At 62.3% G+C, this 49536-nt stretch carries 45 protein-coding genes; 10 read left to right on the top strand and 35 right to left on the bottom strand.

All coding sequences use genetic code 11. The annotated features are described in order from the left end of the window. From ACEW8Q_RS21245 to ACEW8Q_RS21235, 3 genes are all read right to left on the bottom strand, one after another. The coding region (locus ACEW8Q_RS21245; RefSeq protein WP_373506069.1) for a 2Fe-2S iron-sulfur cluster-binding protein at positions 1-815 on the bottom strand (815 nt) is incomplete at its 3' end. Continuing rightward, complete coding sequence (locus ACEW8Q_RS21240) at positions 812-1096, bottom strand: sarcosine oxidase subunit delta (RefSeq protein WP_373506068.1); 285 nt, start codon at positions 1094-1096, stop codon at positions 812-814. The genes ACEW8Q_RS21240 and ACEW8Q_RS21245, both read right to left, overlap by 4 nt. Before the next feature lie 10 nt (positions 1097-1106). Further along, positions 1107-2357 carry a sarcosine oxidase subunit beta family protein gene (locus ACEW8Q_RS21235; RefSeq protein ID WP_373506067.1) on the bottom strand — a complete coding sequence of 417 codons (1251 nt, stop codon included), beginning with the start codon at positions 2355-2357 and terminating at the stop codon, positions 1107-1109. Between the two features lie 90 nt (positions 2358-2447). On the opposite strand from ACEW8Q_RS21235, the gene ACEW8Q_RS21230 reads away from it, so the two are divergent. Further along, positions 2448-3398, top strand: a complete 951-nt coding sequence (locus ACEW8Q_RS21230; protein ID WP_373506066.1) for a GlxA family transcriptional regulator — start codon at positions 2448-2450, stop codon at positions 3396-3398. Between the two features lie 117 nt (positions 3399-3515). On the opposite strand, the gene glnT is transcribed toward ACEW8Q_RS21230, so the two are convergent. From glnT to ACEW8Q_RS21205, 5 genes are all read right to left on the bottom strand, one after another. After that, complete coding sequence (glnT, locus tag ACEW8Q_RS21225) at positions 3516-4820, bottom strand: type III glutamate--ammonia ligase (RefSeq protein WP_373506065.1); 1305 nt, start codon at positions 4818-4820, stop codon at positions 3516-3518. Positions 4821-4906: 86 nt separating this feature from the next. Further along, complete coding sequence (locus ACEW8Q_RS21220) at positions 4907-6235, bottom strand: FMN-binding glutamate synthase family protein (RefSeq protein ID WP_373506064.1); 1329 nt, start codon at positions 6233-6235, stop codon at positions 4907-4909. A gap of 12 nt (positions 6236-6247) precedes the next feature. Then, a complete protein-coding gene (locus ACEW8Q_RS21215; RefSeq protein WP_373506063.1) occupies positions 6248-6931 on the bottom strand; it encodes a protein GlxC in 684 nt (227 codons plus the stop codon). 130 nt (positions 6932-7061) lie between these two features. Continuing rightward, positions 7062-7964 carry a glutamine amidotransferase family protein gene (locus ACEW8Q_RS21210; RefSeq protein ID WP_373506062.1) on the bottom strand — a complete coding sequence of 301 codons (903 nt, stop codon included), beginning with the start codon at positions 7962-7964 and terminating at the stop codon, positions 7062-7064. 109 nt (positions 7965-8073) lie between these two features. After that, positions 8074-8727, bottom strand: a complete 654-nt coding sequence (locus tag ACEW8Q_RS21205) for a helix-turn-helix domain-containing protein (RefSeq protein WP_373506061.1) — start codon at positions 8725-8727, stop codon at positions 8074-8076. A 420-nt stretch (positions 8728-9147) separates the two neighbouring features. Here ACEW8Q_RS21205 and cysD point away from each other — a divergent pair, with 420 nt between their 5' ends. Both cysD and cysN read left to right on the top strand, forming a co-directional pair. Next, positions 9148-10065: a sulfate adenylyltransferase subunit CysD gene (gene cysD / locus ACEW8Q_RS21200; RefSeq protein WP_373506070.1), complete on the top strand. Its 918-nt coding sequence runs from the start codon at positions 9148-9150 to the stop codon at positions 10063-10065. Beyond that, positions 10065-11972 (top strand): sulfate adenylyltransferase subunit CysN, encoded by a 1908-nt coding sequence (gene cysN / locus ACEW8Q_RS21195; protein WP_373506060.1) that lies wholly within the window; start codon positions 10065-10067, stop codon positions 11970-11972. Before cysD ends, cysN begins: the two co-directional genes overlap by 1 nt. On the opposite strand, the gene ACEW8Q_RS21190 is transcribed toward cysN, so the two are convergent. Then, positions 11969-12568, bottom strand: a complete 600-nt coding sequence (locus ACEW8Q_RS21190) for a TetR/AcrR family transcriptional regulator (protein ID WP_373506059.1) — start codon at positions 12566-12568, stop codon at positions 11969-11971. The two genes, cysN and ACEW8Q_RS21190, sit on opposite strands and share 4 nt — an antisense overlap. Positions 12569-12641: 73 nt before the next feature. Here ACEW8Q_RS21190 and ACEW8Q_RS21185 point away from each other — a divergent pair, with 73 nt between their 5' ends. Next, positions 12642-12800, top strand: coding sequence for a hypothetical protein (locus ACEW8Q_RS21185; protein WP_373506058.1), 159 nt, complete (start codon positions 12642-12644; stop codon positions 12798-12800). 10 nt (positions 12801-12810) lie between these two features. Here the strand turns inward: ACEW8Q_RS21185 and ACEW8Q_RS21180 are convergent, their stop codons facing one another. From ACEW8Q_RS21180 to ACEW8Q_RS21155, 6 genes are read right to left on the bottom strand one after another with little or no spacing between them, the layout of a single operon-like run. Further along, complete coding sequence (locus ACEW8Q_RS21180) at positions 12811-13908, bottom strand: HPP family protein (RefSeq protein ID WP_373506057.1); 1098 nt, start codon at positions 13906-13908, stop codon at positions 12811-12813. Positions 13909-13912: 4 nt separating this feature from the next. Further along, entirely contained in the window at positions 13913-14515 is a 603-nt protein-coding gene (locus ACEW8Q_RS21175) for a 2-hydroxychromene-2-carboxylate isomerase (protein WP_373506056.1), read from the bottom strand. Beyond that, on the bottom strand, positions 14512-16068 hold the full coding sequence (locus ACEW8Q_RS21170; RefSeq protein WP_373506055.1) for an AMP-binding protein: 1557 nt from the start codon (positions 16066-16068) through the stop codon (positions 14512-14514). Before ACEW8Q_RS21170 ends, ACEW8Q_RS21175 begins: the two co-directional genes overlap by 4 nt. Continuing rightward, the gene (locus ACEW8Q_RS21165) at positions 16056-16820 is read right to left on the bottom strand and encodes an SDR family NAD(P)-dependent oxidoreductase (protein WP_373506054.1); all 765 of its coding nucleotides are present in this window, start codon (positions 16818-16820) and stop codon (positions 16056-16058) included. The genes ACEW8Q_RS21170 and ACEW8Q_RS21165 overlap by 13 nt, the downstream gene beginning before the upstream one ends. Positions 16821-16831: 11 nt before the next feature. Next, entirely contained in the window at positions 16832-18364 is a 1533-nt protein-coding gene (gene hutH, locus ACEW8Q_RS21160) for a histidine ammonia-lyase (RefSeq protein WP_373506053.1), read from the bottom strand. Beyond that, complete coding sequence (locus tag ACEW8Q_RS21155; protein WP_373506052.1) at positions 18361-19725, bottom strand: formimidoylglutamate deiminase; 1365 nt, start codon at positions 19723-19725, stop codon at positions 18361-18363. Before ACEW8Q_RS21155 ends, hutH begins: the two co-directional genes overlap by 4 nt. A 47-nt stretch (positions 19726-19772) precedes the next feature. Here ACEW8Q_RS21155 and hutI point away from each other — a divergent pair, with 47 nt between their 5' ends. The 4 genes from hutI to ACEW8Q_RS21135 are packed head-to-tail and all read left to right on the top strand — an operon-like array spanning position 19773 to position 23852. Then, the gene (gene hutI, locus ACEW8Q_RS21150) at positions 19773-20969 is read left to right on the top strand and encodes an imidazolonepropionase (RefSeq protein ID WP_373506051.1); all 1197 of its coding nucleotides are present in this window, start codon (positions 19773-19775) and stop codon (positions 20967-20969) included. Continuing rightward, positions 20966-21697 (top strand): histidine utilization repressor, encoded by a 732-nt coding sequence (gene hutC / locus ACEW8Q_RS21145; protein ID WP_373506050.1) that lies wholly within the window; start codon positions 20966-20968, stop codon positions 21695-21697. The genes hutI and hutC overlap by 4 nt, the downstream gene beginning before the upstream one ends. 9 nt (positions 21698-21706) lie before the next feature. After that, entirely contained in the window at positions 21707-23377 is a 1671-nt protein-coding gene (gene hutU / locus ACEW8Q_RS21140) for a urocanate hydratase (RefSeq protein WP_373506049.1), read from the top strand. 43 nt (positions 23378-23420) lie between these two features. After that, complete coding sequence (locus ACEW8Q_RS21135) at positions 23421-23852, top strand: AprI/Inh family metalloprotease inhibitor (protein ID WP_373506048.1); 432 nt, start codon at positions 23421-23423, stop codon at positions 23850-23852. 3 nt (positions 23853-23855) lie between these two features. Here the strand turns inward: ACEW8Q_RS21135 and ACEW8Q_RS21130 are convergent, their stop codons facing one another. The 13 genes from ACEW8Q_RS21130 to ACEW8Q_RS21070 all read right to left on the bottom strand — a co-directional run bounded on the left by ACEW8Q_RS21130 (position 23856) and on the right by ACEW8Q_RS21070 (position 37082). Further along, positions 23856-24992, bottom strand: a complete 1137-nt coding sequence (locus ACEW8Q_RS21130; RefSeq protein WP_373506047.1) for a PQQ-dependent sugar dehydrogenase — start codon at positions 24990-24992, stop codon at positions 23856-23858. Positions 24993-25058: 66 nt separating this feature from the next. Beyond that, complete coding sequence (locus ACEW8Q_RS21125) at positions 25059-25700, bottom strand: alpha/beta hydrolase (RefSeq protein WP_373506046.1); 642 nt, start codon at positions 25698-25700, stop codon at positions 25059-25061. Beyond that, the gene (locus tag ACEW8Q_RS21120) at positions 25700-27130 is read right to left on the bottom strand and encodes an amidase (protein WP_373506045.1); all 1431 of its coding nucleotides are present in this window, start codon (positions 27128-27130) and stop codon (positions 25700-25702) included. Before ACEW8Q_RS21120 ends, ACEW8Q_RS21125 begins: the two co-directional genes overlap by 1 nt. After that, positions 27130-28332: a serine hydrolase domain-containing protein gene (locus ACEW8Q_RS21115; protein WP_373506044.1), complete on the bottom strand. Its 1203-nt coding sequence runs from the start codon at positions 28330-28332 to the stop codon at positions 27130-27132. The genes ACEW8Q_RS21120 and ACEW8Q_RS21115 overlap by 1 nt, the downstream gene beginning before the upstream one ends. A gap of 60 nt (positions 28333-28392) precedes the next feature. Further along, on the bottom strand, positions 28393-29424 hold the full coding sequence (locus ACEW8Q_RS21110) for an extracellular solute-binding protein (protein WP_373506043.1): 1032 nt from the start codon (positions 29422-29424) through the stop codon (positions 28393-28395). A gap of 38 nt (positions 29425-29462) precedes the next feature. Next, positions 29463-30263, bottom strand: coding sequence for an ABC transporter permease (locus tag ACEW8Q_RS21105; protein WP_373506042.1), 801 nt, complete (start codon positions 30261-30263; stop codon positions 29463-29465). Next, positions 30256-31176, bottom strand: coding sequence for an ABC transporter permease (locus ACEW8Q_RS21100; RefSeq protein WP_373506041.1), 921 nt, complete (start codon positions 31174-31176; stop codon positions 30256-30258). The genes ACEW8Q_RS21105 and ACEW8Q_RS21100 overlap by 8 nt, the downstream gene beginning before the upstream one ends. A 2-nt stretch (positions 31177-31178) precedes the next feature. After that, on the bottom strand, positions 31179-32276 hold the full coding sequence (locus ACEW8Q_RS21095; protein ID WP_373506040.1) for an ABC transporter ATP-binding protein: 1098 nt from the start codon (positions 32274-32276) through the stop codon (positions 31179-31181). 155 nt (positions 32277-32431) lie between these two features. Beyond that, positions 32432-33457, bottom strand: a complete 1026-nt coding sequence (locus ACEW8Q_RS21090; protein WP_373506039.1) for an extracellular solute-binding protein — start codon at positions 33455-33457, stop codon at positions 32432-32434. Positions 33458-33482: 25 nt separating this feature from the next. After that, on the bottom strand, positions 33483-34283 hold the full coding sequence (locus ACEW8Q_RS21085) for an ABC transporter permease (protein WP_373506038.1): 801 nt from the start codon (positions 34281-34283) through the stop codon (positions 33483-33485). Beyond that, on the bottom strand, positions 34283-35173 hold the full coding sequence (locus ACEW8Q_RS21080; RefSeq protein WP_373506037.1) for an ABC transporter permease: 891 nt from the start codon (positions 35171-35173) through the stop codon (positions 34283-34285). The genes ACEW8Q_RS21085 and ACEW8Q_RS21080 overlap by 1 nt, the downstream gene beginning before the upstream one ends. Then, positions 35173-36255: an ABC transporter ATP-binding protein gene (locus ACEW8Q_RS21075; protein WP_373506036.1), complete on the bottom strand. Its 1083-nt coding sequence runs from the start codon at positions 36253-36255 to the stop codon at positions 35173-35175. The genes ACEW8Q_RS21080 and ACEW8Q_RS21075 overlap by 1 nt, the downstream gene beginning before the upstream one ends. Positions 36256-36338: 83 nt before the next feature. Then, positions 36339-37082 (bottom strand): SDR family oxidoreductase, encoded by a 744-nt coding sequence (locus ACEW8Q_RS21070; protein ID WP_373506035.1) that lies wholly within the window; start codon positions 37080-37082, stop codon positions 36339-36341. 66 nt (positions 37083-37148) lie between these two features. Here ACEW8Q_RS21070 and ACEW8Q_RS21065 point away from each other — a divergent pair, with 66 nt between their 5' ends. Next, the gene (locus ACEW8Q_RS21065) at positions 37149-38585 is read left to right on the top strand and encodes an amidase (protein ID WP_373506034.1); all 1437 of its coding nucleotides are present in this window, start codon (positions 37149-37151) and stop codon (positions 38583-38585) included. 11 nt (positions 38586-38596) lie between these two features. Here ACEW8Q_RS21065 and ACEW8Q_RS21060 read toward each other — a convergent pair whose 3' ends face one another. The 7 genes from ACEW8Q_RS21060 to ACEW8Q_RS21030 all read right to left on the bottom strand — a co-directional run bounded on the left by ACEW8Q_RS21060 (position 38597) and on the right by ACEW8Q_RS21030 (position 47862). Next, positions 38597-39604 (bottom strand): calcium-binding protein, encoded by a 1008-nt coding sequence (locus ACEW8Q_RS21060; protein WP_373506033.1) that lies wholly within the window; start codon positions 39602-39604, stop codon positions 38597-38599. 64 nt (positions 39605-39668) lie between these two features. Beyond that, positions 39669-40823 carry a calcium-binding protein gene (locus ACEW8Q_RS21055; protein WP_373506032.1) on the bottom strand — a complete coding sequence of 385 codons (1155 nt, stop codon included), beginning with the start codon at positions 40821-40823 and terminating at the stop codon, positions 39669-39671. A 125-nt stretch (positions 40824-40948) separates the two neighbouring features. Next, on the bottom strand, positions 40949-42130 hold the full coding sequence (locus tag ACEW8Q_RS21050) for a calcium-binding protein (RefSeq protein ID WP_373506031.1): 1182 nt from the start codon (positions 42128-42130) through the stop codon (positions 40949-40951). 137 nt (positions 42131-42267) lie between these two features. Then, positions 42268-43161: an N-carbamoylputrescine amidase gene (aguB, locus tag ACEW8Q_RS21045; protein WP_373506030.1), complete on the bottom strand. Its 894-nt coding sequence runs from the start codon at positions 43159-43161 to the stop codon at positions 42268-42270. Position 43162: 1 nt separating this feature from the next. Continuing rightward, positions 43163-45265 (bottom strand): FAD-dependent oxidoreductase, encoded by a 2103-nt coding sequence (locus ACEW8Q_RS21040; RefSeq protein ID WP_373506029.1) that lies wholly within the window; start codon positions 45263-45265, stop codon positions 43163-43165. Positions 45266-45380: 115 nt separating this feature from the next. Further along, on the bottom strand, positions 45381-46616 hold the full coding sequence (locus ACEW8Q_RS21035; protein WP_373506028.1) for a TadE/TadG family type IV pilus assembly protein: 1236 nt from the start codon (positions 46614-46616) through the stop codon (positions 45381-45383). A 67-nt stretch (positions 46617-46683) separates the two neighbouring features. Then, the gene (locus ACEW8Q_RS21030) at positions 46684-47862 is read right to left on the bottom strand and encodes a response regulator (protein WP_373506027.1); all 1179 of its coding nucleotides are present in this window, start codon (positions 47860-47862) and stop codon (positions 46684-46686) included. 142 nt (positions 47863-48004) lie between these two features. Here ACEW8Q_RS21030 and ACEW8Q_RS21025 point away from each other — a divergent pair. Next, positions 48005-49536: ATP-binding protein (locus tag ACEW8Q_RS21025; protein ID WP_373506026.1), on the top strand; the 1532-nt coding region annotated here is incomplete at its 3' end.

The raw sequence follows: 49536 nt of genomic DNA, 5'->3' as shown, positions 1-49536 counted from the left end.
CGCGGCGCGTGCGGGTCGGGCACGGCCACATGATCGCTCACACGCTCGATGGCGCCGAAGATGTTGCCGTCGAACCAGCCCGCCACAGTGGTGCGCGGCATCAGGGTCACGTTCGGCATGGAGCCGAGTTCAGCCAGAACGCCCAAAGCCCAGTCGAGGCCGGACACGCCGGCAATTTCTTCGTGTTCCCACAGCAGCGAGCCGCCCAGCGCCGAGCCTTCATCCGCGAGGATCACCCGGCCGCCCGACCGCGCGGCGGAAAGCGCCGCCATGAGGCCCGTGGGGCCCGAGCCGATCACCAGCAGGTCGCAATGGGCATAGGCCTTCTCGTATTTGTCAGGGTCAGGCAGGCGTGATGCCGTGCCAAGGCCTGCGGCCTTGCGGATCAGGGGCTCGTAGATCTTTTCCCAGAAGCTCTTCGGCCACATGAAGGTCTTGTAGTAGAAGCCCGCAACGAAGATCGAGGACGCAAGCGACGTGACTGCGCCCACGTCGAAGTCGAGCGATGGCCAGCGGTTCTGGCTCTGCGCGGTCAGCCCGTCGTAAAGCTCGATCATGGTAGCGCGTGTATTGGCTTCCTTGCGTCCGCCCTCGCGCAGTTCGACCAGCGCATTGGGCTCGGACGCACCCGCCGAGATCACGCCGCGCGGGCGGTGATACTTGAAGCTGCGGCCCATGAGATGCACGCCGTTGGCGATCAGCGCCGAGGCGAGTGTGTCACCTTGCAAGCCGGTGAAGGCCTTGCCGTCGAAATTAAAGCTGAGCGTGCTTTCGCGGTCGACAAGGCCGCCCTTGGGAAGACGGAACGAGGTCATGCAGCACCTCCCTTCGATGCCGCATAGTCCCGCGTCGTCATGCAGCCATAGACCTCATGTGTCTCGGTGTTGCGCGAGATGACGAGCCATGCACGGCAGCCGCCTGAATGATGGACATATTCATCGAAAGCCCCGCGCGGATTGTCGCGCAAGTAGACATAATCATACCATTGCTCCATCGAGGATGGATCGTTGCTTGTGGGCCGCTCGACGGAGGCGTCTCCGAGGAAGGTGAATTCCTCGACGGGCCGCGTTCCGCAATGGGGGCATGGGATCAGCATCTGTTCAGCCTCAATGCAAGTTGGGCGTGGCGCCCTGGCCTTTTTCGTCGAGCATGTGACCGGTGCGGAACCGGTCGAGACGAAAGGCGGCGCTCAAGCTGTGGGGTTCGTCCTTGGCGATCGTATGCGCGAAGCACCAGCCAGACGCCGGCGTGGCCTTGAAGCCGCCATAGCACCAGCCGGCGTTGAGATAGAGGCCCTGGACCGGCGTCTTGTCGATGATGGGCGAGCCATCCATCGACATGTCCATGATGCCGCCCCAGGAGCGCAGCACGCGCACGCGCGCGATCGAAGGGATCATGGCGACGCCCGCTTCCACCACATGCTCCACCATCGGCAGGTTGCCGCGCCGTGCATAGGAATTATAGCCGTCGATGTCGCCACCGAACACGAGGCCGCCCTTGTCGGACTGAGACACGTAGAAGTGCCCCGCACCGAACGTCACGACGCCGTCGATGTAAGGCTTCAAGCCTTCCGATACGAAGGCCTGCAGCACATGGCTTTCGATGGGCAGCTTGAGGCCCGCCATCGCAGCGGTCTCAGATGAGTTGCCTGCAGTGGCGAGGCCGAGCTTATTGCACTTGATGAAGCCCTTGCTGGTATCGATGCCGGTGACCTTGCCGTTCTCGATCCTGATGCCCTTGACCTCGCAGCGCTGGATGATGTCGACGCCGCGGCTGTCGGCGCCGCGTGCAAAGCCCCAGGCCACCGCATCGTGGCGCACCGTTCCGCCGCGCTTCTGCAGCAAGCCACCCTTGATCGGAAAGCGCGCGTTGCCATAGTCGAAGAAGGGATACATCTCCTGCACGGCGGCGCGGTCCAGCAACTCGGCATCGACGCCGTCGATCCGCATGGCGTTGCCGCGCCGCGCGTAGGCGTCGCGCTGTCCATCAGTGTGGCAGAGATTGAGAACGCCGCGTTGCGAGACCATGGCGTTGAAGTTGAAATCCTGCTCCAGGTTCTCCCACAGCTTCATCGACCATTCGTAGAACGGGTTGTTGCCGGGCAGCATGTAGTTGGAACGGATGATCGTGGTGTTGCGGCCGATGTTGCCGGAGCCGAGCCAGCCCTTTTCGATGACCGCGATATTCTTGAGGCCATGTTCCTTGGCGAGGTAATAGGCCGTCGCAAGTCCATGGCCACCACCGCCGACGATGACGATGTCATATTCCTTCTGAGGTTCCGGCTCGCGCCACGCGGGCGTCCAGTTCTTGTGGCCGGAAAAGGAATTCTTGAGCAGTGAGAAAACGTTGTAGCGCATGCGCCGGTCCTGATCGTTTGACGGTCATAGGTACGCGCATGCCGTGGTGCCGTCTTGCAGTTTCAAGCCATATTCTGTTAGATTCGCGCCATGAGCCCTTCGCCACAGACTGTGGGAATTTTCCTGATCCCCGGCTTCGCGCTGATGTCCTATGCCTCAGTGGTGGAGCCGCTCCGCGCCGCCAACCTTTTGGCCGGGAAGGATTTATATCGGTGGGTGCATGTTTCGCCTGGACCTGAGATGATTGCCGCCTCCTGCGGTGCGACCGTGCCTTGCATGGCAAAGTCGGGAGATGCCCTGAACCTCGATCTGCTGCTCGTGTGCGCGGGCGGAAATCCGACGGCCTTCAAGGACAGGAAGACGCTGCAATGGCTCCGGAGCCTTGCCGCGCGCGGCCTGCGCATTGGCGGCGTGTCGGGCGGCCCGGTGATCCTTGCGAAGGCCGGCATCATGGATGGCCACCACATGACGGTTCACTGGGAGCACGCACCCGCCGTGGCGGAGGCCTTCCCCAACATCATGCTCACGCGCTCGATCTATATCGTCGACCGCAACCGGCTCACCTGCGCGGGCGGCACCGCGCCCCTCGACATGATGCACGCGCTGATCGCGGAGGCCCACGGACCAGACCTCGCGCGCCGCGTCTCCGACTGGTTCATGCACACCGACATCCGCCCGGCGCAAAGCTCGCAGCGCGCCTCGCTGGCAGAGCGCCACGGCATCCACGACGAGCGGCTGACGGCAGCCCTCGAACTGATGGAGAGCCATCCCGGCGATCCCTTGAAGCGTGGCGAAACCGCGCGCCGCATCGGGTTGTCGACCCGGCAGCTTGACCGCCTGTTTTCTGAAAAGCTTCGCCGCAGCTATTCGGAGCATTATCGGCAAATCAGGCTGGAACGTGCCCGCGACCTGCTGCGGCAATCCTCAATCGCCATCACCGAGATCGCCTTGGGCTGCGGCTTCTCCAGCGCCAGCCATTTCAGCAGAGCTTACCGCGAGGCCTTCGGAATCACGCCCGCAAGTGAGCGACGGGCGGTGTAACGATCTCCACCCCACCCGTCATGCCCAGACCTGTTCCGGGCATCCCTGCCGAGGAAACGAAGATGGCCGGGACGAGCCCGGCCATGACGAGACCTGAGAGAGCGTGAGAGGATGCTCTCAGCAGTCCAGTGTCGAGTCGCGCTCCCACTGGGTGAGATGGCGGCAATACTGGTTCCACTCGTTGTGCTTCAGCTTCAGGTAGCCGGTCGACACATCCTTGCCGAGCGCGTCCTGGAGATAGGCATCGCCCTCGAAGTTGCGGAGCGCGTCGAGGAGGTTCAGCGGCAGCTTCTTGGCGTCCTTCACGGTATGGCCCTGCGCATACATGTCGATGTCGAGGCGCTTGCCCGGGTCCATCTTCTCTTCGATGCCGTGCATGCCGGCAACGAGGATCGAGGCCAGCAGCAGGTAGGGGTTCGCAGCGCAGTCCGGCAACCGGTACTCGGCACGGCCACCATCGGGAATGCGAACCATGTGGGTGCGGTTGTTGCCGCCATAGGTGATGGACGACGGCGACCAGGTGGCACCCGAGATGGTGCGCGGCGCATTGATGCGCTTGTAGCTGTTCACCGTCGGATTGGTGATGGCCGTCATGGCGGCAGCATGGTGCATCAACCCGCCGATGAAATGATAGCCGAGCTTCGAGACGCCGAGCTCGCCCTTCTCGTCTTCGAAGAGGTTGGTCTTGCGGTCGTTGTCCCACACCGAGAGATGGACATGGCAGCCGTTGCCGGTGAGGTTGATGAAGGGCTTCGGCATGAAGGTGGCGCGAAGGCCGTGCTTCTCGGCGATCGACTTCACCATGAACTTGAAGAAGGCGACCTGGTCGGCGGTGGTCAGCGCATCGTTGAAGTTCCAGTTGATCTCGAACTGGCCGTTCGCATCTTCATGGTCGTTCTGATACGGGCCCCAGCCGAGCTGCGTCATCGTCGTGCAGATTTCGGCGATGACATCGAGCCGGCGCATGATGGCGGCCTGGTCGTAGCAAGGCTTTTCCTGGGTATCGCGATGGTCGGACACTGCCGAGCCATCGGCATTGATGAGATGGAACTCGGGCTCGACACCCGCCATCAGCTTCATGTTCTTGGCGGCATATTTTTCCTGAAGCTTGCGCAGCACCACGCGCGGCGCCTGCGGCAGCGGCTCGCCGTTCATCCACGGCTCACCCGCCATCCAAGCAACTTCAGGGCGCCACGGCAGCTGGATGATGGAGCTCGGGTCCGGCATCACGAGGATATCGGGATGTGCGGGCGTCTGGTCCAGCCAGGTGGCGAAGCCGGCAAAGCCCGCCCCCGCCTTCTGCATGCGGTTGACCATTTCGGCCGGCACCAGCTTGGCGCGCTGCACACCGAACAGGTCGGTGAAGTTGAAGAGGAAGAATTTGACGCCCTTTTCCTTGGCGTAGGAGGCGAGATCGCCCATGGTCTGTTTCACTCCCGTGATCTTGTTTTTGAAATCCCTCCGGGTACCGCCCCTACGCGGCCCGGAGGGTTTGATCGAAGTCTATTCTAGAACCCGCCCTTGCCTGGAATCCAGTTGGTTCCGGCGAGCGGCACCTGCGCCATCGCCGCGGCCTCAAGCGTGAGCGCGCAAAGATCTTCCGGCTCAAGATTGTGCAGGTGGCTCTTGCCGCAGGCGCGCGCCACGGTCTGCGCCTCGAGCGTCATGACCTTGAGGTAGTTGGAAAGGCGGCGTCCGGCCTTGACGGGGTCGAGGCGAGCGGCCAGCACAGGGTCCTGGGTGGTGATGCCCGCCGGGTCGCGGCCTTCGTGCCAGTCGTCATAGGCACCAGCGGTGGTGCCGAGCTGCTTGTACTCTTCCTCGTGCACCGGATCGTTGTCACCCAGCGCCACGAGGGCTGCGGTGCCGATCGCCACGGCGTCGGCACCAAGCGCGAGCGCCTTGGCGACATCAGCGCCCGAGCGGATGCCGCCCGAGACGATGAGCTGCACCTTGCGATGCATGCCGAGATCCTGCAGCGCTTTCACCGCGGGACGAAGGCACGCCAGCGTCGGTATGCCGACATGCTCGATGAATACGTCCTGCGTCGCCGCCGTGCCGCCCTGCATGCCGTCAAGCACGACAACGTCAGCACCCGCCTTCACCGCAAGCGCCACGTCGTAATAGGGTCGCGTGCCGCCGACCTTCACGTAGATCGGCTTTTCCCACGAGGTGATTTCGCGGAGTTCGTGGATCTTGATTTCGAGATCGTCCGGACCGGTCCAGTCAGGATGACGGCAGGCCGAGCGCTGGTCGATGCCCTTCGGAAGGCAGCGCATCTGCGCCACACGGTCGGATATCTTCTGGCCGAGCAGCATGCCGCCGCCGCCGGGCTTGGCACCCTGGCCGACGACGACTTCGATGGCATCTGCCTTGCGAAGATCGTCGGGGTTCATGCCGTAGCGCGAAGGGAGGTATTGATAGACAAGATATTTCGACTGGCCGCGCTCTTCGGGAGTCATGCCGCCATCGCCGGTCGTCGTGGAGGTGCCCGCAGCCGAAGCGCCACGGCCCAGGGCTTCCTTCGCCTGTGCCGAGAGCGAGCCGAAGCTCATGCCGGCGATGGTGATCGGGATCTTCAGTTCGATCGGCTTCTTGGCGAAGCGCGTGCCGAGCACCACGTCGGTGCCGCACTTCTCGCGGTAGCCTTCCAGCGGATAGCGCGAGATCGAGGCGCCGAGGAACAGCAGGTCGTCGAAATGCGGAACCTTGCGCTTGGTGCCGGCACCGCGGATGTCATAGATACCGGTCGTTGCGGCGCGGCGGATTTCGGCCAGCGTATAGTCGTCGAACGTTGCGGACTTGCGCGGCGGGGTACGTGGAATGTTGGCGTCCATGGTGTGCGTGCCTCAGTAAGCGTCGGCGTGATCGACGTTGAAGTTGTAAAGCTTGCGGGCAGAACCGTAGCGGCGGAAGGACTCAGGCTTGTGCTTCATCTTGGCGCGTTCCAGAAGCTTTGCGAGGTCCTCGAGATGTTCGGCGCGCATTTCCTTCTCGATGCAGTCCGAGCCAAGATTGTCGGCCTTGCCCCGCACATAGAGACGCGCTTCGTAGATCGAGTCGCCCAGCGCCTCGCCAGCATCGCCGCAGACCACGAGGTTGCCGCGCTGCGCCATGAAGGCCGACATGTGGCCGACGGAACCGCCCACCACGATGTCGATGCCCTTCATCGAAATGCCGCAGCGGGACGACGCATCGCCTTCGATGACGAGCAGTCCGCCGTTGCCGGTGGCGCCAGCGGATTCGGACGAGTTGCCCTTCACCCAGACGACGCCCGACATCATGTTCTCGGCGGTGCCGACACCGGCATGGCCGTGAATGGTGATTTCGGCGTGCTGGTTCATGCCGCCGCAATAGAAGCCGACGTGGCCCTGGATGTCGACATGTAGCGGCGCATCGAGGCCGCAGGCAATGGAGTGCTGGCCCATCGGATTGCGGATGATCCAGTGCCGCTCGTTTGTGTCCTTGGGCAACTTGTAGAGTTTCTGGTTGATGGCCGTGATGCCCATCGCCTTGAGGTCAAGCTCGTTCATTCGTTTTCCGTCCCTTGATGGCAAGACCTCACCCCTTGTGATTGCTGACTGCGTTGGCGCGGGATGAGGGACGTTGGAAGGAGATCCGGGGCCGATCGCATTACCGGCCCCCGGCATTGAGAGTTCGAGATCAGGCGTTGCCGCCCCAGGTGTAGATGGTGGTGGGCTCAGGCTCCCAGATCTTCGCGTCGTCGGCACCGGGGAGATGCGCGATGGCGCGGTACTCGGTCGCCATCGCCACCCAGTCGTCGGTCTCGGCCATCACCGCATGCTTGCAGGCAATGGGATCGCGCACGACGGCAAAGCCGTCGGCGGTGCCCACCAGGAACGTATAGAAGCCGTCGAGATCCTTGAGGCCGTCCTGCAACGCTTCCTTCAGCGAAGACCCGTTGCGCAACTTCCATGTCATGTAGGCGGCGGCGACCTCGGTGTCGTTCTCGGTCTGGAATTCCATGCCTTCGCGCTTCAGGTTCTCGCGCAGGCGATTGTGGTTCGACAGCGAACCATTGTGCACGAGGCAAAGATCGGCACCGGTGGCGAAGGGATGCGAGCCCGCAGTCGTCACCGCGCTCTCGGTCGCCATGCGGGTATGGCCGATGATGTGCGTGCCCGAAGCAGACGACAAGTCGAACTTGCTGTAGACATTCTCCGGCAGCCCGGTTTCCTTGAATATCTCGATCGTGTGGCCCGAACCCACCACGCGCACGGCGGGGAAGTTCTTCTTCAGCCATTGCACGACATCGTCTTCCTTGGCGGTGGTGACGAGAATGCAGTGATTGCCGATCTGCGAGACGGTCGCCTCGCACTTGAAGGCGCGCTCGATGCCGGCATCGATCTGCTTCCAGTCGAAGCCCGCGTCATCATGGGCAAGCGAGAACTTGACCTCGTTCGCCTTCACCGGGTTTCGGTAGATTGCAACGCCAGCCGAGTCCGGCCCGCGATTGGTCATCTCGATGATCATGGGCTTGAACATGGCACCCAGCTGCGGCTGGAGCTTGGGGTTCTTGAGATAAAGTCCGACGATACCACACATGGTCCATACCCTCCTCTGGGTTATGGTCGGGGACCTTATCAGTCCCTTTCACGGCATTCAACTATGAGGAACTATTTTTTCACGAAAGGAATGACGCCCTGCGCGGGGTTCATTCCTCCCGGCGATAGGAAATGACCGAGAGATAGCGGATCGGCAATTCCTTCAACTCCTCGGGTCCATGTGGCGCGTCGGCGTCGAAGAACAGGGCATCGCCCGGATGCATGTCATAGGTCTTGTCGCCGTGCCGGTACACGACATTGCCTTCGAGCATGTAGAGGAATTCAAGGCCGGGATGCTGAAACGTGGGGAACACGTCAGACTTGTGGGTCAGCGTGATCAGATAGGGCTCGACCATCACCGGTCCGTGCGGGCTGTGGCCCAGCAACTGGTACTGGTGCCCGGCACGGGTGCCCCGGCGCTCGATGGTCAGGCCCTGGCCAGCTTTCACGAAGGTGGCGTCGCGGATTTCCTCGAATCCCTTGAAGAAGGCCGTGACTGGAACCTGTAGCGCCCGACCCAGCGCCTGCAATGAGGCAAGCGACGGTGACGTTGCGCCATTCTCGATCTTGGACAGCATGCCCGCCGACATCTCGGCGGCCTTGGCCAGTTCTGCAATGGTGAGGCCGAGTTTCTCGCGGAAGCCCTTCACCTCGCGGCCAATCGCCTGCTCCAGCAACTTGCCCTGAACCTCGCCATGACCGTGGGGGTCCTGGAACGGCAGTTCTGGCGCGGCTGCGGGTTTCTTCTTGTCGGCCTTGTCCAAGATGTTTCCTCCAAGGAAAAACCATATAATGGACTGAAGGGTGGCTCAAGGGTACTTCGCTCCATCGGGATTCGGATATTTCCGATTGCCTGCATTACATTTTATTAGCAGATCACCGCAATTTTCCTTCGCAACCGATAGGAAATAGGATAAGCGTGACCCAATAACACCACTCAAAGGTAAGATCCTATCGTGGATAACGTGGCCAAATCCTTTCTGGCAGAGGTGGAGCGGTTTCTTGAAACCGCCGGCCTTGAGCCAACCTCGCTCGGCAAGCAGGCGCTGAGCGACCCGTCCTTCGTCTTTGACCTGCGCAAGGGCCGCTCGCCCTCCACCCGCACCATCGACAAGGTGCGCAGCTGGATGCAGCAGCAGAAATCCTCGTCGAAACCCGCCCCCCTCACAGGAGAGACGACCCACGTGTCCAGTCCCAAGAAACACGACCTGACCCATCTGGAGCGCCTCGAAGCCGAGTCGATCCATATCATTCGCGAAGTTGCCGCCGAGTGCGAGAAGCCGGTGATGCTCTACTCCATCGGCAAGGACTCGGCCGTGATGCTGCATCTGGCGCTCAAGGCCTTCTATCCCTCGAAGCCGCCCTTCCCGCTCATGCATGTCGACACCGGCTGGAAGTTCCGCGAGATGTACAAGCTGCGCGACGAGACGGCGAAGAAGCATGGCTGGGAGCTGATCTCCTACCAGAACCCCGAAGGTGTTGCCAAGAACGTCAACCCCTTCGACCATGGTTCGGCTCTTCACACCCAGATCATGAAGACCGATGGCTTGAAGCAGGCGCTCGACAAGTATGGTTTCGATGCGGCCTTCGGCGGCGCACGCCGCGACGAGGAAAAGAGCCGCGCCAAGGAGCGCATCTTCTCGTTCCGCGACAATCGCCACCGCTGGGACCCCAAGAACCAGCGCCCCGAATTGTGGAACCTCTACAACGCCCGCAAGAACAAGGGCGAATCGATCCGCGTCTTTCCGATCTCGAACTGGACTGAGCTCGACATCTGGCAATATATCTACAAGGAGAACATCGAGATCGTTCCGCTCTACTTTGCAGCGGAGCGCCCCGTGGTCTGGCGCGATGGCCAGTTGATCATGGTCGATGACGAGCGCATGCGCCTCAATCCCGGCGAGACGCCAGAGATGCGGAAGGTCCGCTTCCGCACGCTGGGCTGCTATCCGCTGACCGGCGCCATCGACTCTAATGCCGAAACGCTGCTCGACATCGTCGAGGAAATGCTCGTCGCCACATCCTCCGAACGGCAGGGCCGCGTCATCGACAAGGACGCCTCCGCCTCCATGGAAAAGAAGAAGCAGGAAGGGTATTTCTGATGACCCGTTTCATCGAGTTCACCGGCGGCGACGTCGAAGCCTATCTCCACGCGCAGGAGCAGAAGGATCTTCTCCGCTTCATTACCTGCGGTTCCGTAGATGACGGCAAGTCTACCCTGATCGGACGGCTTCTCTATGAAGCCAAGATGCTGTTCGAAGACCAGTTGACGGCGCTCGAAGCCGATTCGAAGAAGATGGGCACGCAGGGAGGCAACCTCGACTTCGCGCTCCTCGTCGACGGCCTCGCAGCCGAACGCGAGCAGGGCATCACCATCGACGTCGCCTACCGCGCCTTCACCACCGACAAGCGCAAGTTCATCGTGGCCGACACGCCCGGCCATGAACAGTACACCCGCAACATGGCGACTGGCGGCTCCACCGCCGACCTCGCGATCATCCTGATGGACGCGCGCAAGGGTGTCTTGACCCAGACCCGCCGGCACACGTTCATCTGCACGTTGCTCGGCATCAAGCACCTCGTCGTCGCCGTCAACAAGATGGACCTGATGGGCTTCGACCAGGAAGTCTTCGAGAAGATCGAGCTGGATTATCGTACTTTCGCGAAATCGGTCGGCGCTGATGAGATCACCGTGATCCCGGTCTCGGCGCTGATGGGCGACAACATGATCACGCGCTCGCTGAACATGCCCTGGTATCACGGGCCGACGCTGATGGCGCATCTCGAAACCGTGCCGGTGGGCGACGACTTGGATTCCAAGCCCTTCCGCCTTCCAGTGCAGTGGGTGAACCGCCCCAACCAGAACTTTCGCGGCTTCTCCGGCACCATCGTCCAGGGCACGGTCAAGCCGGGCGATGCCATCAAGGTTCTCCCCTCGGCCCGCACTTCCGTGGTCGAGCGCGTTGTCACCTATGATGGCGATCTTGAAGCCGGTGTCGCCGGCCAGTCCATCACCATCACGCTGAAGGACGAGATCGACATCAGCCGCGGCGACGTGATCTGCACGGCCAATGATCCGGTTGAGGTCTCCGACCAGTTCCAGGTGGAAATCCTGTGGATGAGCGACGAGCCCATGCTCCCCGGCCGTCCCTATCTCTTCAAGTCGTCGACCAAGACCGTTCCCGGAACGCTCGATGACCTGAAGTACAAGGTCAACGTCAACACCATGGAGCACGTCGCGGCGAAGACTCTGACGCTGAACGAGATCGGCGTCTGCAACCTTGAACTCGACTCCGCCGTCGCCTTTGCGCCTTATCTGGAGAACCGCCACCTCGGCTCGTTCATCATCATCGACCGCTTCACCAATAATACGGTGGGCATGGGCCTCATCCGCTTCGCGCTCCGCCGCGCCGCCAACATCCACTGGCAGGCCGTCGACGTGCACAAGGAGGCCCGCGCCGCGCTGGCCAACCAGAAGCCGGCGGTATTGTGGTTCACCGGGCTCTCGGGTGCGGGCAAGTCGACCATCGCCAACCTGGTCGAAAAGCAGCTCCACGCGTCCGGCCACATGACCTACCTTCTCGACGGCGACAACGTGCGCCACGGGCTCAACCGCGACCTCGGCTTTACCGATGCCGACCGCGTCGAGAACATCCGCCGCGTCGGCGAGGTCTCGAAGCTGATGGTCGATGCGGGGCTACTCGTGCTCGTGTCCTTCATCTCTCCCTTCAAGTCCGAGCGCCTCATGGCGCGCGAACTGGTCGAGGATGGCGAGTTCATCGAGATCTTTGTCGATACGTCCCTTGTGGAAGCCGAGAAGCGCGACGTGAAGGGCCTCTACGCCAAGGCACGCCGCGGCGAGATCAAGCACTTCACGGGTATCTCGTCACCCTACGAGGCGCCGGAAAATCCGGAAATCCGCGTCGATACCGGCAAGGTGACGGCGGAAGGTGCCGCCGACATCATCGTCCAGTATCTGAAGGACTCAGGCCGCATCGCGAAGGTCTAGGCCTTTCTCGCAACAAGAGAGGCGATGGTGTTGCGCACAAGCGTCTGCACCATCGCCTCCGCACTTTCGGTTCCGGGCAACTTGCCCGCCGTGGCAAGTGACGCGATGCCATAGAGCCCGGCCCACAGCACCTGCACCTGATGCCGGCAGGCGCTCTCCTCACCCGGCTCGAATAGGGGAGCAATCGCCTGCTGGGCAAAGCCCAGAAGCGTCTGCCTTCGTTCGGCCAGCCAGACGGGGGTATCGCGCCCTTCCGGCAGGCTGTGTTCGAACACGGCGTTCCACAACCTCCGCTTTTCCCGTACATCGCCGATATAGAACCGCGCCAGTGCCATAAGCGTGTCCGCAGGCTCCATCTTGAAGTCGATGGACCGGCACTTGGCGATCAGCCCGTCCAGCGTCTCGGCGTTCAGCCTCATGACGAGTTCGTCCTGATCCGCGAAGAGTTGGTACAGCGTGCCCGGCGAATAGCCGATGAGCTTCGCGACGCCGCGCGTTGAAAGTCCCTTTAATCCTTGTTCGGAAACAATTTTCCGTGCCGCATCCAGCGCCAGACGGGTGAGTTCGTCGCGTGTGTGGTCGGAGCGCCTTGCCATGCTGAAGAAATATATTGACCAGCGTTCAATAACAATGCATATAATTGAACACTGATCAATTCAGGAAGCGAACATGCTGAAGTCGGCTTTGGGATTTTCATTCTTCGCGGTTGTCACGGTCTCGGCCTGGATCACCGCGCCGGCCTTCGACGCGGCAGCATGGGCCGAGGCTGAAGCGCAGTCGCAGATCGCCGCGGCCCTGCTTGCCGACAACATGCACCACATGCGTTGAAGCGGCTGCCTCAGTGAGGCCGCGCGGCACCCGTCACGGCCAACCGGGCCAATGCCACAATCATGTCGGTCTGGGTGACGAGCCCCATGAGCTGCCCTGCACCGTCAATGATCGCCACTCCGTGGTGACGTCCATCTGACAACGGATCGACGAGGCGCAGCATGCTGTCATCCGGCATTGCCGTTGCCGCATCGCTCATCATGTCTGAAACGGTCTTCGCCGGATGGTCCAGCTCATGCATCTCGACCATGCCCGCCAGCCGGTGTTCAGCATCCACCACCGGCAGGATGCGCAAGTCATGCGCCAGAAGCAGCGCATGTGCTTCGGCCCACGATGCGTCGTCGCGGATGCGCAGCACGTCCTTCGACATGATATCGCCGCAGGACGGCACCTTTGCCGTCCGTTCGAGTGCCGCGAACTCGGCGCGCCGCACCAGCCTGTTCAGGTCGTCCCGCGCGATGTCGAAAGGCTCGCCTCCTTCGGCCAGCGCCACATCGATGTCGGCCTCGGTCAGCGCCACGCGAAGCTGAGGCGGCGTGTCGGACGTGCCGTGCGTCTTCGCCAGCACCAGCTTGGGGCGGTGCGGATAGGAATGACTGGAAAGCCGGTGGAACAATACCCCCAGCCCCACGAGCAATGCGGAGTTGAGCGCCACCGGAACCAGCGCAAAACTGTAGCCAGCCGCAACGACGGCCGGGCCGCCGAGAACGGCTGAGAGGGCGACGGCCCCACCCGGCGGATGCAGGCAACGGAAGATCGACATGACAGCGATGGCAGCAGCCACGGCGAGTGCCGCTGCAATTGCGGATTCCGGAATGACGTGGGCGACGAGAACTCCGACCAGCGCTGAAATCGTGTTCCCACCAACGATGGACCATGGCTGCGCCAGCGGACTGGCGGGCACCGCGAAGAGCAAAACCGCCGAAGCGCCGAGCGGCGCCATCAGCAAAGGCAAACCCGGTCTGGGACTTATCAGGGCGCTTGAAATCAGGCCCACCAGCGCGACTCCCACCATGACTCCCACGCAGGCAATCGTCCGTTCACGGAGGTTCGTCCCGGCCATCCGTGGCGTCAGCGCCCGCACCCTGTCGATCAGCGTGTTGCTCATCGCGTCAGGCTACCGGGATTTGCCCGCGCGAGATATGAATATCCAGAAGATCAAGCCTGTCATTGCCGAAGTAGAGCTTCGTGCCGGTATCAACCGTGGGTACGCCGAACACGCCGCGGGCCACCGCCTCCTGCGTGTTGGCATCGAGGCGCGCCTTGAGGACCTCGCTGGACGCGGCCTCGCGCACGGCGTCCGGATCAAGCCCAGCGGCCTCGCCCCAGCGCGCCAGTTGATCGAGGTCGGTGATGTCGGCTTCCTCCGCCCAATAGCCTTTCAGCACCCGTGTCACGAAAGCCTCTGCCTTGCCCTCGTCTTGCGCCAGCAGGCAGGCACGCAGCGCACGCGAATTCCTCAAGGGATAGTTCGGATGGGTGCGGAGGGGCACGCCCTGAATCTCCGCCCAGTCGAGAATGTCCTGCCGAAACCACGCAACACGCGCGGGCGCCGCCTCCAATGGCTTCACGCCACCGATCTCGTCAAGCAGCCTCGGCAGGTGCAGCGGCCGCCACAGCAGGTCCAGCTTGTGCTTCCGCGCCAGATCGGCGACGCGCGGTGCCGCGAGATAGACCCACGGCGAATGCACGTCGAACCAGAAGGTGAGGCTCATGGCAGGCGCTCCATGCGGTTTTCCTTCGCCCACTGCCGCAGCTCCACCTTGCGGATCTTGCCCGATGGCGTGAGTGGAAAATTCTCCACCCGGAACACCACGGCGGGCACCTTGAACTTCGCGATGCGCGCAGCACAGAGAGCCTGAAGCACCGCCGTGGTGACAGTGCCGATGGGCTTCACCGCCGCCGCGACGATCTCGCCATAATACTCATCCGGCACACCGAACACCGCAACCTGCGCCACGGCGTCATGTTCTTGCAGCACGTTCTCGATTTCGGCCGGGTAGATATTCTCTCCGCCCCGGATGATCATGTCGCGAAGGCGCCCGCCCGCGATGACAAGCCTGCCATCGTCACGCAGATATCCGAGGTCCCCCGTGCGCAACCATCCGCCATCGATGATCGTCTCGGCTGTGGCTTCCGGATTTCTGTAATAGCCCTCCATCACCATGGACCCGCGCGCCTGTATCTCGCCGATCTCACCCGGCCCGCAGGGTTCAAGCGTCTCCGGGTTTGCAATGCGAAGCTCATAGCCGGGGAGAGGCTCGCCCGCCGTCTCCCAGCGCAACGGATCATGTGATGACGGACAGGCAAACAGCGTGGCACCCTCCGTCTGGCCATAGACCTGGGCCAGACCGGGCATGGGAAACTCTTCCGCGCAACGCTTCAGCACATCGGGATTGCAGTCCGCGCCACCGCAGCTTCCCGCCTTCAGCGATGAGAGGTCGTGGTTCTTTCGCGCCGGATGATCGAGCATGGCGAGATAGGACGTCGGAACGCCGGAGAGGAAGGTGCAGCGTTCGGCTTCGATTATCCTGAACATGTTTTCCGGATCGAAGCTCGGAACGCCCACATAGGCCGCGCCCTTCTGGAGCGAGCCCAGAAGATTGAGGATGCAGCCCGCGCAATGAAACAACGGGATGATCGACGTCCAGCGGTCGCCCGCTTCCAGCCCGAGACGCGCGGCGGCACCGCGCGCATCCATCATCATCGCCCGGTGCGACAGCAGCGCCCCCTTGGGAAACCCCGTCGTGCCCGATGTATAGAGAAGCGATGCAACTGACGATGGTTCAGTGGTGGCAGGCGTGAAACCATGGCGCCCCGCCACAAGTCGCGGATAGTCATCCTCCAGCGTGAAGACATGATCGAGAAGCGGCAACTCGCCCCGGATCGCGGTAACATTTTCCAGATACGGATTGGAGCGATACTTTGTGGAACAGATCAGGGCCCGCGAATCCGATTGCTTCAGCGCATAGGCCAGATCGTCCTTCCGGTAATGTGTGTTGAGCGGAACGAAGACGGCCCCCATCGCGGCGCAGGCCATTTGCACCACGGCCCATTCCACGCGGTTCTCCGCCAGAAGTGCAATGTGGTCTCCGGCCTTCAGCCCTCTTGCCGACAGAGCACCCGCCAGCGCCAGTGCCTCATCGCGATAATGGCGGAACGTCCGCCGTGCCTGCTGGTGCGAAAATACCAGCGCTTCCGCATCGGGCCACACGGATGCCGCCCGTTCAAGCGCGGGCCAGGGGTGATCGAAGGTCACAGGGCGCACCAGCCACCATCTGCCAGCAGGATGGTTCCCGTCACGAAGCTTGCGGCATCCGAGGCCAGGAAGACGGCGGGGCCAACCATTTCGCGCATCTCGGCCATGCGGCGGAGCGGCGTGCGGGCAATGATCGTTTCAGCCTCCACCGCAAGCTGCTCCTGGCCGCTTTCGGTCATGGCGTGGTTCGTATAGCCCGGATTGAAGGCATTGACGCGAATGCCCTGCGGCCCCCACTCGGCTGCAAGCCCGCGCACAAGCATGTCGATGCCGCCCTTGGCCGCGCAATAGGGCGTCAGTTCCTCGAAGGCAGCGACGGAAGCATTGGAAGACGTCATGACGATCACGCCACCGCTGCCCTGCCGCATGAACTGCCTTGCGGCAGCTTGCGCCGTGAGGAAATGCGATCGCAGATTGCCGTGGATGACATAGTCAAACTCGGCGGAGGTAAAATCGATCGCCCTCTTCTTGATATCGACCCCGGCATTGCAGACCGCGATATCGAGGCGGCCATAGCGGCGCACCGCGGCCTGAACGAGGGCCTCGGCACCCGCTTCGGTCGTGACGTCTGCGAGGACTGGCAGCGTATCATGTCCCTTGGCGCGGAGTTCGGCCGCGGTCTTGTCGGCTGCTTCATAGCTCCGGGAACAACCGACCACGGTTGCTCCCGCTTCGGCAAAGCCATGGGCGAGTTCGCGGCCGATGCCGCGGCTCGTTCCGGTGATAGCCGCCACGCGGCCGGTGAGATCGAAGAGCTTCATGGGCGCCCTCTTTAGCGGCAACCAAGATCGCTGAGAAGATCGGGCACAAAGCGGGCAAAATGACCCTGCTCGATCAGTGCTGCAACTGCCTCTGTGTCGGTCGAAAACTCGCGGTCCTCGTCACGCTTGGCGGCCTTGGATCGCACCAGCGCATGCGCCTCCTCGATGGGACCGGAAGAGGTCAACGGCCTGCGGAAATCGATTCCCTCAGCCGCAGCCATCAGTTCAATGGCGAGGATGCGAGCGAGATTGGCGTTCATCGGCGTCAGGCGCCGCGCGCCATGCGTCGCCATCGAAACGTGGTCCTCCTGGTTGGCGGAGGTGGGTGCCGAATCGACCGATGCCGGATGAGACATCTGCTTGTTCTCGCTCATCAGCGCGGCGGCCGTGCATTGCGGGATCATGAAGCCCGAGTTGAGGCCCGGATTGCGGATGAGGAAGGGCGGCAGGAGCGAGATCGTGGTGTCGATCAAGGCCGCGATGCGCCGCTCCGACAGCGATCCCATCTCGGCCACAGCCATGGCGATGATGTCGGCGGCGAACGCCACTGGCTCTGCATGGAAGTTGCCGCCCGACAGCACGGCGCCATCTTCCGCGAAGACCAGCGGATTGTCGGACACCGCATTGGCCTCGATGGTGAGCACGCGCGCAGCATGAGCGAGGAGATCGAAGCAGGCCCCCATCACCTGCGGCTGGCAGCGGAAGGAGTAAGGGTCCTGCACGCGGTCATCGCCTTCGAGATGCGAGGCGCGGATGCCGCTCCCTGCCAGCAACCGGCGATAATGCGAGGCCGCGAGCTGCTGGCCCGGATGCGAGCGAAGCGCATGGATGCGCGCATCGAACGGCGTGTCGGAACCCATCACGGCATCGACCGACATGGCGCCCGCAAGGACCGCGGCCTCCGCATTGCGTTCTGCTGCAGCAAGGCCCGCAAGAGCGAGCGCCGTCGAAACCTGCGTGCCGTTCAGGAGTGCCAGACCTTCCTTCGGCCCCAGCGCCACCGGCTTCACGCCTGCTGCTTCCAGAGCTTTTGCCCCTGACACGCGAGCACCCTTCACGAAGGCCTCGCCTTCGCCGATGAGCACGAGGCTCATGTGGGCGAGCGGAGCGAGGTCGCCCGATGCACCAACCGAGCCCTGCCCCGGAATGACCGGCAGCACGTCCGCATTGATGAGTGCGGCAAGCGCCTCCATGGCCCCGAGCGAGATGCCGGACGCGCCCTGCGCCAGCGAATTGAGCTTCATCAGCATGATCAGGCGGACGACCGCTGGATCGAGCGGAGCGCCGACGCCCGCCGCATGCGACCTGACGATATTGATCTGCAGAGCGTTGAGATCCTTCGCCGCGATCCGGGTCTTGGCGAGCTTGCCGAAGCCCGTGTTGACGCCATAGATCGCGTCACCCGTGCCGAGCAGCCGCGCCACCGTCTCCGCCGAGCGCGCGATGAGGCCGCGTGCCTTCTCCGTGAGATCGACCGCTATCGGGCCGTCCAGCGTTGCGCGGACGTCGGACAGGTCGAGTGCGCGTCCACCGATATGAATCATGACGACAGTCTCCCGATGGCGGCGCGGAAGCGCGCGGCGATCTGTTCTTCGCTGATGTGATGGCGGTCCCTCACGACGTGGCGGCCAGCCACAAAAACGTCTTTCACGCAAGGACTGCCGCCCGAGAATATCCATGTGTCGAGAGCGGCGTCCCCGCTACGGCCGATGAGCGACGGATGATCGCTGTCGAGTACGGCGATGTCGCAGCGCTTGCCCACTTCGATGGCTCCGACCGGCTGCCTCATGGACAGCGCGCCGCCCTTGCAAGCCGCCTCGAACAACGTGCGGCCTGTTGATTGCCCAGGCTCACCGGCGAGCGCATTGCGCGTACGGTCGCGCAGGCGCTGCGAATATTCCAGCATCCGCAGGTCTTCCGCGGGAGACACGCTGATATGGCTGTCGGAGCCGATCGCAATGGCTCCGCGCGCCTTCATGAAGTCGACGGCGGGAAAGATGCCATCGCCCAGATTAGCTTCCGTGGTGGGGCACAGACCTACAATGGCGCCGCTCAACGCCAACGCGCTGGTTTCACGAACCGTTATGTGGGTTGCATGAATGGCCGTCCACCGGTCGGACACGTCGAATTCCGCCATCAGCATTTCCACCGGCCGCTTGCCAAAGAAGGCAAGGCAGTCATCGACTTCCTTCACCTGTTCCGCGACATGGATGTGGATAGGCGCATCGGGAGCAATCCCTGCAATCTCCTCGCGCAGCAGTTCGGGCGTGACGGCGCGGAGCGAGTGCGGCGAAATCCCCACGCGCCTCAACGCATGACCCTTCGACTCCGCTTCCAGCCGCTCGTATATGCCGAGAAACCGCTCCGCATCGTTGATGAACCGGCGTTGGCCTTCGACGGGGGGCTGCCCTCCAAATCCACCAAAAGCGTAGAGCGTCGGAAGCAGCGTGATGCCGATCCCTGACTGTTCCGCCGCCGCCATGCAGCGAAGACTCATTTCTGCGGGATTGTCATATGGCGTGCCGTCCGGCTGGTGATGGAGGTACTGGAATTCCCCCACGACGGAGAATCCCGACTTCAGCATCTCGACATAAAGCTGGGCGGCCACGGCTTCGAGATCATCGGGCGACAAGCGAAGCGCGAACCCGTACATCGTCTCGCGCCACGTCCAGAAACTGTCGGCGCCGGGGCCAGCGCGTTCCGCAAGGCCAATCATGAGGCGCTGATGGGAATGAGAATGAACGTTGGGCATCGCGGGGATGGCAATGCCAGGAACGCGCTCGCCTGCGCGGGAACTGGACTCGACCGAAGTGATCAGCCCCGCCGCATCCACCGCAACCGTCACATCCTCCTGCCAGCCCTGCGATGTGAGCGCCGAGGCAAAATGCAATTTCCTGCTTTCCATGGCTTGAACTATACTGTATATACAACCTTATACAAGTGGATTTTCAGATGCTCCTGACCAATCTCAACGCCGCCACCATGCGCGACCATTATGGCCTCATCGAAGATGCGGCGATCCTCATCGAGGATGGCCGCATCGCCTGGGTCGGCCCCCGTGCCGAAGCGCCGTCCGGCATGCATGGCATCAATTGCCAGGGCCGCCTCGTCACCCCCGGCCTCATCGATTGCCACACCCACCTCGTCTATGGCGGCAACCGCGCGCATGAGTTCGAGATGCGTCTCGGCGGCATCGCCTATGCCGACATCGCCAAGTCGGGCGGCGGCATCGCCTCCACCGTCCGCGCCACCCGCACCCAGTCCGAAGGCGAGCTTGTCGCCTCCGCATTGAAGCGCCTCGACGCGTTGCTGGCCGAAGGCATCACGACGGTCGAGATCAAGTCGGGCTATGGCCTCGACGAGCGCACCGAATTGAAGATGCTTCGCGTGGTCCGCGAACTGGACAAGCTCCGTCCCGTCGATGTCGCGGCCACATACCTGGGCGCTCATGCCATCCCGCCTGAATTTCATAACGACCGCGAAGGCTATGTGAAGCTCATCTGCGAGCAGGTGATCCCCGCCGTCGTCAAGTTCAGGCTTGCCGATGCCGTCGATGCCTTCTGTGAGAAGATCGCCTTCACGGTCGAGGAGACGGCCCGCGTCTTCGAAGCCGCCAGGGCCCACGGCCTGCGCATCAAGCTCCATGCCGAGCAGCTCTCCAACCTTGGCGGCGCGAAGATGGCGGCATCCTTCAACGCGCTCTCAGTCGACCATATCGAATATCTCGATGACAGCGGCGTGGAGGCCATCGCGAAGTCCGGAACCGTCGCCGTGCTGCTGCCGGGTGCCTTCTATTACCTCCGCGAAAAGCAGGCCCCGCCCGTGGCGGCGCTGCGCCATCACGGCGTGCCGATGGCCATTGCGACGGACCTCAACCCCGGCTCCTCGCCGATTCATTCAATTCTCACCACGATGAACATGGCCTGCGTACTGTTTGGCCTGAGGCCGGACGAGGCGCTGCGCGGCGTCACCGTCAATGGCGCAAGGGCTCTGGGCCTCAATGACCGCGGCATGATCGTCCCCGGCATGAAGGCTGACCTCGCGATCTGGGATGCCGAGCGGCCGGGGGACCTTTGCTATCCCATCGGCTACAATCCGCTCACCGCCGTCATCAAGAACGGCAAGACCGTGCGCGGTACACTGTCATGAGCGACGCCCAGCCGCTTTATGCCAAGGTGAAGGACCACATTCTGGAAAACATCCGGAACGGCGCGTGGGAGCCGGACCAGCGCGTGCCCTCCGAGAACGAACTCGTGGAAAGCTTCGGCATCAGCCGCATGACCGCGAACCGCGCGCTCCGCGAACTCACCGCCGAAGGCTTCCTCTCGCGCGTGCCCGGCGTGGGCACCTTCGTGAAGGAGACGCCGGCACTCACGAGCCTCATGGAGCTTCGCAACATCGCGGATGAGATCGGGCAACGCGGCCACCGCTATTCATCGCGTGTCGTGAGCAAGGCGGAGATGTCCGCCAATCCCGCCCTCGCCGAGGACTTCGAGGAGCGTGGTATCGAAAAGCTGTTTCACATCGTCATCGTCCACGAGGAGAACGGCGTCCCCGTTCAGCTCGAAGACCGTTACGTGAACCCCGCCGTCATGCCTGACTTCCTCTCACGCGACTTCACCATCACGACGCCCACCGCCGTGCTGGTCGAAGCAACGCCCGTCGATGAACTTGAGCACACGGTCGAGGCGGCACTGCCGACGATTGAGCAGCAGCGGCTTCTGGGCATCGGCCCGCTGGAGCCATGCCTGGCACTCCACCGCCGCTCGTGGAGCAAGTCACGCGTTGCCACTGTCGCAACCCTCACCTATCCCGCCAGCCGCTATGCCCTTTACAGCCGCTACCGCACCAGCGCGCGCGGCACGCTTACCCAGTAGGAGATTTCCATGGACACCCGCCGCGACAATTCCCGCGTCATCAAGGCCGCAACCGGTTCGACGCTCAGCGCCAAGTCGTGGCTCACCGAGGCGCCGCTCCGCATGCTGATGAACAACCTCGACCCCGACGTGGCCGAGCGTCCCGAGGAACTCGTCGTCTATGGCGGCATCGGCCGCGCCGCACGCAACTGGGAAGCCTTCGACCGCATCGTCGCGGGCCTTCGCTCACTCGAGGATGATGAAACCCTGCTGGTGCAGTCGGGCAAGCCCGTGGGCATCTTCCGCACCCACAAGGATGCGCCGCGCGTGCTGATCGCCAACTCCAACCTCGTGCCGCACTGGGGCACGTGGGACCATTTCAACGAACTCGATAAGAAGGGCCTGATGATGTACGGCCAGATGACGGCCGGCTCGTGGATCTATATCGGCACGCAAGGGATCGTGCAGGGCACCTACGAGACCTTCGCCGAACTGGGTCGCAAGCACTACAACGGCAACCTGAAGGGCAAGTGGTTCCTGACGGCGGGATTGGGCGGCATGGGCGGCGCGCAGCCCCTCGCCGCGACGATGGCCGGTGCCTCGTTGATCGCGATTGAATGCCAGCCATCCCGCATCGATTTCCGCCTCCGCACCCGCTACGTCGATACCAAGGCCTCAACCATCGACGAGGCGCTCGAGATCATCGACCGCAGCCACAAGGCCGGAAAGCCGATCAGCGTCGGCCTGCTGGGCAATGCGGCGGAGCTTGTGCCGGAGATGGTGAAGCGCGGCATCCGGCCCGATGCCGTCACCGACCAGACATCCGCGCATGATCCGATCAACGGCTATCTTCCCGCCGGCTGGTCGCTGGCGGAATGGGAGGACAAGCGCGTCTCCGATCCACAAGCCGTCAAGGCCGCCGCCATGGCCTCGATGAAGGTTCACGTTCAGGCCATGCTGGACTACTGGCACATGGGCGTACCGACTCTCGACTACGGCAACAACATCCGCCAGATGGCGCTGGAAATGGGCCTCAAGAACGCCTTCGAGTTTCCGGGTTTCGTCCCGGCTTACATCCGCCCGCTGTTCTGCCGCGGCGTCGGCCCGTTCCGCTGGGCGGCACTCTCCGGCAATCCGGAGGACATCTACAAGACCGACCAGCGCGTCAAGGAACTGATCCCCGACGACCCCCACCTCCACAACTGGCTCGACATGGCCCGCGAACGCATTGCCTTCCAGGGCTTGCCCGCGCGCATCTGCTGGGTGGGCCTGGGGCAACGCCACAGGCTAGGGCTTGCCTTCAACGAGATGGTGCGCAACGGCGAAGTCGAGGCCCCCATCGTCATTGGCCGCGATCATCTCGACTCAGGCTCCGTCGCCTCGCCGAACCGCGAGACGGAAGCGATGAAGGACGGCTCGGATGCCGTCTCCGACTGGCCGCTGCTCAATGCGCTTCTGAACACCGCGAGCGGCGCCACTTGGGTGTCGCTCCATCACGGCGGCGGCGTCGGCATCGGCTACTCGCAACATGCCGGCATGGTGATCGTCGCCGATGGCACCGAGGATGCCGCCCGCCGGCTGGAGCGCGTGCTGTGGAACGACCCCGGCACCGGCGTCATGCGCCATGCCGATGCGGGCTACGAAATCGCGGTCGACTGCGCGAAGGAACAGGGCTTGAAGCTGCCGGGCATCACCGTCTAGTCTCGGCCGTCCTTACTCTCGCGATCCATCGAGGCCGAAACACATGCGGCACGTCCTGCGCCTGACGGCGATCTCGCTTGCGGCCTGCCTCTGGCTGTGCGGCCTTGCAGCGGCGCAATCGACGAAGCTCCTCGATCTGAGCAGCGTCGACCCGTCGCTGCTGGAAGGCTTCTTCGGCACATGGCAGGTGCAGAATGCCGATGGCTCTAAAATCTGCGATGTGGAGTTGACTCGCGAGGACACGATCGGCGGCCTCGCAATCGGAATCGAGAATGCCTGCCTGGACGAGTTTCCGGTGATGGGCGAAGTCACCGCCTGGCGGCTCTACGAGAATTTCGAAATCGTCTTCGTGGATGCGACATGGCAGGAGCGCATCCGCTTCTTCACGCCCGACAACACCTATGTGGCGACGCCCGAGGTGGACGGTATCACGACCATCATTCAGGTCTCCGACGAGATCAGCCCGGCCCCTTGACGCTCAGTCCGCGCTCACCACCCGCAGCACGCGGCCATCTGGCGCGCCTTCGTCGGTGAGGAGATAAAGATATCCGTCAGGGCCTTGCCGCACATCGCGGAAGCGGGCTTCACCATCGAACAAGCGCTCTTCGTTCACCACCTTGCCGCCCTCCAGCGTCAAGCGCGCCACATGTTTTTGCACCAATGCGCCGACGAAGAGGTCGCTCTGCCAGTCCGGATATTTGTCCCCGGTGTAGAAGACCATGCCCGAGGGCGCGATCGACGGGTCCCAGTAATGGACCGGCTGCTCCATGCCGTCCTTCGCCGTGCCCTCGCCGATCTGTCCGCCGGAATACTCTTTGCCATAAGAAATAACCGGCCAGCCATAGTTTCTGCCGCCTTGTGGCCGGTTCAATTCGTCACCGCCGCGTGAGCCGTGCTCCACTGTCCAATACTCGCCCGTATCGGGGTGGAGCGTAGCGCCTTGAATGTTCCGGTGCCCGACCGACCATATCTCCGGCAGCCAGCCTTCAGGTTTCGGGTTGTCTTCGGGAATGCCTCCGTCATCCGTGATGCGGATAATCTTGCCGATGTGATTGTCGGTCTGCTGCACGAGGTCACGCAGTCTGTTGCGGTCGCCCGTGGTCACGAACAGGGCGCCCGCCCGGTCGAAAACGAGACGCGAGCCGAAATGATGACCGCCATCGAATGCCGGCTGCTGGCGGAAGATCACCTCCACGCCCTCGAGTCTCCGGGTGTCTTCCGATAACGTCCCCCGCATCACCGATGTCGCGTTGCCGCCGTCCCGCGGTTCAGAAAATGACATATAAACCAACCGATTGGATGAAAACTGCGGGTGAAGCACCACATCGAGCAAGCCACCCTGCCCAACTGCCGAAACCTCCGGGAGGCCCTCCACAGGACTGGACAGCGCGCCGTCAGCGCTCACCACGCGCAGCCGGCCTTCACGTTCCGTCACCAGCATCCGGCCATCGGGGAGAAAGGCAAAGGACCACGGATGATCGAGCCCCGACGCGACCGTCTCAAGCCTGAACCCGCCCGGCCCGGCATGGGAAGGCCGCGACCTGCCCAGCAGTTTCCACACGCCCGCCCCGGCCAGGGTGGCGGCCAGAACGGCCAGAAAGGCACGGCGTTTCATTCTCGGGTCTCCACGGTCACGACATGTTTGCCTACGAAACACGCCGGACGGTGGATCGGTTCCAGCTCAGGCCGTCAGGGGCGCAAGACCCGCGCGCACATGCCCGATCTCGTCATCATTGATGCCATGCGAAGAACCCTTGTAGATGCGCTCCGTCACGTGAGCACCCATCTTCATGAAGAGTCCCGAGGTCTCCTTCACGCGTGTCAGCGGAATATGCGGGTCGTGGTCGGAGCAGCCGAGGAAGACCTTCGCGCCGTCGAGCGATCCCGCATAGTCACGCGACGTACCGGGCGGGCCAATGGCGCCGCCGCTCAGCACGCCGATGAAGCCATAGGCCTTCGGATTGCGCAGCACCGTCTCGGAGGCTAGGCAGGCGCCTTGGCTGAAGCCGATGATGGAGAGCTTCTCCGGCGCCATACCGGCATCGAGAATGTCCGCAATGATCGCGGCGATCCGCGCAAGCGCCGCCGAAAGGTAAGGCTCATTGCTGGCCGTGGGCGCCATGAAACTCTGCGGATACCAGGTGTAGCCCTCAGCTTGCGGCGCCACATAGCACAGGTCAGGCATGGCGATGACATCTGCCAGAGGCAGCATGCTCTCGGCCGTCGCACCCCGGCCATGGATCAGCAGCACCACGCCCTTGGCACGGGCGGGCGGAGCGCCGCCGCGCCGCAATTCATGTTTCGCGATGGCCTCTTCCAGCATCACAGCTTCGGCCTCGTGCCGGCATCGCGGAACCACTGCCCTTGCGCTGTCTCATAAGCCATGGCGGCCTGGAACACGTCGGCATCCGAATAGGTGCGGCCAACGATCTGGATGCCGGTGGGCACGCCGTTCTTCGCGCGGCCCGAAGGGACGGAGAGAACCGGGCAGCGGCTCATGGCATTGAAGGGTGTCGTCATGGCCCAGCCGAGAAACGGGTTCGAGATCGTCTTGCCGTTGATCTTCACGCTGTCCTTCGACTGGTCGAAATCGGCGGCAACGGCGGGAAGTGCTGTCGTCGGACAAATGAGCACGTTGTACTGTTCCAGGATCGGCCCCAGCGTCGAATACATCTTGTTGGCCATGTCGAGTGCGGCGAGGAAGTCGGTCGCCTTCGACTTCTGCCCCTTCTTCGCAAAGGCCCGCGCATAGGTCGTCATCTTCGAGCCATGCTCTTTCAGAACCCGCGAGACGGCGGCGCCGAAGAGATGATCGAGATAGTTCATGGATGCGTCGAGCACTTCTTCCGTCCAGCCAAGATCGACCTCGTGCACCTTCGCACCGAGCGAGCGGAACACGTCAAGCGCAGCCAGCGTGTTCTTCTGCACGTCCTTGTCGACGCGATAGAAGCCCAAGTCCATCGAGAAGGCGATCTTCCAGCCCTTGATGGACTTATACTTTGTGGGCAGCGTGAGCTTGGGCCGCAGCGTGGAAATGTCGAGCGGGCTCGGCCCTGACATCACATTCTGCAGGATGATCGCGTCTTCGACGTTCCGCGCGAGGGGGCCCGTGTGACAGTAGAAATCGAGATTGAACGGCGGGTCATCCGGGTTGCGCCCATAGGGCGGCTTGTAGCCGACGAGCCCGCAGGCCGATGCCGGAATGCGGATTGATCCACCGATGTCGGAGCCCGTGGCAATTGCCGACGTGCCGGATGCTAGCGAAGCAGCGGTGCCACCCGAAGAACCGCCCGGCGTGAACTTCGGGTTCCACGGATTGTGCGTGACACCCCACAACCTCGACCATGTGTAGCCCGCGCAGGAAAATTCCGGCGTCGCCGTGCGGGCATGCACGATACCGCCTTCCTTCAGGATGCGCTCGTTCATGGGAGACGTATGCTCGCCCACATAGTCCTTGTAGATCAGGGAGCCGCCCGACGTGGGTTTGCCCTTGATGAAGCTCTCGTCCTTGATCCCGATGGGGAGGCCTTCGAGCGCGCCGGTCTTCTTGCCCTTCGCATATTTCGCTTCCGCCTTCTTTGCGAGGTCCAGCGCCTCGTCGAAATGCGTGTAGGTGAGGCAGTTGATCTTCTTTTTCGTGGCCTCGGCCCGGCGGATGGTCGCTTCCATCAGTTCGACAGGCGAGAGCTTCTTTGCCTTGAACAGGCGGAGCGCCTCGGAAGCCGGCATGTAGCAGAGATCGGTGACGCTCATCAGAGATGTCCCGCGATGGTGTGAAGGGCCGCTTGTGTTACGATGTTGAACTGAGTGTTGAGGAAGTCCGGCCAGCTCGAAAGCTTCACCGCCACCATGTTGTAATCCCAGTTCACGTAGATCATCTGCCCGAACACGCCGCGCGCATAGATGGCGCGCGACTGCGGGTCCTCGATCCACCACTTGTTTTTGTAAGCGCCGTGCGGCAACGACGTGTTGTAGGGCGCGCCAAAGATCGCGTGGTTGCCGTTGCGGGTGGCCTCCACCCATGACGCAGGCATGATGCCCGCGCCGTGTTCCAGATAGAGCAGCCCGAGCCGCGCATAGTCTCGCAAGCACGCATTGAAGCCACCGTCCGCCAGGGCATAGCCCGCGGCATCGACAGTGAAGCTCGCATTTTCCTCGGCCCCCATCGGGCCCCAGATTTCATCCGCCACGATCTGCGGAAGCCGTTTTCCGGCGGCGCGTTCCATGCAGAAGGCGAGCACGTCCGTCTCGATCGAGCGATAGGCGAACAGATCGCCGTGGCGGCGCTCTAACGTTTCCAGCCCGAGGATCAGTTCGAACATGTGGCGCGGCCAGCGGAAGGTCGGGTCGCTTTCGGGCGGGATGGGCTTCCAGCCAGAGGCGACGTCGGACTTGCCGATGTCGGAATAGGGGTCGGTATAAGTCTCGTCGAACCGCACGCCGCTCGTCATGTCCAGCACATGCTGCAGCGTTGCGCCGCGATAGGCGGTGTCATTCAGTTCAGGAAGATAGTCCGTGATCCGCGCATTGACGTCGAGCAACCCCTTGCCGACAAGCGCGCCCGCGGCCGAGCCCGTCACCGACTTCGCAACCGACTGCGAGAGATGCAGCGTGCGGCCTTCCATGCCGTTGTAATAACGCTCGAAGACGATGGCGCCGTTGCGGATGACGATGAAACCATCGGTGTAGGTCTCGTCCAGCAGGCCTGCAAGCGTCGTGGCGCCGCCGTGGGCGGAGGCCACTTCGATCCCGTCGAGGTCGCGGTCGTCACGCGGCAGGATGCGAATGCCGTTCCATCCGCGCCACACCTCTGCCGTCGGCAGGAACTGCCGCACGTTCTGGAAAGCCCAGCGGTTCCACGGCGGGCGGTCCCAATCCATCTTCGGCGGAACGAGTGCTGGCGGCGAGCCCTGCATGATGGGCAGGCGCGGATCGGAATTGCGGTAGGAGGACATGCGTTCCCTTCAAGAAAAAAAGCCCCGGCGGTTGGTCCGCCGGGGCCGGGTGGGTGATGCTTACTTCAGGAGCTCGGTCCAGATCTTGGTGTAGATCTCGTTGGCTTCGGGCGGGCAGATATTGAACGTGCCTGCCGCCTTGAACTGCTCCGGAATGACGATTTCCGGCGCGTCCTTCATGTCGGCCGGCATGAAGGCTTCCGAGCCCTTGATGCCGTTGGCATAGCGCGCGAAGGCCGAGATGAGCCCAGCGTTTTCAGGCAGCATGATGAAGTTCTGGAACAGCTTGGCGTTCTCGACGTTCTTTGCGTCCTTCAGCACGGCGACCGAGTCCATCCAGATCGGATAGCCGTCCTTCGGGTAGCCATAGACGATATTGGAGTTGGCAAGCCGCATGCGGAAGGTGGAGCCGTTCCAGTTGACGCCCGCCCACATGTCTTCCTTGGCGAACTTCTCGATGTTGCCATAGTCGAGGCCGAGCCACTTCGGCTTTGCCTCAAGCAGCTTGTCGCGCACCTTCTTCAGCACTTCGAGATCGGTGGTGCAGGGCTTGCCGCCCATGTAGGGGATGGCGATCGACATCACGTCCTGCATTTCCGGCACGACGTTGATCTTGCCTTCGAGCTCCTTCGGCGGGTCCATGAAGATCGCCGCCGTGTTGACGTCACCCTTGTAGTACTTGGTATTGACGACCACGCCCGTGGTGCCCCACTGCCACGGAACCGTATAGTGGCGGCCCGGATCCCAGCTCACGTCCACCCACGCCGGGTCCATGTGCTTGAAATTTTCCATCTGGTCGGGCCGCGATTCAAGCAGCAGGCCTTCGCCGACGAAGATCGGAACATAGCTGGCGCTCGGCACCACGATATCGAAGCCGTGACCACCGGCCTTGATCTTGGCCAGCGCCGTGTCGTTCGAGTCGTAGTCGGTGATCGTCACCTTGACCTTGTACTGCTCCTCGAACTTCTTGATGAGGTCGGGGTTGGTGTAGTTGCCCCAGTTGAAGATGTTGAGTTCACCTTCCGCGAGTGCAGCCGTGCTCGACAGCAGCATCGCGGCGCCTGCGAGAAGGCCGGCAAATCCGAGTTTCATGTTGTTTCTCCCTGTTTTCTGACTCAAGCACATGCGAACTAGTCCTTCTTCCGAGTCAAGAAGAAGAACAGTGTGACGACGATGATGGAAAGGCCGAGGAACACCGTGGATATGGCGTTCATCTCTGGCGTGACGATGCGGCGGAGCTGGCCCAGCATGTAGGTGGGCAGCGTCTCCTGTCCAGCAGACTTGACGAGTTCGGTGATGACCACATCATCGAGCGAGATGACGAAGGCGAGCATGAGTCCGCCGACGATGCCGGGCCACAGCAGCGGCAGCGTCACCCGCCGGAAGGCCATCCACGGCGTGGCATAGAGATCGGCCGCCGCCGTTTCCAGCGTCAGGTCCATGCTCTCGAGCCGGGCACGGATCGGCATGTAGGCGAAGGGAATGCAGAAGGCCGTGTGCGCCGCCATCAGGTAGGCAATGCCGGTATAGCCTGTCGCCACCTTGATCGATGCGAAGAAGATCAGGAGCGCGATACCGGTGACGATCTCCGGCACCATCAGCGGAATGTTGATGAAGGCATAAGCGGTGGTGAGGCCGCGATAGGGCCTCGTCCGCGTGGTGGCCAATGCCGCCATGGTGGCGAAGATGGTCGCAAGGATGGCGGCGACGCTCGCGATCTGCAGCGACCGCAAGGCCGCGGACTGAACGTCGGTATTGCTGAAGGCCTTCTCGTACCAGCGCAGCGAGAAGCCTTCCCAGATGGCGATGTTGACGCCGGCATTGAAGGAATAGACGGCAAGCGTCACGATCGGCACGTAGAGCACCACGAAGACGAAAAGCGCGATCGTGGTGAAGCCGGTCTGCCGGCGGACGGAGAAGGTGCTAGCCATGACGCGCACCCGCTTTCGCCGCCTGCCGCACATAGACGATCAGCGCCAGCATGACGATCACCATCAGCGTGATCGACAGCGCGGCGCCGAGCGGCCAGTTGCGGCCCTGCCCGAACTGCAATTCGATCAGGTTGCCGATCATCAGGTTCTTGCCGCCGCCCAGCACGCGTGGCGTGACATAGGCGCCGAGCGATGGAATGAAGACGAGAATGGAACCCGCGATGATGCCGGGCTTCACCAGCGGGATGATGATCCGCCGCAATACGCGGAAGCGGGTGGCATAAAGATCATAGCCCGCCTCGACGAGCCGGAAGTCGAGCTTCTCGAGGCTCGCATAGAGCGGCAGCACCATCAGCGGCAGATAAACATAGACCATGCCCAGCATGATGGAGAAATCGGTGAACATGATCTGCAGCGGCTGGTCGATGACGCCGAGCCACATCAGCAGCGAGTTTACGATACCCTCGTTGCGGATCACCTCCTGGATGGCAAAGGTGCGGATCAGCAGGTTGGTCCAGAACGGAATGGTGATGAGGAACAGCCACACATCGCGCCACTTCTCCCCGCGCGTGGCAATGAAATAGGCCGTGGGGAAACCGAAGATGAGGCACAGGATGGTGGTGTAGAGCGACAGCGTCGCCGATCGCCAGAAGATCGAGACATGCGCGTCGGCAACCGTGAGCGTATCGTCGAAGATGTCGCGTTCGAGGAACACCGATGACCAGCCATCGAGCGAGAATGCAGGCTGCACGCCGCCATAGGGGTTTTTCAGCAGGAAGGAATAGGCCAGCATGATGAAGAGCGGGCCGATCGAGGCAACGGTCAGGATGATGAGCGACGGCGACAGCAGGAACCAGCGCGTGCGGGCTTCGTTGCGTTCCATCTCCACGGCGGTTTCTTGCGCGCTCGCCATGATCAGTCCCTCAAGACCTGCGCCGCGTGCGCTTCGAGCTTCACCCCCACGGCATCGCCAGCCGAGAAGCCGGTTCCCGCACCCTTGGAATTCTGCTGGCGGACGATGAAGGGAACGCCACCGTCGATGTTCAGATGGTAATGCGTGTCGGTGCCGAAATAGACGACCGTTTCGAGCTTGCCACTTAGGTCAGCGGCATCTCCGGGCTTCACGAGGTCCGCATGCTCCGGCCGCACGACAACAGTGACCCGGCCCGATGGCTTGACACCTTCGGGAAGTCCGGCGGCGATGACGGCACCGCTTGCCAGCTTCACCTGCGCTTCCGCACCGTTCACGGCCTGCACATCGCCTTCGAGGAAATTCGTGTCTCCGATGAAATTGGCCACGAAGCGTTCGGACGGCCTGTCGTAAATGTCGCGCGGGCTTCCAATCTGCAGGATCTTGCCCTTCGACATGACCGCGAGGCGGTCCGACATGGTGAGCGCTTCTTCCTGGTCGTGCGTGACGAAGATGAAGGTGATGCCCGTCTCGCTCTGCAGCCGCTTCAGCTCGATCTGCATGTCCTTGCGCAGCTTGAAGTCAAGGGCTGACAGGGGCTCGTCGAGAAGCAGGACCTTGGGCGCGGGTGCCAGCGCGCGGGCCAGCGCCACGCGTTGCTGTTGTCCGCCGGAAATCTGGCTGGTCTTGCGGTTCTTGAGTTCCTCCATGCGGACCAGCTTCAGCATCTGGTTCACCCGCGCCTCGATCTCCGCCTTGGGCTTGCCCAGCATCTCGAGGCCGAAGCCGATGTTCTGACCCACTGTCATGTGGGGAAACAGCGCATAGTTCTGGAAGACGGTGTTGACCGGCCGCTTGAAGGGCGGAAGCGGCGCGATGTCCTGGCCGTACAGCAGGATCTCGCCATCTGTTGGAAAATCAAAGCCGGCGATCAGCCGGAGGAGCGTGGTCTTGCCGCAGCCTGATGGTCCTAGCAGCGTGAAGAACTCGTTCTCGCGGATGGTGACCGATACATTGTCCAGTGCTTTCACCGCATCCTGGCCTGCACCCTGGAATAATTTCGTAACGCCTCTCGCCTCGATGGCGGACTGGCCTGCTGCCAAGATATCTCCTCCCCGCGCTTCTTGAAGTCCGGCGGTTGCTGGCAACATCCTATGCCGAGAACCGGCTGCTTGCCAATGGGTTCGATTAGCCCGGATGGCTGACTTTAGGACAGTGAAGGCCCGGATTACTCCGGGCCTCTTTGCCGTTCGGTGTACTATTGAAGAAGCTTCGTCCAGACGCGATCGATGAGCTTCTGCGCTGCGGGAGAACAGGCCTGGCCGAACTTGACTGGTACCGACTCCGGCACCTTCAGTTCCGCGGCTTCCACAAGGTCCTTGTCCATGAAGGCTTCCGACCCGACGATGGCGTTCGAATACCGCGCATAGTTGGTCTGCAGCGCGATGTTCTCGGGCTTCATGATGAACTCGAGGAACTTCTTGGCGTTCTCGGGGTTCTTCGAGCCCACCGGCACGCAGGCCGAATCGAGCCAGCCGACAACGCCTTCCATGGGATAGGCATAGACGATGTCGGTCTTCGAATCCATGCGGGCGCGCATCGAGAAGCCGTTCCAGTTGTTGGCCATGATGGCTGTGCCATTGGCCAGGTTGTCGTTCTGGTTTTCGGAGTTGTAGGTGACGACCGCGGGCTTCTGTCCCTCGAAGAGTGTCTGCACCGCCTTCGCATCCTCGGCGTTCTCGGAGCAGAACGGCTTGTTCAGGTAGATGTTCGCCATGTTGTAGACTTCGTCCGGCGACTTGAAGACCTGCACCTTGCCCTTCAGTGCCTCTTCCGGCTCGAAGAACTCCTTCAGCGACGTCATTTCCTTGCCATAGAGATCCTTGCGGTAGGCGATGGACGCCGTGCCCCACTGCCAGGGCGCGCAATACTTGGCTTCCGGGTCCCACGTGGGCTTCTGCCAGCGCTTGTCGACATTGGCGTAGGTGGACATCTGGCCGACGCCCGTCTCCATGAGGAGGCCTTCCTTCGCCATGATCTCGACGAAGTGCTGGCTGGGCACAACGACGTCATATCCGGTGCCGCCGGCCTTCAGCTTGGCGAGCAGCGTCTCGTTGGTGTCATAGGTATCGATGGTTACCTTGATGCCGGTTTCCTTGGTGAACTTCTCGATCAGCTGGGGAGACGTGTATTCGACCCAGTTGTAGATGTTGAGTTCGCCTTCGGCATGGGCCGGCAGGCTAAGTGCCGTGGTGGCGGCGAGGGCAAGCAGCAATCTCTTCATGTCAAGTTTCCTTCCTGTTTCTGGTTCAAGCTTTCTTCGGCCGCGACACATACCAGTAGACCGTGACGAGGGCCGTTGAAACGGCGATGAGGATCGTGGAGGCGGCATTCACTTCTGGCGTGATGCCGTTCCGGATCATCGAATAGATGTAGACTGGAAGCGTCGTCGTGCCCGGCCCCGAGATCATCTGCGTGATGATGAAATCGTCGAGCGAGATGACGAATGCCAGCATCGCGCCCGCTATGACGCCCGGCATCAGCAGCGGCAGCGTCACGTACCGGAATGCGTTCCACGCGCTGGCGTAGAGGTCGCGCGCGGCATATTCCACCGCCATGTCCATGTCCTGCAGCCGCGCGCGGATCGGCATGAAGGCGAAGGGTATGCAGAACACAGTATGCGCAATGACGATGTTGCCAAGCCCGAGATCGAAGCCGGTCAGGTTCTTCAGCATGACGAAGAACATCAGCGTCGCCACCGCCGTCACGATTTCCGGTACGATGAGCGGCATGGAGATCAGTGCGTTCGAGGCGCCTGCTCCCTTGAACTTCGCCTCGCGCACCAGCACGAGTGCCGAAGCGATGGCGATCACCACGGCGATCGAGGTTGCGATGACCGCCACGAACAGCGAATTCATCGCCGCCTCGCCGATGGCGCCACCCGTGAATATCTTGACGTACCACTTGAGCGAAAACCCGCCCCAGATCATGGCGAGCTTGTTCTCGTTGAAGGAATAGGCGACCAGCACGACCATCGGCGCATAGAGGAACACGAAGAATAGCGCCGTCCACAGCTTGAGGCCCGGATATTGCCCGACCGGCTGGCGCATCAATGGCCTCCCGCCGGCAGGCCCTGCCCCTTCGAGGCACGGGCATAGACCAGCAGCGCAATCATCACGAAGGCCATGAGCAGGATCGAGACAGCGGCACCGAAGGGCCAGTTCCGCGCCGTGGCGAACTGGAAGTAGATGAGGCTCCCCAGCATCATGCGCTTGCCGCCGCCCAGCAGTTCAGGCGCGATGAAGGCGCCGATCGAGGGAATGAAGACGAGCAGCGAGCCCGCCACGATTCCGGGCTTGGCAAGCGGAAGGATCACATGGCGCGCAGCCTGCCACTTCGACGCATAGAGATCGCTCGCCGCTTCGACGAGGCGGAAGTCCATCTTCTCGAGGCTGGCATAGAGCGGCAGCACCATGAAGGGCAGATAGGAATAGACGAGGCCGATGAAGATCGCGGTATTGGTATACAGCAGGTCGAATGTGCCGGGCTCGAAGCCGAACCACTGGAGGCGCGCATCGACCACGCCGTTCCGCGTCAGGATCAGGATCCACGCATAGGTGCGGATCAGCAGGTTGGTCCAGAACGGAATGGTGATCAGCAGCATGAAGAGGTTGCGCTTGTCCTCCGGCTGCCGCGCGATGAAATAGGCGACCGGCAGCCCCACGATGAGGCACAGGACCGTCGTCATCGCCGCAAGTCCGATGGAGCGCATGACGATGTTGATATAGATCGGGTTGAGAATCAGCGAATCGTCGAGATCGCGCTCGAACAGGAACTGGATATAGGCCTCGTGGCTGTAGCCCCAGTCGACGCCGCCATAGGGGTCCTGCACCATGAACGAGATGGCGAGCATGATGAACATCGGCAGCACGCCGAAGATTCCGATCACGAACCATGCCGGAGCGACGCCGAGCCAGCGCGATGTAACGGTGCGTTGCATCAGTCTGCCAGCATCCGCGCGGCACCCGCCGGAATATCGACGGATACCGTCTCGCCCACGGCAAAGCGCCCCTGTCCCGACAGGCTGTTGAGATCGCGCACGTTCACCGTCACGCCATGCGGCAGCGCCACGGCATAGGTCGTTCCCGTCCCCACATAGACGGCATCGCGCACCGTTCCGGAGAGGCTTGCCGCACCCGGCATCTTCAGCATGATCTTCTCGGGGCGGAGCGCCACCGAAACCTTGTCACCCGTCTTGTGCGGGCCATTGAGCCGCGTCTCGATGGCGAAGCCCTCGCCCACGCGCACGATCGATTCATCGCCCGCCAGCTTTTCGATCTGGCCCTCGACGAAATTGGTGTCGCCGATGAAGTCCGCGACAAAATGATTGACCGGGCTTTCGTAAACATCATGTGGCGCGCCGATCTGCTGAACCTTGCCTGCCGACATCACCGCGATGCGGTCGGACATGGTGAGCGCTTCTTCCTGGTCATGCGTGACGAAGACGAAGGTGATGCCGGTCTCGCGCTGCAGCGTCTTCAATTCGCCCCGCATCGCCTGCCTCAGCTTGAGGTCCAGCGCCGAGAGCGGCTCGTCGAGCAGCAGCACTTTGGGGTGAGGCGCCAGCGCGCGGGCAAAGGCCACGCGCTGTTGCTGGCCGCCCGAAAGCTGCGAGGGTTTGCGCGCGCCATAGTCCGCCATCTTCACGAGAGCGAGTGATTCCTTCACGGTCTTGGCGATCTCGGCTGCCGACTTGCCCAGCATGCGCAGGCCAAAGCCCACGTTTTCCGCCACCGTCATGTGGGGAAACAGGGCATAGTGCTGGAACACCGTGTTCACCGGCCGCTTGTCCGGCGGCAGATGCGCGATGTCCTGCCCATGAAGAAGAATCTCGCCTTCGGTAGGATATTCGAAACCGGCAATGAGGCGGAGCAACGTGGTCTTGCCGCAACCCGAGGGCCCCAGCAGCGTGAAGAACTCGTTCTCGCGAATGGTGACGAATACGCGGTCGAGCGCCGTCACGCCGCCCGCAAATTCTTTCGTCACCCCCCGCGCCTCGATGGCGGACTGGCTCTCGGCCAAAATGTTTCCCCTCCCCCGCATATTCTTGTGTTGCGGTTGCGAAGGCTATCCTATGCCGATATTTGCGGCATTGCCAAGCGGGATCAGATGGACCAGCCGCCGTCGATCACGAAAGTTTGCCCGGTGATGAATGCTGCCTCATCGCTTGCCAAATAAACCACCAGCATGCCGATTTCGTCGGCACGCGCCATGCGGCCCATGGGCTGGCGCGAGATGAAGGCGTTCTTCGCACCTTCGAAATCGCCGGTGGCCTTGAGGCGGTCCATCAGCGACGGACTGTCGACCGTGCCCGGGCAGATGGCGTTCACCCGGATGCCCTTCGACGTATAGTCGGCGGCCAGCGCCTTGGTCATGCCGATGACGGCGGCCTTCGTGGCGCCATAGACGAAGCGGTTCGGCACGCCCTTGATCGACGACGCAGCGGAAGCCATGTTGATGATGGTGCCATTGCCGCGCGCCAGCCAGGCCGGCATGAAGGTCTTCATCATGCGGAAATGCGCCTTGACGTTGAGGTCGAAGGAAAAATCCCAGGCCTTGTCATCGGTGTCCATCAGCGTTCCGGCGTGGACGTAGCCAGAGCAGTTGAAAAGAATGTCAGGCGTGCCGACCCGCTTTGCGGCAGCGTCGACCTCATCCTGCTTCAGCACGTCGAGCGTGAAGGTCTCGATCCCGGCCTGTTCGGCCTCCAGCGACTTCAGGGCTTCGGCATTGATGTCGGTCGCCCAGACCTTCGCTCCTTCCTTCGCCAGGCAGATGGCGGAGGCGCGGCCAATGCCCTGGCCTGCGGATGTGACGATTGCGGTCTTGCCTGAAAGCCTGCCGGCCATGGACTTCTCTCCCGTGATCCTGTTCAAATGGTGGTCTTCACTAGCGCCTCACTGCGGGACTTGTCCATGAGCAACGACGATATCTGCTATCTCCCCGCCATAGAGGTCCTGAAACTGTTCAGGACGAAGAAGCTTTCGCCTGTGGAACTCCTGAAGGCGATGGTGGCGCGTTCGGAGAAAGTGAACCCCAAGATCAACTGCTTTGCGGATCGCTACCACGATGAAGCCCTGGCGCAGGCGAAGGCGTCGGAGGCCCGCTACATGAAGCGGGGCGCGAAGACGGCACCGCTCGACGGCATTCCGCTGGCCGTGAAGGACGCCCAGCGCGTGGGCGGCAAGCGCACCACCCACGGCTCGCTCATCTTCAAGGATTCGGTGGACGATCATTCCGATCCGATGATCGAGCGGTTGCAGCAGGCCGGGGCAATCATCTTCGCGCGCACCACCACGCCGGAGTTCTGCCTTTCTGGCATCACGGCATCGCGCATCTGGGGCGTCACCCGCAATCCGTGGAATACCGGCTGGGGCCCGGGCGGCTCGTCCGGCGGTTCGGGTGCGGCACTGGCTGCGGGCTTGACGACGTTGGCGACCGGAACCGACATCGGCGGCTCGATCCGTATTCCCGCATCCGCCTGCGGTGTCGTCGGCTTCAAGCCGCCGCATGGCCGCAACCCCGATGGCCCACCATCCAACTTCGACCGCTTCAACCATTGTGGGCCCATGACCCGCACGGTGGCGGATGCGGCACTCATGCAGAACATCACGTCGGGCCCTCACCCATTAGACCACGATTCCATCCGCCAGAAAGTGAAGTTGCCCACCGAGCCCGCCGCCATCAAGGGCATGAAAATCGCATTCTCGGTCGACTTCGGCTATGTGCCCGTCGACAGCGACGTGCGCCAGAACATGATGCAGGCGCTGGAGGTTTTCAAAAGGCTGGGCGCCAGGGTCGAAGAGGTCGATCTCGGCTGGACCGAGGCCGTCGATCACGACGCGCTGCACTGGTACAACATGATGAACTTCGGCCGCCAGACCATCTGGCAGTCGAAGGACAATGCCGACTTGATGACCGACTACGCGCTGAAATTCGCGGAAGCGGCTAGGCGCAATTCCACCATGGACGACATCCACAAGCCGTGGGAACGGACCCACAAGATGTATCAGACACTGGGGCCGGTGCTGGCCTCTCACGACGTCTTCATCTGCCCCACCAACAACGCGCCCTCGGTAAGGGCCGACCATGATCCGTGGGACCCGGAATTCCGCGTCAACGGCAAAAAAGTCGATCCGGAATTCGGCTGGGTGATGACGCACCAGTTCAACATGCTGCACAATTGCCCGGTGCTCTCCGTGCCGTCAGGCCATGCGGCGAGCGGCGTGCCAACTGGCATCCAGATCGTCGGCCGCACCTGGGACGATGCCCGCGTCTTCAAGGCGGCACTCGCCTACGAAAAGGCGCTGGGCAGCTGGTACACGGGCAAGGGCAAGCGCCCGGTGTTGTGAGCCCGCTCGTTTCAGAAGTGGAAATCGAGGGCGGTGAGTGTGTAGGCGCCTTGCAGCGCAATGCTGAAGTCGGCCGCACCGTTGTCCGACGAGCGGTACTGGATGATTGTAAGGCCATTCTTCACAAAGGCGCGGAACTGGTCGGAAACGCCTTCGGTGAATGTCTGTGACCCGATGAATGAATAGGCCATCATCGGATCTTCCTCGAACGCGATCCATATTTGGTCCAGGCCTTGTTCGAAATCGGTGATCAGGTCGCGCTCCGTCGCGCCGGTCAGGCTGTCCTGATTGGACCCATAGAAGAACGCGTCGCTGCCAGCGCCGCCGGTCAGAACATCGGCTTCCGTACCGCCTATGATGAAGTCCCGGTCACCGCCGCCTGAAATCGTGTCGTTCTCCTCGCCTCCATACAGGGTGTCGTCGCCGCTGTTGCCGTTGAGGATATCGTCGCCGATCGAGGCATGGATGTCGTCGTTGCCTGAGCCGCCGCGCAAGGTGCTGCTGCCCCATCCGTCGAAGATACTGTCCGCGCCGCCGCCGCCATCCATGATGTTCGTGCCATTTCCGGCATAGAGACTGTCATTGCCTTCGAGGCCGAAGAGGGTGTTGTTGCCTTTGCCGCCATAGATGTCATTGGACCCCCGGTTCCCGGTGAGATGATCGTCGCCGTTTCCGCCAACAATGTGACTGATCGAGGTGAGGCTGTCCTTGTCAGCCCTGATGCCGCGCGCAATGACGTAGCCCCAATCGAGCGCCAGATTGACTTTGACGCCGGTTCTCTCCTGCGCATAGGACACCGTATCGAAGCCGGTTCCGCCGATCAGTGAATCCAGTCCGGAGCCGCCCGTGAGAATATCCTCGCCGGCGCCGCCGCCCAGAATGTCATTTCCAGACCCGCCGATCAGCGTGTCGTCGCCGCCGATGCCATAGACCTCGTCCGAGCCTGCGAGCGCATTGATGGTTTCACTTGCACTGGTGCCGACGATCACATCGTTGCCCGTCGTGGGAGTGTCCGCCATGTCGTTCTCCTGATTGCGTGATTGCTTTGAAAGCACGGTTCTAGCTGCGCCTGGTAACCGGCAGTCACATATCGAAATCGCCCGCCGTCAGCGTGAAAACGCCGGTCAAATCGATCTTCATATCGGCCCCGTTAAGCCCGTCGATATCGACGAACACGACGGTCTTGCTGTTAGTGGCAACATAACGGACCTGGTTGCTCACGTTGTCGAGGAAGCCACCTGTGCCACGGAACACACCTTCGCCGTCAAACAGGCTGAAGAAGGAAATCCGGTCACTGCCCTGCTTGAAGTCGAGAATTTCGTCGCGCTCTGCAAAGACGATGCCGCTGTCGGTAGAAGCCCGGTACGAGAATACATCGACGCCGGCGCCCCCGCGCATATTGTCGGCTCCGCCACCCCCTTCGATGAAATCAATGCCGCCGCCGCCAAAGATATTGTCCGCGCCGCCCCAGCCATAAATTTCGTCATTGCCGCCGCGGCCTTCGATCTCGTCGCCCTCGTTCCCGGCCCAGATGAAATTTCTGACCGCGCTGCCGAGCAGGTCGTCGCCATGGTCGCTGCCGGTGATTTCCTCGAAACCGCTGATGGTGTCGCCCTCGGCGTCGCCGCTATAGGCGATGTTGGCGGCGAGGTCGACGACGACGCCAAGCAGGCTCCCGCTATAGTCAAGGCTGTCGACACCATCGCCACCGATGAGCAGGTCTCCGCCGCTGCCGCCAGAGACGATGTCGTTGCCACTGCCACCATCGACGATATCTGTGCCGGTTCTGCCATAAAGCCAGTCATCATCTGCGCCGCCGCTCAGGGAATCGTTGCCGCTGCTGCCCTTGATGACGTCTTTGCCGCCATTGCCGTCGATGAAATTATGTCCGCGGGTGCCCGTGAGAAAGTCATCCGCAGATCCGCCTTCGATGTTCTCGATGCTGATGTAGAAGTCGATGTCGTCGACGCCCTGGCCGGTGGGCGCACCCCAGCCGCGCGTGAGATTGACATCCATCGAGACGATGGACAGCGCGTAGTAGGCCGTATCGAACCCGGCACCCCCCGAGAGGTTGTTGTTGCCGGTGCCGCCGTTGAGCAGGTCGTTGCCATCGCCGCCAAACAACTTGTCATTGCCGCCAAGCCCGAACACCGTGTCGTTGCCGGCAAGGGCCTCGATGGTCTCGTTCGCCGAGGTTCCAAAGATGACGTCGTCGCCTGAGGTTGGAAAATCCGCCATGATCAACTCCAGTGAGGACTGAAGGCACGTACCGGCCGTGGACACCTGCGAGCCTGCTCGGAGTTCGTCACGGTCCGGCTTCGGCAATTAAGCGGAAGGATTGAAGACCCTCCCGCAATCTGCCGCTAGAGCATGAAATCGGCGTCCGTCAGGTTGATGATGCCGTTCAGTTCGATCCGCATGTCAGCGCCGCCGCTGCTGTCAACGCGCAGTTCGACGATGGTCTTGCCGCCGCTGAAGAAGTAGCGGACTTCGCCAGCCGTTCCGGTGGAGAAACTGTCGGTTCCGATGAAGGCAAAGGCATCCTCGGTCATGGTTCCGGGTCTGGCGTCGATCCGGGTGATGTCGATGATGTCCTCGCTCTGCGCGAAATCAGTGATGATGTCGCGCGCGCCCGCCGCCGTGCCACTGTCGGTGATCTCGAAGTAGGTGAAGAAATCACCATCGCCGCCGCCTGACATCACGTCGGCCTCGCCGCCCCCGGCGAGACCGTCAACGCCGGCACCACCGCGCAATTCATCGGCACCGGCTTCGCCGTAAAGCTCATCGCTCCCGCCGCGGCCAACGAGAAGGTCGGCACCGCCGCCACCGCCCAGGTTATTGTCGGTGTTATTGCCACGCAGGATGTCGGCGTGCCCGGACCCGGACATGTTCTCAAAACCGCTAATTGTATCGCCCGTAGCATGTCCGCCGGTCGCGGTGCTGGCCGCAAGATCGACGGTCACTCCGGCATCGGAGGTTTCATACAGCAGACCGTCCTCGCCGCTGCCCCCATTCAGGAAATCGGCGCCCGCGCCGCCATCTATCCTGTCGTTACCGGCGTCGCCCGAGATGGTGTCATTGCCGTCTTCACCAGTGAGGTAGTCACCGCCATTGCCACCGGCGATGACGTCATTGCCACCATATCCGAAAAGCTGGTCGACGCCATTGTTGCCACGAAGCCGGTTATTGTACTCGTTGCCGTAGAGGAGATCGTTGCCAAGGCCGCCATCGAGATTTTCGATGCTGAAGTACTTGTCCTTGTCGGCCGCTTCTCCGAAATCCACCATGTAGCCGAAGCCCGAGGCGAGACTCGCGATGACGCCGGACAGCGAAAAGACGTAGCTCGCCGTGTCGGGTCCGAACCGCCCGCCATTCAACGTATCGAGGCCCAGCCCGCCATAGAGCGTGTCGGCGCCGTCGCCTCCGCGCAGGATATCGTTGCCATCACCTCCGAAGATCGCATCGTCGCCAGCAAGCGCATCGATGGTATCGCCAGACGTTGTCCCGAATATAACGTCGTCACCGGAAGTAGGGGTCGAGGCCATGGTCACTCTCCAATTGCATGGATGCGAAAATTGCATCGGCAAGATGAACCTGCGCTGAAGGCCCCGTTCAGCGTGGTTGCAATCTGCCACAACTTCTGCGAAATTCAACTGGAGATATATTTTTCTTTTTCCTATTGTCAATTAGGAACGGCAGCACTCCGCATCTTGCCGTCAGTTGTCATCAGCGCGCCGTAGAGTTCGGGCCTCCTGTCGCGGAATACGGCCCATCCCCGGCGGAACTCGGCGATTTGATCGAGGTCGAACGTGGCGGTCCGGAATCCTTCCTCGGTCCTGTTCATTTCCACAACCTTCTCGCCCACCTGATCGGCAATGAAGGACCGGCCATAGAACGTGTCCGACCATCCGCGCCGCGCATGCTCCGTGCCGACCCGGTTCGATGCCAGCACCGGCATGATGTTCGCGGCAGCATGCCCACGCATGGTGTTCTGCCAGTGCGTGGAAGAATCATATTCGGGCGCTGTCGGCTCCGATCCGATGGCCGTCGGATAGAGCAGGATCTCGGCCCCCATCAGCGCCATGGCGCGCGCACATTCGGGAAACCACTGGTCCCAGCAGATGCCGAGCCCGATCTTTCCAACGCCTGTATCCCACACCTTGAAGCCCGTATCACCCGGCGTGAAATAGAACTTCTCCTGATAACCGGGATTATCCGGAATATGGCTCTTGCGGTAGAAACCCAGGTTCGTGCCGTCGGCATCGACGATGACGGTGGTATTGTACTGCGTGTTGCCGGCGCGCTCGAACACGCTCACCGGCAGCACCACGCCAAGTTCTTTCGCCAGCGCCGCGAAGCGCTTCACCGTCGGGTGCCGGTCAAGCTCGGTGGCGCGGCTGAAGAAATCGGCATGCTGCTCGATACAGAAATAGTCGCCGTCGAAAAGCTCCTGCAGCAGCACGAGCTGTGCGCCGTCCGCCGCCGCCTTGCGGGTCAGCGCTTCCGCCTTGTCGCAGTTCTTCGCCCAGTCGTTTTCAGAAGCCATCTGCGTGATGGCAACGTTCACCTGTCTCATGTCAGTCCTTCAATCCCGCAACCTCGCGCCGGAACGGGAGCGCGTCGCCGCGATCGGGTTCTTCCAGTTCTTCGGCATAACGATGCCCCGCATAGGTCGCCCATGCAATGGCCGCCGGCGCATTGGCATCGCCGATGACTTTCACACTCGCGATGCCATGGTCGGCCCACTCCTCTGACCGCGCCTTGAGGTCGAGAAAAAGCTGGTCTTCGGGAAGCCGCGCGGTCACCATCACCACCGCGTCACACGCGAAATTCTCTTCGCGCCCCGTATAGGTGCAGATGCAGGTGACACCCCCGGCCTTCACTTCCGCCAAACCGCGCGTCACCCGTACATTGACGCCAAGATTGAGCAGCCGCGCCTGGATCGCGCCCTGTTCCAGCGTGTTGACGCTCCACTCCGCAACCTTGGTGGAGGGCGTGAGAAAGGTCACGGTGTTGCCGTTCGCCACCAGAAGCTCTGCCAGCACGCTTGCCATGTAGTAATGGTCATCATCGTAGACGACGACATGGCCCTGGGGCCGCTTGCCCGCCATCAGGTCATCGGGTGTGAAGACGGCCATGGCCGGGTCGATGGAGAACGGCAGCAGATTATAGCGTGCGATGCCGTCGCGCCGCCATGTGGCGCCCGTCGCGATTGCCACATGCTCGAAGCCGAAGCCGAGAATGTCATCCGCCGTGAGCGCCGAATCCCGGTAGACATTGACGTTGGTCATCTTCTGGATCTGGCCCTGCCGGTAGTCGCGCACCCGCGCCCAGGCATTGAGGCCGGGGAGTTTCGCCTCCCGCGTCACACGCCCGCCAAGCTCGGTGCCTGCTTCCGCCAGCGCCACTTCGTAGCCGCGAAGCCCCGCCTTGTGCGCGGCGGAGAGACCTGCCGGCCCCGCGCCGACGACCAGCACCTTGTTCTCCGATGCCTTCGCCTTGATCCGCTCAGGATGCCAGCCCTTGCGCCACTCTTCCATGAAGGATGAATTCTGCGTGCAACGGCTGAGCGACATGGTCATGTCACCCGTCACGCAGATGTTGCAGCCGATGCACTCGCGGATGTCCTCGATGCGGCCTTCGTTGATCTTCTTCGGCAGGAACGGGTCGGCAATCGAGGGACGGGCCGCGCCAATGAAATCCATCAGCCCCTGCTTGACCTGCCGCACCATCATGTCGGCCGAGGTGAAGCGGCCCACGCCGACGACAGGCCGTGGCGTCAATTGCTTCAGCCCGCGGATCAGGTCTTCCTGCGCACCTTCCGGTTTGAAGCGCGAGGTGCCGGAACAGGCCTCCCAGGTCCCATGCGCGAAGTCCCACAGGTCGGGCAGGTCAGCGTGCATCGCCACCATGTCGCGCAGTTGCGCGTTGGAGAAGCCCTGCTCGCCCGCAAGCTCGTCCAGCGACAGCCGCACCGCGATGGCGCAAGTGTCGCCCACCTCGTCGCGCGCATCCGAGATCAGTTCCTTCAGCAGCCGCGACCGGTTCTCCAGCGAGCCGCCATATTCATCCGTACGCTGATTGGTCCGTGGGCTGAGGAAATGCTGGATGACGCCGAAGCCATGTGCGCCATAAAGGCAGAGAATATCGTAGCCCGCCCGCTTCGCCCGCCTGTACGCCAGCTTGTGCCAGTGCCTGAGATTTCGAATATCCTCCCTGTCCATCGCGCGCGCCTGCACGGGGTCGGACGTGAAGGTGAGGATCGGCGTGTGCGAGGGCGCGAGCGGCACCTCGCGCGTATAGAGGTTGGGCCCGTTGGCGCCGCTGTAGGCGAGTTCGATTCCCGCCAGAGCACCATTGGAATGGATGGCATCAGCCATCTTCGTCAGGCCCGGCATGTCGTCCTCATCCCAGATGCGGAGCTCGATGAACGGCGTGATCTCGGACGAATGGTGGATTTCAACTTGCTCGGTGAAGATGACGCCCCAGCCGCCTTCGGATTTCACCCGGCGCATTTCGGCGGCGGCAGAGGGATCACGGTAGCCACCGCCATTGCAGTGAGGCACCTGGTAGAAGCGGTTCTTGGCTGTCACCGGCCCGATTCTCACCGGTTCGAACAGGATGTCGTAGCGCTGGTCGCGCGCGGGCGCTCCAAGGCCCAGGCCGGATTCGGACTGCATGCTGTTTCCCTTCCCTCAGAGGCTGTCGCGCTGCACCTTGCCAGCGCGGCATGGATCGGAAAAATAGATTATAGCAGTCTCTCTGATCGGGAAAAACAATCCAGCCCGACCGGCCTCAATTGCTGAGGATGACTTGGCTTGACCCGGCGATGCCGGCGGGCACCGGCACATTGGTCATGTCGTAGTTGGCGTTGAGCACGAGGTTCGGCCCGCCATTCAGTTCCAGCGACTGCGCCACGATAGCGGTATAGGCAGACTGGTCGGCCACCGGCTGCTTGGCATCGACCAGCAGCGTACCCACGGGCAGATAGATGGTGCCGAGCAGCACGCGGGCGTCGTCACTGGTGATCCTGTGCTTCATCTTGACCGTGATCCGGGGGTCTTCGAAGATCAGCAATCCCGCCATCGCACCCTCGGTGGGAGCCGTCAGCGAGACATGGGTGCCGGACCCGAAGACGATCGGGGAGGCATTGCCCGAGAGATAGAAGCCGACGCCTTCGCCCTTCAGCGCCGCATGGCCGGACGCCGAGAGACCACCGTCGCGCAATTCGTAGATGCCCGGCTCGAAGGTCACCTCGGAATTCCCCTGCAGCGAGATGCCGCCGCAATAGACGCCAGGCTGAAGCGTCAGCACCTGGCTGTTGACGACGGTCTTGTAGTGGTCGCATCCGCCAAGATCCGGCGGGATGCGCCTGGCAAGCGGATCCTCGACTGGCGGGCAGTCTGTAATGGGGACGGGCGTGACATTCGCGGAGGCGCTGACCGAAATGCCTCCGGCCGAACACAGGATCATGGCCTTGACCACCGCACCGCCAGCGATCTGCAGCGCATTGCGCGATGTCGAGTTCGAGAACGCACCGCAATTGTTGCCGGTCAGCTTCGCGCCCTTGTCGAGATAGACGGCATTGCCGCTGCCGGAAAGGCCGAGGACGCAGATGTTGTTGCGCCCGACGAAGCGCGCCTGCGATGTGACGTTGACGGGTGTCACGCTGCCGTCGAAGAAATGCATGAAGAAGGGCGACCATGCCTCGCTGATCGTCACCTTCACGGCCGAGAAGTCCTCGATGACGGCAACTTCCAGGCTGAGTTTCAGTGAGGAGAGATCAGAAACGCTGGCGGCCGAGTTTCCGGCCAGCCGGTAGGCCGCGAAGGATCTCACGGCGCTCGCAACCTGCTTGACGTTCGACATGGCCATTGGAATTTCGCGCGCGCCCGCCAGGGCTGCGGCATCGGCAGTGCTCTGCAAATCGCTCCGGACCCGCGTCATCAAGGCGTAGTCGGTCACGATACCGAAGATGCCGAACAGCAGGGGAAGCGACAGCGCGAAGCTCACGGCAATGCCGCCTTTCATGTTCCTGCGCCAGATGGGCCAAACGGAGGTCATCCGGCGCAATGCGGCCAGCATGCGGGACCCGCACTCAAGCATGTTGGGCGTCTTTGCCTGGAACAAGAAGCGACGGCGGAAGAACAATGGCTGCCAGCAGCCCCTGTCCGGGCGCCGTCTGGATCGCCAGCTCGCCGCCATGGGCTTCGCAGATGGCCTTCGCGATGGGAAGTCCAAGCCCCAGGCCATCGGCCGAGCGAGCATATCCCATGTTTTCCTGAATGAAGGGCTGCAGGCATTCCTTGAGCTTCTGCTGGCTGAGGCCCGGCCCCGTGTCCTTGACCGACAGCAGGATCGAGCCATTGGGCCGCACATGGCCCCAGAGTTCCACCGTGCCGCCCTCGGGTGAAAAGCGCACCGCATTGTCGGCCAGCTTCGACAGGGCCTGGTGCAGCAACCGCCCGTCACATTGAAAGCGGGCGTCGTTCTCGGGCGGGCGAACCACGAGCTGCACCTTCTTGCGGGCCGCCTTGGCCTTGAGGCCCGCGAGTCCATCTTCCAGAACTTCGCTCAGGATGCAGATCGAGAACTGGTCGCGCGGATTGCCGGCAACAGCCTTCGACAGCAGCATGATGTCACTGACGATGCCGTTGAGCCGCCGCGCCGCGTCGATGACATGCTCCAGTTCCTGGGCGACGCCAAGGTCGGTCCGGGCGCGCAGCGTGCGGTCCATCACCGACGTGAGGCCGATCAGGGCCGTCAGCGGCGTCTTCAATTCGTGGCTGAGTACCTGGAACATGGCGCTCTTGGTGCGGCTGGCGGCCATGGCCTCCGCCTGCGCGGCCCGCAAGGCCCGTTCGGTCTCGCCATTCCGCATCACGAACTGCACATGATGGAGGAACTGCGGCCAGTTGATAGGCTTGGTGACGAAGGACGACGCGCCGAGCCTGTAGGCCCGCTCGATCTCTTCACGGTCATTGTGGCTGGTGCAGACGATGACGGGCAGGTCCGAGGTCCGGGGGTTCTGGCGGACATGCCGGAGCACCCCGAAGCCATCCAGTTTCGGCATGCTGATGTCAACGACTGCGAGATCGGCCTGCTCGCGGGCCAGCACGGCGACCGCCGCCTCGCCATGCTCCGCCGTCACGACGTTCCAGCCGAGACTCGCGAACTGCCCGGCCATCACTTCGCGGAGAATCGCGTCGTCATCGGCCACAAGCACCTTGCGGCGCGGTGTGTCCGGCGTGCGCGTCTCTGGAGCCGTCAAATTCATCCAGTCCAACCTTTCGGATTCAGACTTAGTCTGCAACCTTTAAGGGTTGGTGATCTCGGGTTTCACAGCCAAATCTTAACAATTCGTGGTTAAGCAAGCCTGCATGCCGACCAGAGAATTGGAGCGACCCGCTCAGATTGCAATGCGAGGCCGCAGCATCGTCCATCGCATCAGCATGCTGCTCGGCCTCGCAATCTTTACAGCTGTCGCCCTGGTGACGGCCATCTCGTCCTATGGCGACGTGACCAGCGACTTCGCTCAGCGCAAGCGCGCACTCGAGGCAACGGGATATGTCTTCGCATCGGCGCTCGCCGATCATGTGGCCCAGCGCAACGAGCAGGAATCGCTTCGTGTCCTGCGCTCCATCAGCAGGCTGCCGGACATTACCTACGCAGCCGTGGTCGGCAATGACGGGAATGCCTTCGCCTCCTTTGGCGGCACCGCCATCATGAGCAATGAAGCCCTCAAGTCCGACATCGGCCTTATGGAAGCCATCCGGACCGGCGTCTATCCGGTGGCCGTCGACATCATCAAGTCGGGCCAGCGGATCGGCCAGGTCATCCTCATCGCCAATGTGTCCGACCTGTCCCGGCAGCTTCTCAACGCACTCCTCACCAGCCTTGCCATTGCCGTCATCGCCATCGGCGTCAGCTTCGCCATCGCGAAGCGCCTGCTCTCGCGCATCACGGGCCCCATCCTGTCGCTGACCGGGGCCATTCAGGACATTCGCGCCACCAGGCGCTATCAGGGCCTCGGCGTCCATCAGGCAGGAGGCGAGACAGGCGTGCTGATCGACAGCTTCAACGCGATGATCGAGGAGATCAGCTCCCGCGACGATGCCCTCGAGAAGCAACGGCAGAACCTCGAATCGACCGTCGAGCAGCGCACTCTCGAACTGCGCCATGCGCGCGATGCGGCAGAAAGCGCCAACGAGGCGAAGTCGAGTTTCCTCGCCACCATGAGCCACGAAATCCGCACCCCCTTGAATGGACTCATGGTCATGGCGGAGCTTCTCGCGGGCGCCGGGCTCGACCAGCGGCTGCAGCGCTATGCGGAAGTCATCGTGAAATCCGGCCAGAGCCTGCTCACCATCATCAACGACATCCTCGACCTCTCCAAGATCGAGGCCGGCAAGCTTCAACTGGAGTGCATTCCCGTCAATCCCGCCGGCGTCGCCGACGACGTCACCAGCCTGTTCTGGGAAAAGGCGTCCTCCAAGGGGCTCGATCTTGCGGCTCGCGTGGCGCCCGGCATGCCGGGAATGGTGCTGGCCGATCCGGTCCGGCTCAACCAGATCCTGTCCAACCTCGTCAACAATGCGCTGAAGTTCACCGAGCGCGGGCATGTCCTGATCAGCCTTCAGTACGAGGCGGGCCATCTCACCATGGCCGTCACCGACAGCGGCATCGGCATTCCCCGCAAGAAGCTCGACCAGCTGTTCCAGGCCTTCTCGCAGGCCGACCAGACCATCACGCGGAAGTTTGGCAGCACGGGCCTTGGCCTCGCCATCTGCAAGCGGCTGGCGGAAGCCATGGATGGTGCCATCGGAGTCCGCAGTGAGCTCGGCAAGGGCTCGACCTTCTGGGTGCGGATACCGCTTGCCGTGTCGGCGCCCGCCGTCCATGCGCATTATCCGCCGCGCCGCGCGGCAATCGCCATCGACGGCCTCGCCTC

Source organism: Aestuariivirga sp. (assembly GCF_041738905.1).
Classification (GTDB): domain Bacteria; phylum Pseudomonadota; class Alphaproteobacteria; order Rhizobiales; family Aestuariivirgaceae; genus Aestuariivirga.
The sequence above is the reverse complement of the archived record's forward strand: the minus strand, read 5'-3'. Positions and strand labels throughout refer to the sequence as shown.

Excerpts from the sequence above, each read along its gene's own strand:
- ACEW8Q_RS21240 (WP_373506068.1), bottom strand. The coding sequence starts at position 1,096 with ATGCTGATCCCATGCCCCCATTGCGGAACGCGGCCCGTCGAGGAATTC.
- ACEW8Q_RS21235 (WP_373506067.1), bottom strand. The coding sequence starts at position 2,357 with ATGCGCTACAACGTTTTCTCACTGCTCAAGAATTCCTTTTCCGGCCAC.
- ACEW8Q_RS21230 (WP_373506066.1), top strand. The coding sequence starts at position 2,448 with ATGAGCCCTTCGCCACAGACTGTGGGAATTTTCCTGATCCCCGGCTTC.
- glnT (WP_373506065.1), bottom strand. The coding sequence starts at position 4,820 with ATGGGCGATCTCGCCTCCTACGCCAAGGAAAAGGGCGTCAAATTCTTC.
- ACEW8Q_RS21220 (WP_373506064.1), bottom strand. The coding sequence starts at position 6,235 with ATGGACGCCAACATTCCACGTACCCCGCCGCGCAAGTCCGCAACGTTC.
- ACEW8Q_RS21215 (WP_373506063.1), bottom strand. The coding sequence starts at position 6,931 with ATGAACGAGCTTGACCTCAAGGCGATGGGCATCACGGCCATCAACCAG.
- ACEW8Q_RS21210 (WP_373506062.1), bottom strand. The coding sequence starts at position 7,964 with ATGTGTGGTATCGTCGGACTTTATCTCAAGAACCCCAAGCTCCAGCCG.
- cysN (WP_373506060.1), top strand. The coding sequence starts at position 10,065 with ATGACCCGTTTCATCGAGTTCACCGGCGGCGACGTCGAAGCCTATCTC.
- ACEW8Q_RS21190 (WP_373506059.1), bottom strand. The coding sequence starts at position 12,568 with ATGGCAAGGCGCTCCGACCACACACGCGACGAACTCACCCGTCTGGCG.
- ACEW8Q_RS21185 (WP_373506058.1), top strand. The coding sequence starts at position 12,642 with ATGCTGAAGTCGGCTTTGGGATTTTCATTCTTCGCGGTTGTCACGGTC.
- ACEW8Q_RS21180 (WP_373506057.1), bottom strand. The coding sequence starts at position 13,908 with ATGAGCAACACGCTGATCGACAGGGTGCGGGCGCTGACGCCACGGATG.
- ACEW8Q_RS21175 (WP_373506056.1), bottom strand. The coding sequence starts at position 14,515 with ATGAGCCTCACCTTCTGGTTCGACGTGCATTCGCCGTGGGTCTATCTC.
- ACEW8Q_RS21165 (WP_373506054.1), bottom strand. The coding sequence starts at position 16,820 with ATGAAGCTCTTCGATCTCACCGGCCGCGTGGCGGCTATCACCGGAACG.
- hutH (WP_373506053.1), bottom strand. The coding sequence starts at position 18,364 with ATGATTCATATCGGTGGACGCGCACTCGACCTGTCCGACGTCCGCGCA.
- ACEW8Q_RS21155 (WP_373506052.1), bottom strand. The coding sequence starts at position 19,725 with ATGGAAAGCAGGAAATTGCATTTTGCCTCGGCGCTCACATCGCAGGGC.
- hutI (WP_373506051.1), top strand. The coding sequence starts at position 19,773 with ATGCTCCTGACCAATCTCAACGCCGCCACCATGCGCGACCATTATGGC.
- hutC (WP_373506050.1), top strand. The coding sequence starts at position 20,966 with ATGAGCGACGCCCAGCCGCTTTATGCCAAGGTGAAGGACCACATTCTG.
- hutU (WP_373506049.1), top strand. The coding sequence starts at position 21,707 with ATGGACACCCGCCGCGACAATTCCCGCGTCATCAAGGCCGCAACCGGT.
- ACEW8Q_RS21135 (WP_373506048.1), top strand. The coding sequence starts at position 23,421 with ATGCGGCACGTCCTGCGCCTGACGGCGATCTCGCTTGCGGCCTGCCTC.
- ACEW8Q_RS21130 (WP_373506047.1), bottom strand. The coding sequence starts at position 24,992 with ATGAAACGCCGTGCCTTTCTGGCCGTTCTGGCCGCCACCCTGGCCGGG.
- ACEW8Q_RS21125 (WP_373506046.1), bottom strand. The coding sequence starts at position 25,700 with ATGCTGGAAGAGGCCATCGCGAAACATGAATTGCGGCGCGGCGGCGCT.
- ACEW8Q_RS21120 (WP_373506045.1), bottom strand. The coding sequence starts at position 27,130 with ATGAGCGTCACCGATCTCTGCTACATGCCGGCTTCCGAGGCGCTCCGC.
- ACEW8Q_RS21115 (WP_373506044.1), bottom strand. The coding sequence starts at position 28,332 with ATGTCCTCCTACCGCAATTCCGATCCGCGCCTGCCCATCATGCAGGGC.
- ACEW8Q_RS21110 (WP_373506043.1), bottom strand. The coding sequence starts at position 29,424 with ATGAAACTCGGATTTGCCGGCCTTCTCGCAGGCGCCGCGATGCTGCTG.
- ACEW8Q_RS21105 (WP_373506042.1), bottom strand. The coding sequence starts at position 30,263 with ATGGCTAGCACCTTCTCCGTCCGCCGGCAGACCGGCTTCACCACGATC.
- ACEW8Q_RS21100 (WP_373506041.1), bottom strand. The coding sequence starts at position 31,176 with ATGGCGAGCGCGCAAGAAACCGCCGTGGAGATGGAACGCAACGAAGCC.
- ACEW8Q_RS21090 (WP_373506039.1), bottom strand. The coding sequence starts at position 33,457 with ATGAAGAGATTGCTGCTTGCCCTCGCCGCCACCACGGCACTTAGCCTG.
- ACEW8Q_RS21085 (WP_373506038.1), bottom strand. The coding sequence starts at position 34,283 with ATGCGCCAGCCGGTCGGGCAATATCCGGGCCTCAAGCTGTGGACGGCG.
- ACEW8Q_RS21080 (WP_373506037.1), bottom strand. The coding sequence starts at position 35,173 with ATGCAACGCACCGTTACATCGCGCTGGCTCGGCGTCGCTCCGGCATGG.
- ACEW8Q_RS21070 (WP_373506035.1), bottom strand. The coding sequence starts at position 37,082 with ATGGCCGGCAGGCTTTCAGGCAAGACCGCAATCGTCACATCCGCAGGC.
- ACEW8Q_RS21065 (WP_373506034.1), top strand. The coding sequence starts at position 37,149 with ATGAGCAACGACGATATCTGCTATCTCCCCGCCATAGAGGTCCTGAAA.
- ACEW8Q_RS21060 (WP_373506033.1), bottom strand. The coding sequence starts at position 39,604 with ATGGCGGACACTCCCACGACGGGCAACGATGTGATCGTCGGCACCAGT.
- ACEW8Q_RS21055 (WP_373506032.1), bottom strand. The coding sequence starts at position 40,823 with ATGGCGGATTTTCCAACCTCAGGCGACGACGTCATCTTTGGAACCTCG.
- ACEW8Q_RS21050 (WP_373506031.1), bottom strand. The coding sequence starts at position 42,130 with ATGGCCTCGACCCCTACTTCCGGTGACGACGTTATATTCGGGACAACG.
- aguB (WP_373506030.1), bottom strand. The coding sequence starts at position 43,161 with ATGAGACAGGTGAACGTTGCCATCACGCAGATGGCTTCTGAAAACGAC.
- ACEW8Q_RS21040 (WP_373506029.1), bottom strand. The coding sequence starts at position 45,265 with ATGCAGTCCGAATCCGGCCTGGGCCTTGGAGCGCCCGCGCGCGACCAG.
- ACEW8Q_RS21035 (WP_373506028.1), bottom strand. The coding sequence starts at position 46,616 with ATGAAAGGCGGCATTGCCGTGAGCTTCGCGCTGTCGCTTCCCCTGCTG.
- ACEW8Q_RS21030 (WP_373506027.1), bottom strand. The coding sequence starts at position 47,862 with ATGAATTTGACGGCTCCAGAGACGCGCACGCCGGACACACCGCGCCGC.